A 57,671-nucleotide genomic window follows, 5' to 3' on the forward strand; every position below is an offset into this window, starting at 1 on the left:
TCGGCCCACCCGGACGGTGGGGCTCCTCCACGACGTGCCGGCCGGCCGGCAGGTTCAGCACCGTTCCGCCCTCCCGGTGGCGCAGTTGGCCGCGCACATTGCTGCGCCGCACGGCCTTGGCGAAGTCGGCCCGCTCGGCAGCGGCGGGCAGCGCCGCCACCCGCTCCGGCAGTCGCAGCAGCCGCCCCTCGCCCTCCGGGGCGCGGGCGAAGGCGAGCGGCGCGGTGCCCCGGGTCCGGCCGCGGCGCCGAACCAGACCGGTCGAGCACCGGACGGTGAGCTGCCCGTCCGTCCACCGCGCTGAGGTCACCCGCGGCCGGTGCACGACACCGGCCTCGAACCCCGCCTGTTCCTCCAGCAGCGCGCGGTCCCCGTGCCGGGCGAGGGCGGCGACGATCCGCAGCCGGGTGGGCAGGGCCGCGTCCGTCTCCGGGGGCAGTTCGGCGGCCAGCGCGCCGACGGCCTCGCACCACGCCGCCCTGCGGTCCGCCGGCTGGTCCAGCAGGCGCTTGCCCGCTATCCGGTCGAGTGCCTTCTTCCCGTACCACCTGGCCACCAGCCGGTTCCGCAGCGGGCCCGGCGGCACCCGGGTGTCCGAGGCGTCCAGGACCGCGAGTACCCGCCGGATGCTGTCGATGTAGGAGTACGGCTCGATCTGCGCGTAGCTGACGTTCTGCTTCCCGTCGGCATGGCGCACCCAGTGGTAGCAGGTGTAGTCGTGCACGGTGGCCACCCGGCCGGTGAGGAGATACGCGCGCAGGGTGAACAGGTGGTCCTCCAACCGCACCCTGCCCTCCGCGAACCGCAGTCCGTGTGCGCGCAGGAAGTCCCGGCGGAAGAGCTTGTGCACCGTCATCGAGCTCAGCAGCGCGGGGTCGGTCCGCAGGTCGGCCCCGGTCCGCGGCTGTTCGAACAGGGCGCGCGGTGCCGGCCGGCCGTGTCCGGCCATCCGCCCCACGACGATGTCCGCGCCGGTCTCCCGGGCCCGCGCGTACAGCCGCTCCAGCGCCTCCGGCGCGAGCCGGTCGTCGTCGTCCACGTAGTGCACGAACTCGCCGCGGGCCAGGTCCGTGCCGATGTTGCGGGGGCGACCGGGCCAGCCGGAGTGCGCGGCCCGCACCACGCGGACGGTCGCCTCCGCGCCACGCTTTGCCGTCTCCTCCTCCAGCAGCGCCACGGTGTCGTCGTCGGACGCGTCGTCGACGTAGATGACCTCGAACTCGGAGCGGGGCATCGTCTGCGCCAGGAGCGAGCGCAGCCCGGTCAGTACCGCGTCCCCCGTGTTGTACGTGGGGACGACGACGCTGACCTTGAGGGGCTGTGCGGGGGTATGGGATATCGCGGTGTCCAACTGCGGCCTTCCGTCCGGTCCTGGGCGCCCGCGCTGGTCGGGGCGGTGGTCCGGGCCCGGGTGCCCGCCGGCCGCCGGACCATGCGCCCCGGAGCGCCGCGGCGGGTGCCGGCCCGCGCCCGGCACCGGACGGCACCCGCCTTGCGCCCCCGCCCCCGGACCGGCCGGGGACGACGGGTCACCCCAGGTAGAGCGGCACGCGTTCGGCCGCAGCACCGAGTTCGGCACGCTCGGCCGCGGTCGGGGCCCGGCGGCCGGTACCGATCAGGAGCGCGTCCCGGTCGCCGAGCGAGGCCGGGAACGGGGCACCGGCGATCTCTTCCAGCGCGGCGCGGGATCGGGCCAGGCACTCGGCGGGCGGCCCCGCCACGTGCGGCAGATGGGCGACCAGGTCGAGATGGTGCAGCGTCCACTCCAGGACGTAGGCCGCCAGATAGTCGCCCGCGGTGAGGACCTGGCCACGAGTGCGCACCCGCAGCAGCGGGTCGGCCAGTGCGGCGGCGCGGCCCGCGGCGGAGCCGACGTCGTCGAGGTGGAACGTGAGCAGGTGCGGCTCACGGTACGCCGCGGCCAGCCGGACGACGAGCGCGTCCAGCGGGTCCTCGCCGGTCGGCGGCCCGTCGGCGACCTCCCAGTAGGTCACCGCGTCGGCGGTCGGCTCGCTCCCGGTCGGGGTGGCGAGGGTGATCAGGACGTCCTGCGCGTCGATGACCAGATGGCACACCAGGTCCCGCACGAGCCAGCCGGCGCACCCGGAGGGCTGCGCGAAGTCGGCGTCCGGGAGTGCGGCGACCGCCGTCCGCAGCGCCGTCCACGAGCAGGCGAAGAGGTCCACGTCGGCACGCTAGTGCGGCACACACCCGGCGGACAACCGGATTCGGGGCACCGCCCAGTGCTGTGACCGCGAACGTTCACCGGGTCGGGGCGATGCCCTCGACCGCCGGGCCAGGGGAAATTCCGGCCTGCGAGGTGAGTAATCCTCAGGTCCTCCCTCAACGGGCGCGCCCTCATCCGCAGGGCGGAGACGGTCCGCCGTAGCGGACGAAGCGCGGCTGACGAGTCCAGGGCCGGCATGTCCATCATGACGACAGCGACCGTTCCACTCCCCGGCTCCGCATCTGCGCCTGCCTGGGCTCGCCGCGCCGCCCACGCCATCGCTCTGTGCGCGGTCCCGTCCGGCCTGTGGCGCATCGCCATGGCATCCGGTGTCCATGTGGGCTACAGCGACCAAGTGCTGCGCGACGTCTTCGACATCCCAGGCCGGGGCATCGCTTACGTCGTCGGTCTCTCCGTCCTCGCCGAGCTGGCCGCTCTGCTTCCGCTGCTGCTCGTCAGCAACCGGTGGCGGCCGCTGCACCCCAGGATCCTCGCCCCGCCGGCCTGGACCGCCTCGGGCATCCTGGTCCTGGTGGCACTGTGGCAACTCGCGGTCGCTTTCACCGTCGAGAGCCGGACGTACCTGTCGAGTGATGCAGCACAGACCGTCTGGGGCCTCACTTTCGCCCCGCTGTTCGCCATCCCGGCGCTGATGACTGCGGTGACTTGGTCGTACGCGAGACGGCACCGGGCACTCGGGACAGGCAAAGCGCCTGCCACGACCTTGACATCGGCTACTCCCGTCCCACCGTTTCCCGGCGCCACAAGCGTGGCCGATGACTGAGCTGCCCAGTGATCGTTTCCGGTCACCGCAGCACTAGTTGTATTGCTCTGTGAGGTTGGGGACGCGGCTGGCGGGTGGTTTGCCTGCGAGTGCGGTGTGTCCGCGGTGGTGATTGTAGGTGTGCAGCCACTGCGGGAACGCGTCGCGTCGTTCCTGTTCTGACCGGTAGGGGCGGGCGTAGGCCCATTCGTCGAGCAGGGTGCGGTTGAGGCGTTCGACCTTGCCGTTGGTCTGGGGCCGGTAGGGCCGGGTTCGCTTGTGGGTGATCCCGGCCGCTGCCAGTGTGTCGCGCCAGGTGTGGGACTTGTAGCAGGCGCCGTTGTCGGTCAGGACGCGTTCGACGGTGATGCCGACGCTGGTGAAGTAGGCGTGTGCCCGGGCCCAGAAGCCGGTGGCCGTGTCCTTCTTCTCGTCGGTGTGGATCTCGCTGTAGGCGAGGCGGGAGTGGTCGTCGACGGCGGTGTGGATGTAGCTGTAGCCGGCGTTCTTGCGGGTCTTGCGGCCGGCCTGGCGGCCGAGGACCTTGTGGCCGCCGCCGTCGGGGATGTTGCCCAGTTTCTTGATGTCGACGTGGACGAGCTCGCCGGGATGTTCGCGTTCGTAGCGGCGTATGACGCGGCCGGTCGCACGGTCCAGATGGGTCAGCCGGGCCAGCCCGAACCGCGTCAGCACGCGGTGCACGGTCGAGGGCACGAGGTCCAGCAGGTGCGCGATGCGGGCCGGGCCCCACCGGCGCAGGAGGCGGACCTTGATGATCCTTCGCTCGGTCCGTGTCGGCGTCCGCCGCGGGCTGTGACGGGGACGCGAGGAGCGGTCGGTCATCCCGGCCTCGCCCAGCAGCCGGTAGCGCTCAGCCCACCGCTGAGCCGTGGTCGGCGAGACCTGGAAGCGTTCGGCAGCCCGCCGGAGCGGCCAGCCGTCCTCGACCACGCAACGGGCCAGACGCAGACGTCCGGTCTCGGTCAGGGGTGCATTACGGTGGGGCACGAGGGCCTTTCTGGTCGGTGTAGACGTCGCAATCCACACCGAACCCGGAAGGCCCTCACCCGTTCAAGATCCCTCAGCCGAGACCTGCATCACCCGTCCACAACCTCCCGAGACAGAACAACTAGTGCGCGCTCAGCGGGATCTCGCACCAGACGCGCTTGCCGTTGCCGCGCGGTTCGACGCCCCAGTCGGTGGCCAGCTCCTCGATGAGCATCAGGCCGCGCCCCGAGGTGGACTGCTCGGTGGCGGCCCGGCGGTAGGGGTTGTCCGGCGAGGTGTCGGTGACCGCGATGCGCAGGGCGCGGCTGCCGTTGCGCACCGGCCGGGCCGTGAGGGTGGCGTCGCCCTCGGTGTGCAGCAGCGCGTTGGTGGCCATTTCGCTGGCGAGCAGCTCGGCGGTGTCGGCGAGGGAGTCCAGGGACCAGCGGTGCAGGGCGGTGCGCAGCGCCTGCCGGGCCGCGTGCAGGGACTGCGGGTCGCTGGAGGAGATGGTGACGGCCATCTGCGGCGCGGCCGGGCGCCGGCCCGAGGCACGGCGCAGCAGCAGCAGCGCGACGTCGTCCTCCTCGCCGGTGAAGTCACCCATGGTGCGCAGCAGGTGGTCGGCGAGGTCGTCGGGGCGCACGGGGCCGTGCCGCACCGCCTCCAGGAGTCTCGCGCGCCCCTCGTCCAGGTCGTGGGTGCGGGACTCGATGAGGCCGTCGGTGCACATCACCAGCGAGGAACCGGGCTCGATCAGCGTCTCCGAGAGCGCGTACGGGGGCTGGGCCGAGGGCGCGGCGAGGCCGAGCGGGAGCCCGACGGGGGTGTCGACCCATACGCAGCTCCCGTCGGGGCGGCGCAGGACCGGTTCCGGGTGACCGGCCCGGACGGTCACGGCGACCCCGGTGCCGGGATCGAACAGCACCAGGAGGCAGGTGGCGAACCGGTCGGTGTCCAGTTCGGCGAGGAAGGCCGAGGCGCGGGCCATGACGGTCAGCGGCGGGTGCCCCTCGGCCGCGTAGGCACGCAGCGCGATCCGCAACTGCCCCATGACGGCAGCGGCGGTCACGTCGTGTCCCTGGACGTCGCCCACGACGGCGGCGATCCGGCCGTCCGGCAGCGTGACGGCGTCGTACCAGTCGCCCCCGATTCCACCGCGGGCGCGCGCCGGACGGTAGCGGGTCGCGATGGCCAGGCCGGGGACGTGCGGGATGTGCCCGGGCAGCATCGCCGTCTGGAGCCCGGCGGCCAGCTCGTGCTCCTGGTCGAAGAGCAGGGCCCGTTGGAGGGACTGGGCGATGGTGTTGCTGAGCGCGGTCAGCACCGTGCGCTCGTCGTGGGTGAAGCGGTCCTTGCCCTCGTAGGTGAGGCCCACGGCACCGATGGGGGTGTCGTGCGCGATCAGTGGGAAGTAGACCGCCGCGGTGGCGCGGGGCACCAGGCCCAGGTACTGGCCCAGCCCGGGGTAGCGCCGGGCGAAGTCCGCGCGGCTGGTGACGAAGACCGGCTCCCGGGTGCGGACCGCCTCGGTGAGCGGCAGCGGGGCGCCGATCCGGGCCAGATGGAAGTCGCGGATGATCTCGTCCGGGACGCCGTTGGAGCCCACCAGCCCCATTCGCCCGCCGTCCACCAGACCGAGGGTGATGCTGGCCGCCCCCAGCCGCTGCACCAGCCGGGTGGTGGTGAGGGCCTCGGCGACGTCATCGACGGTGACGGTGGGGGCCAGGGCGTCGTTGACGTGGCCCACGAGGTCGGCCTGCCGCCGCCGGTCGCTCTTGGCCTGCCGCAGTTCCCTCGTCTGATCGACCGCCTGGAGCTCCTGGCTGGCGTCCCGGATGATCCCCACGACCTGCACCGGGCTGCCGGTGTCGTCGCACACGACGGTCGCCTGGGAGTGCGTCCAGCGCAGCGAGCCGTCGGGGTGGCGTACCCGGAAGTAGACGCTGTAGCCCGTCCGGGCCTTCAGCGCGCGGCCGACCTGCGCCTGGACCGCGGGCAGTTCCTGGGGCACCATCCGGTCCGCGATGGTGGCCGGGCGGTCGTCGTACTCCCCCGGCTTGAACCCCAGTACGGCGAGTCCCGCGTCGTCGAACTTCATCTCGCCCGACTGCAGGTCCCAGCAGAAGCTGCCCATGCCGTTGACGGCCAGCGCGACATGGGCGGCGACCGGCGGGTCGTCGCCGTGACCGGCGGGCCCCGTGTTCGGTTCGCGGAAGCGGTGCATCGCTGTCTCCCGATCGCGTGGCCCCAATGCCTGCGCCCCCGCTCAGCGACAGCCGCGGCAGCGCCTGGCGAGGCCACCTCCCCATCATGCGGGGAGCCGACCGGTACCGCGCGTCGAGGGGCGCGGCACTGGCCCGGACGCGTGAGGGCGGGGGCCGGGCGGTGGTCTGCGGGGCGGTCGGGGGCGGTACGGGGCCGGTAGCGGGGGCAGCGGGACAGCCAGGGACCCCGGCGCCGGAGCGCCGGGGTCCCTGGGAGGGTGCCGGATCCGGGTCAGGGCTTTCCGCGGGCCTGCCCGGCGGCCTTCTCGGCGGCGGCCGACTCGGAGTCGTGCGGGCCCGTCGCGAGCCTGCCGCCGGAGCTCTCGATGTGGGCGCGCACGAACCACTGGAACAGCTCCAGCTTGCGCAGATGCTCGATGAGCAGGTCCTGGGTGACCAGGTCGGAGCTGTCGGTCGCCTTGACGGCCTTGCGGTGGTCCTCGATCACGCCGGTGTAGACGACGTCGAGGGCGCCCAGGTGTTCGATGGCCTCGGCGCGTCCGAGCGTGTAGTCCTGCCAGGTCCGCTCGGCGACCAGCACGCCCGGGGTGCCCCAGGGCGAACCGCCCAGGGTCGAGATGCGCTCGGCCGTGTTGTCGATCATCTCGCGGACGGCGTCGACCTGCGGGTCGAGCATTTCGTGGACGGCGATGAAGTGCGGTCCGATCACGTTCCAGTGCACGTGCTTCAGCGTCAGCGCCAGGTCGTTGAGCGCGTGCAGCCGCATGCGCAGCAGTTGGATGACGCTGCCGCCCTCTTCCGTGGACATGCCGGGAACGGTGTAGGACGGGGTCGAGCCCTCGTTGGACGCGTGAGCTGCCACGGTGCGCTCCAATCCTCGGAAGTGGTCGGGAGGGACGGGGCCGGCGAGAGGGGCCGTCCTACTCCCAGCGGGTACGGCTCCACGGAGTGGGCGTACGTGAGCTGTTCCCGTCCCGGGGTTTCCGCCGGAAGCAAGGTCAAACCTTGCCGAACTCTTGTTCGGCCACCTGGCCGCCGGGGTCCGCCGGGGCCCAGCCGGCTTTGGCGGGCGAGACCATCCGTCGAACCCTTCCTGCCTGGGCCGAGCGCTAGCGCGGACGCCGGCACGAGCACCCCGAGGAGGGGCCCGGCGGGTGCCACACCTGCACCGGCGGCGAGGCCGTGCGCAGGTCAGCTCGTGGCCCGCAGCTCGAACCATGTCGTCTTGCCCCGCGGCAGCAGATCCACGCCCCAGCGCTCGGCCAGCGTGTCCACGAGGAAGAGTCCCCGGCCGCTGGTGTCCAGCTCGCCGACCGGCAGCAGGCACGGCAGCCCGCGGGAGGGGTCCCGGACCTCGACGCGGATCCATCCCGACCGCCGCAGCATCCGGATACCGATGGTGTGCGCGCCGGTGTGCCGCACGGCGTTGCCGACCAGCTCGGAGACGAGCAGCACGGTGTACTCCGTGCGCTCCGCCGGGAGGGCCCAGCGCTCCTCCAGCACGGCCTGGGTGAGGCGACGGGCCAGACGAGCCGATTCCGGAAGGTTGGGGAGCGGCACCTCCCGCACGGTCGGGTCGCCCGCTCGCTCGAGAACGGTGCGCACCGGCTCGGCGTCCCACTTCCCCGCTGGGTCTTCCGGAACCCGTTCGGTCACGCTCGCCACATCTCCCTGACCCGCCATGCCTCCATCATGGCGGCAGGGGGATGCCACTGGGGGCGGTTCGCGGGTATCCACCGAGGCGGTACGAGCGCCTCCAGCGCGCCGCGACCGCCGCCACCCGACGCCCCGAAAGCCGACGCATACGCACTGACCTGGGACGACTCAGGATGACAAGCCGTGCGCAACTGATCACAACGCGCCACAGCCCACCCACGAACGAGGGAGGACCGGGCACGCCTGGTTCCCCCACACGGTGGAGTGTTCGGCCTGCGCGACGCTTTACGCCACCCCCAACCACCCCACCCTGTCGTCCTCTTGCCGCGCACCGGAGCGGTCGAGCGCAGCAGCGGCCGGGAGGACGGGCCGCCGGGCCGCCGTCCGGGTGGGCAGCCGGCGGCCGGCCCCACGTGCCGGGACCCGGCCCGGCCGCGGCCCGCTCAGCGGAACCGGGCCTTGCCGGGGCCGTCCTCCACGAAGCTGCGCATGCCGATCTGCCGGTCCTCGGTCGCGAACAGTCCGGCGAACCAGTTCCGTTCGAGCGCCAGGCCGGTCTCGATATCGGCCTCCAGACCGAAGTCGACCGACTCCTTCGCCGCGCGCAGCGCGAGCGCCGGTCCCCGCGCCAGCCGTGCGGCCCAGGCGTGCGCCTGCTCGTACACCTCGGCGTCCGGCACCACGTGGTCGACCAGGCCGATCCGGGCGGCCTCGGCGGCCTTCACCGTCCGCCCGGTGAAGATCAGGTCCTTGGCCTTGGCCGGACCGACCAGCCGGGACAGCCGCTGGGTGCCGCCCGCACCGGGAATCAGCCCCAGCAGGATCTCCGGCTGCCCCAACGCGGCCCCCTCGCCCGCGAACCGGACGTCCGCGCACAGCGCCAGCTCGCAGCCGCCGCCGAGGGCATAGCCGGTGACGGCCGCGGCGACCGGCTTGGGGATGCGTGCCACCGCGGTGAACGCCTCCTGGAGACCGCGGGAGCGCAGGACCATCGCGGAGTGGTCCATCTCGCGCATCTCCTTGATGTCCGCACCGGCCGCGAACACCTTCTCGCCGCCGTAGAGCACCACGGCACGCACGTCCTCGCGACGGGCGGCCTCTTCGGCGAGTTCGCGCAGCAGGTCCTGGGTGGCGATGTCGAGGGCGTTCATCTTCGGCCGGTCGAGCCGGATGGTGCCGACGCCGTCGGCGACCTCGAGGCGCGCGGTGGCGCCGCTGGATTCGTCAGTGGTCATGCCGGGAAGGTTAACGGCCGTTCCGCGCCGCGGACCCGGTGCCGTTCCTCACAGACCGGCCCGCTCCCCGTCGCCCCGGGGGGCCGGGCCGCTGCCGCCGGCACACGCGCGCGGCGAACCGTCCGGGCCACGGCCTGCTACTGCTTCGCCGTCCACTTCTCCCAGGACATGTTCCAGCCGTTGAGACCGTTGTCCGGCTTGATGGTGTCGTCCTGCGAGTTCTCGACCTCGACCACGTCGCCGACCATGGAGTGGCTGAAGAACCAGGCGCCCGGCGTCCCGTTGGCGCCGCCTCCGCGCAGGTCGAACAGGCCCACACAGCCGTGGCTGCTGTTGACCTTGCCGAACTGGGACTTGGCCATCCAGTAGTTGCCGTGGATGAAGGTGCCCGAGGTGCTCAGCCGCATCGCGTGCGGGACGTCCTTGATGTCGTACTCGCCGCCGAACCCCACGGTGTCCCCGTTCATCCGGGTGACCTCGTGCTTCTCGCTGATGACCATCACACCGTTGTAGGTGGGGTTGGCCGGGCGGCCGGAGGAGATGGGGAAGGTCTTGATCTTCTCACCGTCGCGGGTCACGGTCATCGTCTTCTTCTTCGCGTCCACCACGCTGACCTGCTGCCTGCCGACGGTGAACCGCACGGTCTTGCGCTGCGTCCCGTAGACGCCCTCGGCGCCCTCGACGCCGCTGAGATTGAGGTCGACGGCGACCTTCGTCCCGGCCTTCCAGTACTTCTCGGGCCGGAAGTCGAGGCGCTGGTTGCCGAACCAGTGACCCGCCACCTCGACCTCCGGGTCCGCGGTCACGGATATCGCCTTCTCCACGGCCTCCCGGTGGGCCACCGGACGGTTGAAGTTGATCGAGAACGGCATCCCGGCGCCGACCTTGTCGCCGTTCTCCGGCGTGAAATACCCCACGAACGTGTTCTGCGGGACGAACGTGGTGAACGCGGCGTGCTTGGCCGCGGCCCGCCCCTCGGAGTCCTCTGCCACGGCGTCCACCGTGTACTTGGTACCCGCTGCCAGGTGGGTGGCGGGGCGCCACACCGTGCCGCCCTCGGCGAGCTTCCCCTCGACCTTCGTGCCCTTGGTGTCCTGGACGGTCACCTTCGTCAGCTTGCCCTTGGCCGCCTGGACCTCCAGGACACCCGAGGTCTTCACGTCGTCGGCGCCGTCCTCGGGCGCGACGGTCAGCACGGCTTCGGAGGGCCCCTTGGCGGGCTTGTCCCGGTCGCCGTCCCCGCTGTTCGCGCGGGCGTCGGTGCCGCCACCGCCGCCGCAGGTGGTCAACGTGAGCAGCAGCACCACCAGCAGCACGACGAAGCCGACGGCTGAGCCTCCGATGATCCGGGCGCGGCTGTCCCCCCGGATCGCCTTCCACGTGAGCTTCTCCCCGGCCACGGTCTTCAGATCCAAGACGGCCCCATCCCTTGTCCTCACACGGCTTCGCGCACCCGTGTGCGCCCCCGAAAACGCGACATCGCGCCGCCGGCCGTGAACGGCACATGAACGGCGGCGCGCATCCGCATTGTTAGATAACCACACCGCAATGACGGCGAACCGCACTCCGGGGTCACCATTCGGTCGCGTTTTTGGGAAGGCCGGAAGGAGGGGAGCGCCCGGTTCACAGGCTGCGGACGAGAGGAAGGGGACGGCCGGGAGGCGGGACGCCTTCCCGGCCGCGGTCAGTTCAGGGCCGAACCCCGCACCCAGGTCTCCCACGGCATGTTCCAGCCGCCCAGTCCGTTGTCCGCCGCCACGGTCCGGTCGTGCGAACCGCGCACGGTGACCAGGTCGCCGATCAGCGAGCGGTGGAAGAACCGGCCGGCGGGCGACTTGTCGTCCCCACCGCGCTCGTCCTCCAGTCCGACACACCCGTGACTGGTGTTCTTCTTGCCGAACGTGCGCTCGGGTGCCCAGTAGTTGCCGTGCAGGAAGGTGCCGCTACGGGTGAGGCGCATCGCGTGCGGGACGTCCTTGATGTCGTACTCGCCGCCGAAGCCCACGGTGTCGCCGTTCATCCGGGTCTCCTGGAACTTCTCGCTGATGACCATGCGGCCGTTGTACGTCGGGTTCTTCTTCGTGCCCGCCGTGATGTCCAACCGGTCGACCTTCCGGCCGCCCTGCCGCACGGTCAGGGTGCCGCGGTCCACGTCCACGACACTGCGCTGGTCGCGGCCGACGGTGAACGTCACCTGCTTGCGCTGTGTCCCGTAGACGCCGGGCGCTCCGCGGACATCGCGCAGCCGCAGGTCGAGGGTCACCTCGGTGCCGGGCTGCCAATAGGTGCGCGGCCGGAAGTCGAGTCTGTTGCGGCCGAACCAGTGAGGTGCGATCTCCACACGGGGGGTGGAGGTGACGTCGATGGCGCGCTCCACGGCCGCCCGGTCGGCGATGGGCCGGCTGAACTCCAGCGAGACGATCATCGCGGTGCCGACGGTCTGGCCGTCCTCCGGACGGAAGTAGCCCACGAAGCGGTGCGGCGGCACCCGGGTGGAGAAGGTGGCGTGCCGGATCACCCGGTCGCCCTCGCCGTCGACGGCCACCACGTCCAGCTCGTAGGTGCCGGCCAACTCCAGCACCGTGCCCTTGCCGTGCCCGGCTCCGCGTCCGGAGGCGTTCTCCGCGGAGGCGGGCAGCGGACGCCAGCTCCGCCGGTCGGCGGAGAACCGGCCGGCGATGGCGCGCCCGGCGTCCTTGCCCTTGTGCTGCATACGGACGCTGCGCAGCTTCCCTTCCGGGACCGAGACCTCCACCCGGGCGTCGGTGGGCACGTCGCGGGCACCGTCCTCGGGCGTCACCCGGATGGCTCCCCCCGGCGGCTTGGAGTCGTCCACGACGGCGCATCCGGCGGGTGCGGTGCACAGCAGCGCGAACGCCACAGCGGCCGGCACAGCGCGTACCGCCCGCCGTACGCACCCGGCGTGGTGCAACAGCGCCCCGACTCGCCGTGCCGTCCTGCCCCGCTTCATGCCGTCCCCGCTCCTGTGCGTCGCCTGCTGTCGAGGGCTTTCAGCCGCCCGCTCTCACCCGGACGAACGGACCAACGAAGCGCGTGCGGGAGGGACACCGGGCTCACGCGAGTGAACGAGGAATCCCCGGGGCCGCCGAGCCGCCCGGAGCGCGGCGCGCGGGTACCGGCGCCGCGCGAAATCCGTTCGCTCCGGACCGCGCCCTTGGCCACACTGACTGGACGTGACCTCTTCCGGTGCCGCGTCAGCCTCTCTGCGTTCCCGCAACTTCGCCCTGTTCTTCACCGGCCGGGCCGTCGCCAAGCTCGGTGACGCGATGCTGCCCATCGCGCTGTCCGCCGGACTGCTCCAGCACGGCCACGGACCCGGCGCGATCGGGGCGGCGCTGGCCTCGCTGACGGTGTTCCTGGCGGGCTTCGTCATCTTCGGGGGTGTCTTCTGCGACCGGTTCGACACCCGGACGCTGATGATCGGTTCGGATCTGGTGCGGGTGGTCACCCAGGCCGGCATGTCGGCGCTCTTCCTCAGCGGGCACGTCGTGCTGTGGCAGGTGTGCGCGATCGGCGCCGTCAACGGTATCTGCGCGGGCCTGTTCCAGCCGGGTGTCGCCGGCACCATCCCCCGGGTGGCCGATGACGTGCAGGGCGCCAACGGGCTGATCCGCACGGCGGAGTCCCTGGCCATGCTGGTGGGCCCGGCCCTCGCCGGTGCGCTGGTGGGCGGCTTCTCCCCGGGCGGGGTGTTCGCGGCGCACGCCGGGACCTATCTGCTCAGCGCGGTGTGCCTGGCGCTGCTGCGGCTGCCGGCCGCCCGGGGCCGCCCGGCGGAGCGCACCCGCTACCGCGCCGATCTCGCCGAGGGGTGGCGCGAGTTCCGGGCCCGCACCTGGATGTGGAGCGTCATCCTCATCTGGATGGTCTACATGGTCACCGTCTCCGGACCGCTGGTGCCGCTGACCGCCGCCGAGATCATCCCGTCGGAGGGGCCGGGGGTCTACGGGCTCGTCAACTCGGCGCTGGGCGGCGGCACCGCGCTGGGCGGGCTGCTGGCACTGCGCTTCCGGCCCGAACGGCAACTGCGCGCCGGGTCGGTCGCACTGCTCGGGTGCTGCTGCTATCCCGCCGCGGTCGGCCTGGACCTGCCGCCCGCGGCCATGATGGCGGCCGCGGCCGTCTGGGGCGTGGGCGGCGGCGTGTGGAGCGTGATGTGGGCGACCAGCGTGCAGACCCAGGTGCCCGGGCAGATCCTCAACCGCATTCACGCCTACGAGGTGGCCGGCTCACTCGCCATGATGCCCGCGGGCCAGGCGCTGGCCGGCCCGGCGGCGCAGCTGCTCGGAGCCCGGACGGTGCTGCTCGCCGGCGGCGTGATCATGATCGGGATCAGTGCGGCGCTGCTGTCGGTCCCGGCCGTCCGCACGCTGCGCGCGGTCCCCCGCCGGGCCCCGGCCGGCGGGGAGCCGTCCGCGGGGCGCGGCGCGGCGGCCCGCGACGTCAACGTCTGAGCCCGCTCCCGCGCGGAGCAGGGCGCTGGACAGCGGAAGCACTCCTGCCAGTTGTCCGCTATGCGGGCGCGGGTTTCGTATCAACGAACAGAATCTGGCCAACCTCTGATCAGAGATCGATGCGCCGGTGACATGTCCATGTCGAAAGTGGCAGGCTCACTGCACGTCACCCGGGATGCGTACAGCAGCACGATTCCCGTCCGTACTTTCGCGTGGCGCACCGCAGTTCAGTTCTGCCCGGGCGGTTGATCAGTCATGCCGTCCGGTCCCCACGGCAGAAGGAGTCACCGACGTGAGATTCACCTCCAAGCAGCGGATATCCGCCCTCGCCGCCACGGCGGCCCTGGTCGCGGCAGGAGTCACCGCCGGAACCGCGGGCGCCGCCCCGGCCGGCGAGACCACCGCGAACGGCGCGCTGCCCGCACAGCTGACCGCCGGCCAGCACACCAAGCTGGTCAAGGCGGCGAACACCGAGGCGGCGAAGTCCGCCGACGCCCGCGCCCTGGGCCTCGGCGCCAAGGAGAAGCTCCACGTCAAGGATGTCGTCAAGAACAAGGACGGCTCCACACACGTCCGTTACGAGCGCACCTACGACGGGCTGCCCGTACTCGGCGGCGATCTCGTGGTGCACAAGTCCGCCTCCGGCAAGCGCACCGGCACCTCCAAGGCCACCCGCGCGAAGATCGCGGTGAAGACGTCGGCCCCCGCCGCGCACAAGCCCGTCACGGCCGAGGCCAAGGGCAGCAAGGCGCCCCGGAAGATCGTCTGGGCGGGCGAGGGCAAGCCCGTGCTCGCCTGGGAGACCGTCGTCGGCGGCGTGCAGAAGTCCGGTGCGCCCAACCAGCTCCACGTGATCACGGACGCGAAGACCGGCAAGAAGCTCTTCGAGTTCCAGGGCATCAAGGAGGGCACCGGCAACAGCCAGTACAGCGGCAAGGTCGAGATCGGCACCTCGGGCTCGTCCGGCTCGTTCACGATGAAGGACGACGCGCGCGGCGGCAACCGCACCTCCGACCTCAACGGCGGCCAGAGCGGTGAGGGCACGGTCTTCACCGACGACGACGACGTCTGGGGCGACGGCACCGCCGACGACCGGGCCACCGCGGGCGTGGACGCGCACTACGGCGCCGGGCAGACCTGGGACTACTACAAGCAGGTGCACGGCCGCGAGGGCATCGCGGGCGACGGCAAGGGCGCCCTCAGCCGGGTCCACTACGGCGACAACTATGTCAACGCCTTCTGGGACGACTCCTGCTTCTGCATGACCTACGGCGACGGCCAGGGCAACAAGAACCCGCTCACCTCGCTGGACGTCGCGGCGCACGAGATGTCGCACGGGGTCACCTCGACCACGGCCGACCTGGTCTACGCGGGCGAGTCGGGCGGCCTGAACGAGGCCACCTCCGACATCTTCGCCGCCGCGGTCGAGTTCCACGCCGACAGCCCGGACGACGTGCCGGATTACCTCGTCGGCGAGAAGATCGACATCAACGGCGACGGCACCCCGCTGCGCTACATGGACGAGCCCAGCAAGGACGGCAGCTCGCTGGACTACTGGAGCCCCGAGGCCGGGGACGTGGACGTCCACTACTCCTCCGGCATCGCCAACCACTTCTTCTTCCTGCTGTCCGTGGGCAGCGGGGAGCGGGAGGTGAACGGCGTGAAGTACAACTCTCCCACCAAGAACGGCGAGAAGCTGGACGGGATCGGCATCGAGAAGGCCGAGCAGATCTGGTTCAAGGCGCTCGCCGAGCAGATGACGTCGACGACGGACTACGCGGACGCGCGCAAGGCGACCGTCCAGTCCGCCACCGACCTCTACGGCGCGGACAGCGCCGAGGTCAAGGCGGTCGAGGCCGCCTGGACCGGGGTGAACGTGACCGGTAGCTGACCTGCGGCGCCGCCCGCCGGCTTCGTCCCGTCCCCCGACAGGGATACGGCGGACCGGTGCACGCGCCGGCATCACATCGGCTCCCAGGACCTGTCGAGGTCCTGGGAGCCGTTGCCGTTCCGGACAGCGCGCCGGTGCGGGTCCTCACCGGCGCACCGCTCGGGCCCGCCGTGGCTGCCGGCGGTGTCCGGGTGGCGAGGGCGGTCGCCGGCGCACCACACCCACGCTGCGGCGGAGTCGTTGAACAGCTCGCGCTTCGCATCCGGACCGTATGCCGCTCAGTTGAGCGGTTCCGGGCCCTGCCGGTACGCGCCGCGTGCGCCGAACAGCCCGATCACCGGGGCAGGGAGGACGGCGTGCGGCTCCCGCGGAGGAGGTGAGCCCTCCGCCCCGGCCCGCCCCGCACCCTGCGACCGTCCTCACCGACCGGAGCGTCACCCACGTATGAGCGTCAATGAGCCCGTCCCCGACACTTTCGAGGACACCCCCGCCCGGGACCGCGATCCCGACTGGTTCAAGCGCGCCGTCTTCTACGAAGTCCTCGTCCGCTCCTTCCACGACAGCGACGGCGACGGCGTCGGGGACCTGAGAGGGCTCACCGCGAAGCTGGACTACCTCCAGTGGCTCGGCGTGGACTGTCTGTGGCTGCCGCCGTTCTTCGAGTCCCCGCTCAAGGACGGCGGCTACGACGTCTCCGACTACACCTGCGTGCTCCCCGAGTTCGGCGACCTCGCGGACTTCGTGGAGTTCGTGGACGCCGCGCACCAGCGCGGCATGCGCGTGATCATCGACTTCGTCATGAACCACACCAGCGACCAGCACCCGTGGTTCCAGGAGTCCCGGCGCGATCCGGAGGGGCCGTGGGGCGACTACTACATCTGGGCCGACGACGACAAGCAGTTCCAGGACGCACGCGTCATCTTCGTCGACACCGAGGTGTCCAACTGGACCTTCGACCCGGTGCGCAAGCAGTACTTCTGGCACCGCTTCTTCTCCCACCAGCCCGACCTCAACTACGACAACCCGCGGGTCCAGGACGAGATGATCTCCGCCCTGCGGTTCTGGCTGGACCTGGGCATCGACGGCTTCCGGCTGGACGCGGTCCCCTACCTGTACGCGGAGGAGGGCACCACCTGCGAGAACCTCCCGCAGTCGCACGCCTTCCTCAAACGGGTCCGCCGGATCGTCGACGCCCGCTACCCCGACACCGTGCTGCTGGCCGAGGCCAACCAGTGGCCGGAGGACGTCGTCGACTACTTCGGCGACTACGCGACGGGCGGCGACGAGTGCCACATGGCCTTTCACTTCCCGGTCATGCCGCGCATCTTCATGGCCGTGCGCCGCGAGTCGCGCTACCCCGTCTCCGAGATCCTCGCCAAGACGCCCGCGATCCCCTCCCGCTGCCAGTGGGGGGTCTTCCTGCGCAACCACGACGAGCTGACCCTGGAGATGGTCACCGACGAGGAGCGCGACTACATGTACGCGGAGTACGCCAAGGACCCACGGATGCGGGCCAACATCGGTATCCGTCGCCGACTGGCACCGCTGCTGGACAACGACCGCAAGCAGATCGAACTGTTCACCGCGCTGCTGCTGTCGCTGCCCGGCTCCCCCATCCTCTACTACGGCGACGAGATCGGCATGGGCGACAACATCTGGCTCGGCGACCGGGACGCCGTCCGCACCCCCATGCAGTGGACGCCCGACCGCAACGCCGGGTTCTCCTCCTGCGATCCGGGGCGGCTGTTCCTGCCGACCGTCATGGACCCGGTGCACGGCTACCAGGCCACCAACGTCGAGGCCGCCATGAGCTCGCCGAGTTCGCTGCTGCACTGGACCCGGCGGGTGATCGAGGTGCGCAAGCAGAACCCCGCCTTCGGGCTGGGCTCCTACGAGGAGCTCTCCTCCTCCAACCCGTGCGTCCTGGCCTTCCTGCGGGAGCTCGGGCTCCCCGACGGCGGTGACGACCTGGTGATGTGCGTGCACAACTTCTCGCGGTTCCCACAGCCGACCGAGTTGGACCTGCGGGAGTGGAAGGGGCGGGTCCCCGTGGAACTGATCGGCGGCGTCCGCTTCCCCGCCATCGCGGGCCTGCCCTATCTGCTGACACTCGCGGGGCACGGCTTCTACTGGTTCCGGCTGCGCAGGACCTGATCCGGTGCCCCGGGCCGCGACCGCCCGCCCGGCCCGGGGCACGTCCGGATCAGCTCTTGGTGGCCGCCGCGGCGGCGCGCTCCTGCGGCGGGACCTGCCCGGCCGCGGGCTCCTGCCGGCCCGGGACGGGCTCGTGGGCGGCCTCCAGGGTCCGCTCGTCGAAGGGCAGCGCACCGCGCAGCACCTCGCCGACGCGCTCCCGGTCGATCTCCTTGGTCCAGGTGCCGACCAGCACCGTGGCCACGGCGTTCCCGGCGAAGTTGGTCAATGCGCGGGCCTCGCTCATGAACCGGTCGATGCCGACGATCAGCCCGACACCGTCCACCAGTTCGGGGCGGTGCGACTGGAGGCCGCCGGCCAGGGTGGCCAGCCCGGCGCCGGTCACTCCGGCGGCGCCCTTGGACGCGACGAACATGAAGATCAGCAGCGAGATCTGCTCGCCGATGCCGAGTGGGTTGCCCATGGCCTCGGCGACGAAGATCGAGGCCATGGTCAGGTAGATCATGGTGCCGTCGAGGTTGAAGGAGTAGCCGGTGGGCACGGTGATGCCCACGACGGGCCGGCTGACGCCCAGGTGCTCCATCTTCGCGATCAGCCGGGGCAGCGCCGACTCGGACGAGGAGGTGGACAGGATCAGCAGGAACTCCCGGCCCAGGTACTTCAGCAGCTTGAAGATGTTCACGCCGGTGAACAGCCGCAGCATCGTCCCGAGCACGACGAAGACGAACACGAAGCAGGTCAGATAGAAGCCGATCATGATGACGGCGAGGGACTTCAGCGCGTCCACGCCCGTCTCACCGACCACCGCCGCCATCGCGCCGAAGGCGCCGACCGGGGCCACCCACATGATCATCGCCAGCACCCGGAAGACGACCTTCTGCAGGTGCCCGATGCCGCGCAGCACCGGCTCCCCCGCCGAGCCCATGGCCTGCAGCGCGAAGCCGACCAGCAGCGCGATGAGCAGGGTCTGCAGCACCTCGCCCCCGGTGAAGGCGGAGACCATGGTGGTGGGGATCATGCCGAGCAGGAAGTCGGTCAGGCCCTCGCCGCCCTCGGCCTGCGAGGCGCCCGCGTCCCGCGCGGCGTCGGTGAGCTGCAGCCCGTGGCCCGGCTCCAGGACGTTGCCGACGACCAGCCCGATCGCCAGCGCCACCAGCGACATCACCAGGAAGTAGCCGAGCGCCAGGCCGCCGACCGCACCGACCTTGGCCGCCTTGCGGACCGAGCCGATGCCCAGCACGATCGTGCAGAAGATGATCGGAGAGATCATCATCTTGATGAGACTGACGAACCCCGTGCCGAGCGGTTTCAGCTCGGTGGCCACACCCGGCGCCGTCAGTCCCAGCACCACGCCCAGCAGCACGGCGCCGATCACCGCGATGTAGAGGTAATGGGTGCGGTCCCGCTTGGGCCCCGGCTGCTGCGGGGTGTCCGGCGCAGCACCCGCTGCGGCCTGCTGCGGTGTCTTCTTCGACACGTCGGCGGCTCCTCGTCCATGGGTCACGTCACGATGTCTCCGCCGGAACGCCCTGGTGGACGCTCGATTGCGAATTCCGATCGTGTTGAGTCCCGGCGACTATGCAACACGGTGCGATGTGCGTCACCCTTACGTGCATTACGTGCACGAAACAAGCCACGGCAGACTGAGAAGATGCGCGTCCCCCGACCCCGCTTCCCCCTGCGGTCCCGCCCGCGCAGCCTGGCAGGACAGCTCTTCGCCATGCAGGTGGTCCTGGTCGCCGTGGTGGTCGCCGGCTGCGCGGTGTTCGCGTACGTCTCCGGAAAGTCACAGGCCAGGGAAGCGGCGACGCACCGCGCCCGGGCCACGACGCAGGCCGTGGCCGATTCCCCCTCCGTACGGGCGGCCATCGGCTCCGCCGATCCCAGCGCGCGGTTGCAGCCCTACGCCGAGCAGGTGCGCCGGGACACCGGCGTCAGCTTTGTGACGATCATGAATCCGCGGGGCAAGCGGTGGACACACCCCGACCCCAACCGGATCGGCGAGCAGTTCGTCGGCCACATCGGGCCGGCCCTACGGGGCCACACCTTCGACGAGACCTACACCGGCACGCTGGGCCCGTCGGTGCGCGTGGTCACGCCCGTCCGGGAAGCCGGGCACGGCGGGCGGGAGGGCCGGATCATCGGCCTGGTCAGCGCCGGGATCACCATCGACACCATCAGCGAGCAGGTCGGCGAGCAGCTCACCGCGGTGCTCGCGGTGGCCGGCGGCGCCCTCGCGCTGGGCGCCCTCGGTACGTATCTGACCAACGCCCGGCTGCGCCGCCACACCCACGGGATGAACGCGGTCGAACTCAGCCGGCTGCACGACTACCACCAGGCGACGCTGCACGCGGTGCGCGAGGGGCTGCTGCTGCTCGACGGGGAGGGGCGGGTCGCGCTCGTCAACGACGGCGCCCGCCTGCTGCTGGGCCGGGACGGACCGCGGGACCTGGTCGGCCGGACCGTCGGCGACCTCGGGCTGCCCCCCGAGCTGACCGAAGCGCTGCTGGCCGAGGAGCCGCGCCGGGACGAGGTCCATCTGACCGGCGAGCGGATCGTGGTCGTCAACACCGCGCCGGTGGACGGCGGGGAACGCCGCGGCACGGTGGTGACCCTGCGCGACCACACCGAACTGCGGGCGCTGGCCGGTGAGCTGGACTCGGTGCGCGGCTTCGCCGAGGCGCTGCGCTCCCAGGCCCACGAGGCCGCGAACCGACTGCACACCGTCGTCTCCCTGATCGAACTGGGCCGGGTGACGGAGGCCGTGCGCTTCGCGACCGAGGAACTGGAGCTGGCGCAGGCGCTGACCGACCGGGTGGTGAGCGCGGTGCGGGAACCGGTGCTGGCCGCGCTGCTGCTGGGCAAGGCCGCGCAGGCCAAGGAGCGCGGCGTCGAGTTGCTCCTCGCGGCGGACTCCGGTGTCGAGGACGTGCCCGGGATCCCGGGCCGGGACCTGGTGACGGTGCTGGGCAATCTGATCGACAACGCGGTCGAGGCCGTCACGGCCGCGCCCACCGGCCGGCTGCCGGGCCCGGGTCCGGCCGGCGACGAACCCGCCCCGGACAGTCCCCGGGTGACGGTCACGGTCCGGTGCACCCGCTCCGGCGTCCTGCTGCTGCGCGTGGCCGACACCGGTCCCGGCCTGCCGCCCGGGGCCGGGGACCGGCTCTTCGAGCGGAACTGGTCCACCAAACCCGGCCGCGGCGGCGGCATCGGCCTGGCCCTGGTGCGGCAGACGGCGCACCGGCACGGGGGCGAGGTGCACGCCCGCGATCTGCCCGGCGCGGGTGCCGAGTTCGAGGTGCGGCTGCCGCTGCCCCGGAAGGCAGGGACCCAGGAGGTACCGCGATGACACTCCGTGTCCTGGTCGTCGAGGACGATCCCGTGGCGGCCGACGCGCACGCCCTCTACGTCAGCCGGGTGCCGGGCTTCGAGGTGGCCGGGAAGGCGCACTCCCGGGCCGAGGCGCTCCGTGCCCTGGAGGACGCGGCGGGCCGGGGCGGGGGCGTCGATCTGATCCTGCTCGATCTGTATCTGCCCGACGGCAGCGGCCTGGACCTGCTGCGCGCCCTGCGTGCGGCGGGCCATTCGGAGGACGTGTTCGCGGTGACGTCGGCCCGCGATCTGACGATGATCCGCGAGGGGGTCGCGCTCGGGGTCGTCCAGCATGTGCTGAAGCCGTTCACGTTCCGCACGCTCAGCGACCGGCTGCTGCGCTACGCGGACTTCCGCGCCACGGCCGAGGCCGGTGGCGAGGCGGTCAGTCAGGACGAGGTGGACCGGACGCTGTCGGTGCTGCGGGCGGCTCCCACCGCCTCGGCGCTGCCGAAGGGGCTGAGTTCCCCGACGCTGGCGCGGGTGACGGACCGGCTGCGGGAGGCGGCTCGGGAGGGGCTGACGGCGAGTGAGGCGGCGGCGGCGCTCGGCGTGAACCGGATCACCGCACGCCGCTATCTCGAACACCTCGTCACCACCGGCTCCGCGGAGCGGCGGCAGCGCTACGGGCAGGTGGGGCGCCCCGAGCACCACTACCTGTGGCGCGGGGGCCCGGCCTCGGGCGGGCCGTAGGGACCCGTCCGCCACCGGATCCCGGCCGACGGGGCTGCCGCTCCGCCGGACGGGGGGCCGATGGGCCCGGGCCGCCCGGCGGCCGGCCGAGGCGGGCCGCCGGGCGGTGGTGCGGGCTGTCCGTCAACCGTCCGAACGAACGGTCCGGGGCTGCACGGGGGACAGCCCCGGGTGGATCAGCTCTGCGAGGAGCGGCGCTTGCGCGCGAAGGCGACGAGGCCCCCGCCTGCGACGACCACGGCGGCCGCGATGCCGGCGATCATCGGGGTGTTGCTGGAGGAACCCGTCTCGGCCAGGTCGTCACCGCCGCCCTGCGGCTTCTCCGCCGGGGCGCTGGAGCTGGACTCGGGCGCGCTCGGCTCCGGCTTCTCGCTGGGGCTCTGCGAGGGGCTGGGCGAGGAGGGCGGGGTGGACTCCGACTCGCTGGGCGTCGGGCTGGGCGTCGGCTTCTCGCAGACCGGGGACTTCTTGGTCTCCGGGCCCCACGAGTACTTGTCGCCGTCCGAGGCCACGACCTGGGCGGTGACCTTCAGGGGCTTGCTGTGCTCGGGCAGGTCGACCTTCTTGTGGAAGCTGCGCCCGAAGGTCTCGCTGATCAGCGTCTCGCCACCGGCCTTGACGGTGACCTTGTTGTCCTTCGGCGCGTACATCTTCAGGTCGATCGAGACCGAGTCGCAGGTCACCGACCATGAAGGGGTGTGTGCCTGGGCGGGGGCAGCCGCTATCGCGGTGCCGACGAACGCCGCGGCACCGGTCGCCGCGATGGCGACCGACCGCTGCCATCTGAGGCGCAGTGCTGTCATCGTTTTCCTTCCGGTAGGACCATCATGCGAGATGCACGCACGACGGGTGACAGCACGGTACTCGCATCCTCAACTCCGGGCACACGGACCCCGCGATATCCAACTCTTCCCGGGCACGCGCCGGTTCGCCGCACCTCCACCACATCTCCATCATTGCAGGTCGTGGCGGTGACCAACGGATATGCGCCGACTACGTTGCGATTAGGTCAAGTTGAGTGAGGAGCCGCGGCCGGCCGGGGCGAACACAGGCATGAAAATCCCCAGCGGTGCGGTGACGCAAGGCCGCAGGTACCCCACCGGGGGCGTCAATGAGCCGAGCGGTGCCATCGCGCGGGCGTCGCTCCGGCGTCCGAGAGCCGAGGTCGACTGCGGGCATCACAGCCTTTTCCCGCTCGTCGGATATTTTCCTCCCCTGGTGTCTACACTCCTGTCCGTGACGATGCCCTCTCTCGACAGCGTGCCCGTCGGAGCGCTGTCCCCGCTTCCCGCGCGCTCCGATGCCCTGCCCCTGCTGCCCGGCGGCAACGATCGGCAACTGGCCGCCCTGCGGCGGCTCATCGACCAGCTCGGTACCGGACGTGAGGGGACGGATCACCTCGCCTGGCCGGAGGAGGGCGACAGCATCACCGTCCGCGACGCCGTGCGGCGGCTGGGAAGTGTGGGGGTCGTCGCGCGCGAGGGGTCACGGGTGAAGCCGACGCCGGCCGCCCTGGACTGGCGGCGGACGGGACGGCACGACGTCCTGGTGGGCACCTTTCACCGCCATGTGGCGTTCGTCGGCGAACTGCTGGCGGCCCTCGAGGACCAGCCACTCGGCCTGGAGGAGCTGCTGAGGCTGGGCAGGGAGAGATACGGCTTCGACTGGCAGACCGTCACGCCTGTGCGGCAGCGGACGATCTGGCTCCGGGTGACCGGCATGATCACCTACTTCGGCGGCAGGGCCCGGCTCACCGACAGCGGCCGCACCCTGCTCGGCAGCCTGGAACTCGGCGAACCGGCCTGCGGTGCGAGGAGTCCGCAGGAGACCGCGCTGCCGAGCGTGCCCCCCGCCGGTGCTGCGGTACGCCGCCTGTGGGCGGAACGGAGCACCGCGGGCTGGGAGACGAGGGGGACCGGCCGCAACCTCTACATCCCCGGCCCCAAAGACGACAACGGACGCCTCCGCGCGCTGCGGATCCTGGTCTCCGGCTCCCGGCCCGAAGTGGCGCGCGAGGAATTCGGAGAACTCTGCGATCAGGTGGCGGGCAGGCCCGTCGCCGCCTCCTCCGCCGGCGCCGCGCTGGACGCGGTCGCCGCCCTCGGGCTGCTCGAGCGCGTCGGCGAGAACGCCTGGGCCCCCGGTGCCGCCGCGGAAGCCTGGCTGGCCGACGACGATCCGCTCGACCTGGCCCGGATCATCCACGCCGCGATCCGGTACTTCGGCGAAATACTGTCCGTGCTCGGTACCGAGACGGTCGCCACAGCCCGCCTCGTGCGGCACAGCGCGGAATACGTGACAGACGGCCTCACGCCGACGGCCGTCCACGCCCGCCTGCACCTGCTCGACTCCTGCGGACTCGCGAAGAAGATCACCAGCAAGACCTACCGGGCCACGCCCCTGGGCCGGGCCTTCCTCCGCACCCTGCCGCCGGACTCGGTCGCCGTCACACCGCCCCGGCCGGCCACCGGCCCCGGGCCCGTCCGCAGCAGGGCGACAGCCGAGGACGTGGCGGCCGAACTGGAGACCGCGGCCCGGCAGAGCGAGGACCCCGTCCGGCTCGAGAAGGCCGCCGTCGCCGCGCTCGAGGAGCTGGGCCTGGACGGGTCGCACCTCGGCGGTAGGGGCCGGACCGACGGCGCCGTACGGCTCGGAGCCGGTCTCCGGAGGCGGACGTTCGCGGTGGAGGCCAAAGCCACCGCCACGGGGGTGGTGGAGCGCAGAGCCGTCGACCTGGAAGGGCTCGCCGAGCACCGCGACCAGCTCGGAGCCGAGGCGACGCTGCTCATCGGTCCCGCCTTCCACGAGCGGGTGGTGACGGCCGCGCGCAAGGACGGCAAGGTCGCCGTCCTGCACACCGGTCTGCTGGCCGACGTGCTCCGCAGCCGCCGCACGATGCCCCCCACGCCCGGGCTCCTGGAGATCCTGCTCGACCCCGCCCGCGATCCGGCACTCCGGGAGACGGAGATCGAGGCCGCACGGCAGGAGGAGGAGCGGCGCTTCGCCGTCGAGCGAGCCGTCGTCGAGGCCCTGCTGGAGGAGGCGGAGTACTCGGAGGGCTGGCTGACCCTGCGCGATCTGGTGCGGGACCTGCGGAAGGGTGGACCGGACACCGACGAGCGGGAGATCCGGGAGGCGCTGGGCTTCCTCGCCTTCCCCCGGGTCGGTGCCGTCGAGGAGCGGGACGGGCAGTTCCGGGTGACCGTCAGCCGACGCACCCTCGTGCATCTCGTCCAGACGATGGGACGCTCCTGGCTCACGGTCTCCCCGGACGAGGCCGGGTGACGCGAGGTCGGGGACGTCCCTCGCGGCACCGCGACCGGGCGGCGCGGGCTCCGCTGCCGCGGAACCGGGGCTCAGAAGACCGCTTCGGTCTCGTCCATCCGGTCCTGCGGGACCCGCTTGAGCTCGGAGACCGCGTCGGCGAGCGGGGCCATCACGATCCGGGTGCCGCGCAGGGCTGTCATCCGGCCGAACTCGCCACGGTGCGCGGCCTCGACGGCGTGCCAGCCGAAGCGGGTGGCGAGCACCCGGTCGTAGGCCGTGGGGGTGCCGCCGCGCTGGATGTGGCCGAGGATGACGGGCCGCGCCTCCTTGCCGAGCCGGTGCTCCAACTCGACCGCGAGCCGGTTGCCGATACCGGTGAAGCGCTCGTGACCGTACTGGTCGATCACGCCCTTCTCGTACGGCATGGAGCCCTCGGCCGGGTGCGCGCCCTCGGCGACGCAGACGATGGCGAACTTCTTGTCCCGTGCGAACCGCTCCTCGACCATCTTGGCCAGGTCGTCGACCTCGAAGTTGCGCTCAGGGATGCAGATGGCGTGCGCGCCCGCCGCCATGCCCGCCTCCAGCGCGATCCAGCCCGCGTGCCGGCCCATGACCTCCACGACCATCACCCGCTGGTGGGACTCGGCGGTGGTCTTGAGGCGGTCCATGGCCTCGGTGGCGACACCGACGGCGGTGTCGAAGCCGAAGGTGCGGTCCGTGGCGGAGATGTCGTTGTCGATGGTCTTGGGGACGCCGACGACCGGCAGCCCGATCTCGGCGAGCATCCGCGCGGCGGTCAGGGTGCCCTCGCCGCCGATCGGGATCAGCGCGTCCAGGCCGAGGCGGTCGATCAGCTCCTCGGAGTTGTTGCACGCCTCCCGCAGCCGGTCCCGCTCCAGCCGGGCCGAGCCGAGGATGGTGCCGCCGCGGGCGAGGATGCCGCTGACGGAGTTTATGTCCAGGGGCCGGTAGCGGCCCTCCAGCAGGCCCTTGAATCCGTCCTCGAATCCGATGACCTCGTCGCCGCGGTCGTGTACGGCGCGATGCACGACGGATCGGATCACGGCGTTGAGACCGGGGCAGTCTCCGCCCGCGGTGAGCACTCCGATACGCATGGGGTTCGCTTCTCCTGCTCCGTAGATGCCCGCCCGGGAGGCGGGCCGCTTGGGGCACGGTCGGACCTCACTGTCCGGGGGTGCCGCTGGTCCCTGAGCCGGTGCGATTGTTTCACGTCTTGAAGGCGGGGGAAGGGGCCCCGTTCAGCATCCGGACCGCTGCGGACGCCCTCCGGCGGAAGCGCACCGGCCGGCCACCTGGCGCGCGTGCGGACCAGAGACGCAGGTACTGTCAAGGGTATAGCCCTACCCTTACGGGTGCTTTCCAGGCGGAACTGCTCAAGAGGTCCCCGAGGCGCTCCCGACCGCGACCGGAGGAGACAGCGCGTGGCGCGCAGCGTGTACGTGACCGGCATCGGCCGCAGCGACGGACGCCAGGTGGTCGAGCTGGGAGTCATGGAGCTCCTGACCCGCCAGGTGGACCGCGTCGGGGTGTTCCGGCCCCTGGTGCACGACGAGCCCGACGAGCTTTACGACCTGCTGCGCAGCCGCTATCGGCTCACCCAGCCCGCCTCCTCGGTCTTCGGCATGCGGTACGAGGAGGCGGCGGCGCTCCAGGCCGAGCAGGGCACGGACGAGCTGATCTCCCACCTGGTGGACCGCTATCACCAGGTCGCCGACGTCTATGAGGCCGTCCTCGTGCTCGGCACCGACTTCGCCGACACCGGGCTGCCCGCCGAGCTCGCGCTCAACGCGCGGCTCGCGAACGAGTTCGGGGCGGCCGTGCTGCCGGTCGTCGCCGCCCGCGACCAGTCGCCCGAGGCGGTGGTCGCCGAGGTCCGCAACGCGCACGACGCCTATGCCTCGCTGGGCGCCGACCTGATCGCCATGGTCGCCAACCGGGTGGCCGACCCCGAGGGCACGGCAGCCGTGCGTGGACTGGCCGAGCGGCTGCCCGAACCGGTGTTCGTGCTGCCGGAGGAGCCCGCGCTGGCCGCGCCCACAGTGGCCCAGGTCAAGGAGGCGACGGCGGCGCAGGTTTTGCTCGGGGACCACGCCGGGCTCTCCCGCGACGTCCGCAATCTGGTCTTCGGCGGCGCCCACCTGCCCGTCTTCCTGCCCGCACTCACCGAAGGCTGTCTGGTGGTCACTCCCGGCGACCGCTCGGACCTGCTCATCGGGGCGCTGGCCGCGCACTCCGCCGGCTCCCCCGCCATCGCCGGTGTCCTGCTCACCCTGGACGAACGGCCCGACGACCAGACCCTGGCGCTGGCCGCGCGGCTGGCGCCCGGCACGCCGGTGCTGGTGGTCCCGGAGGGGTCGATGCCGACGGCCGACGCGCTGCTGTCCCTGGAGGGCAAGCTGACCGCCGCCACCCCGCGGAAGGCCGAGATCGCACTGGGGCTGTTCGAGACCCACGTGGACGCCGCCCAGCTCTCGGCACAGCTCTCGGTGGAGCGCAGCGAGCGGGTCACGCCGATGATGTTCGAACACGAGCTGGTGGAGCGCTCGCGCGCGGCACGGCGGCACATCGTGCTGCCGGAGGGCGCCGAGGAGCGGGTGCTGCGCGCGGCCGAGGTGCTGCTGCGGCGCAACATCTGCGATCTGACGCTGCTGGGCGACCCGGCGGTGATCCGCAAGCGCGCCGCCGAGCTGAGCATCGGCCTCGATCTGCCGGCCGGCGACGAGATCCCCGCGGACGCCGCCGCGGGCCCGGGCGGCGCCACCGCGCGCATCGTCGATCCGCAGACCTCTCCGCTGCGGGAGCGCTTCGCCGAGGTGTACGCGGCTCTCCGTGCGCACAAGGGTGTCACCTACGAGCTGGCCCACGACGTGGTCTCCGACGTGTCGTACTTCGGCACGCTCATGGTCGACGAGGGGCTGGCCGACGGCATGGTCTCCGGTGCCGTGCACTCGACGGCGGCGACGGTCCGCCCGGCCTTCGAGATCATCCGCACCCGGCCGGACGCCTCGATCGTCTCCTCGGTGTTCTTCATGTGCCTGGCCGACCGGGTGCTGGTCTACGGGGACTGTGCCGTGGTGCCGGACCCGGACGCCGAGCAGCTCGCCGACATCGCGATCCAGTCGGCGGCCACCGCGGCCCGGTTCGGGGTGGAGCCGCGGATCGCGATGCTCTCGTACTCGACGGGCACCTCGGGCTCGGGCGCCGACGTGGACAAGGTACGGCGGGCCACCGAGCTGGTCCGCGAGCGCCGTCCGGACCTCCTCACGGAGGGACCGATCCAGTACGACGCGGCCGTGGAGCCCTCCGTCGCCGCCACCAAGCTGCCCGGCTCCGCGGTGGCGGGGCAGGCCACCGTGCTGGTCTTCCCCGATCTGAACACCGGCAACAACACCTACAAGGCCGTGCAGCGCTCGGCCGGGGCCATCGCCGTGGGTCCCGTCCTCCAGGGGCTGCGCAAGCCGGTCAACGACCTGAGCCGCGGCGCGCTGGTGCAGGACATCGTCAACACGGTCGCGATCACCGCGGTCCAGGCACAGGCCGCGTTCCCGCACGGCTCCGGCGGCTGAGCGCCGCCCCCGCCCCCCGTACCCGCACAGAGAGCGCCCTGCCGTGAGCCCCACCCGGATCCTCGTCCTCAACTCCGGCTCGTCGTCGGTGAAGTACCAGCTGATCGACATGGTGGACCGCAGCCGACTGGCCGCGGGCCTCGCCGAGCGGATCGGCGAGGAGACCTCGGCCGTCACCCACCAGCCGCTCGCCGCCGGGGGCGAGCGGCGCACCCGCACGGGCAGGCTGGCCGACCACGGCGCGGCGCTGGGGGCCGTCGCCGAGGAGCTGGCCGCCGACGGGCTCGGCCTGGACTCCCCCGAACTCGCCGCGATCGGCCACCGGGTGGTGCACGGCGGGCTGCGGCTGACCGAGCCGACGGTGGTGGACGACGCCGTACTCGAGGAGATCGAGCGGCTGGTCCCGGTGGCGCCGCTGCACAATCCGGCGAATGTCACCGGCATCCGCACGGCGCAGCGGCTGCGCCCCGACCTGCCGCAGGTCGCCGTCTTCGACACCGCGTTCCACTCCACCATGCCGGAGCACGCGGCCCGCTACGCCATCGACACGGAGACCGCCGACGCGCACCGGGTGCGCCGCTACGGCTTCCACGGCACCTCGCACGCCTATGTGTCGCGCAAGGCCGCCGAGCTGCTGGGCAAGGACCCCGGCGAGGTGAATCTGATCGTGCTGCACCTGGGCAACGGCGCGTCGGCCTCCGCCGTGCGCGGCGGGCGGTGCGAGGACACATCCATGGGGCTGACCCCCTTGGAGGGGCTGGTGATGGGAACCCGGTCGGGTGACATCGACCCGGCGGTGGTCTTCCACCTCAAGCGGGTGGCCGGAATGGACACGGACGCCGTGGACGAGCTGCTGAACAAGCGCAGCGGCCTGCTGGGGCTGTGCGGCGACAACGACATGCGCGAGATCCGCCGCCGGATCGAGGCGGGGGACCGGGCCGCGGCGCTGGCCTTCGACATCTACGTCCACCGGCTGAAGAAGTACATCGGTGCCTACTACGCCGTACTGGGCAGGGTCGACGCCGTGGTCTTCACCGCGGGCGTCGGCGAGAACGCCGCACCGGTGCGCGAGGCCGCCGTGGCGGGCCTGGCGGAGCTGGGGCCGGCCGTGGACAGCGAGCTGAACGCGGCGGAGGGAAAGGAGGCGCGGCTGATCTCGCCCGCGGACGCGAGAGTGGCCGTTGCCGTGGTACCGACCGACGAGGAACTGGAGATCGCAGAGCAGACCTATGCGCTGGTCGTGCCGAGCCGGACGGCTCCGGCGCCCGGGGGTGCCGCCCCCGAATCGTTCAGTACCTAAACAAAACGATAGGATCGCCACCATGCGCCGTTCCAAAATCGTCTGCACCCTGGGCCCTGCCGTCGACTCCTACGAACAGCTGAAGACGCTGATCGAGGCGGGTATGAACGTGGCCCGGTTCAACATGAGCCACGGCTCGCACGCCGAGCACGAGGAGCGGTACCACCGCACCCGCAAGGCCGCCGAGGAGACCGGTCGCGCGGTGGGTGTCCTCGCCGACCTGCAGGGCCCCAAGATCCGCCTGGAGACTTTCGCCGAGGGACCCGTCGAGCTGGTCCGCGGCGAGGAGTTCACCATCACGACCGAGGACGTGGCGGGCGACAGGAGTATCTGCGGCACCACCTACAAGGGGCTGCCCGGTGACGTCTCCAAGGGCGACCCGGTGCTGATCAACGACGGGAACGTCGCGCTGCAGGTCGTCGAGGTCGAGGGCCCCCGGGTCCGTACGATCGTCATCGAGGGCGGTGTCATCTCCGACCACAAGGGGATCAACCTGCCCGGCGCCGCGGTGAACGTGCCCGCGCTCAGCGAGAAGGACATCGAGGACCTGAAGTTCGCTCTCCGGATGGGCGCCGACATGATCGCCCTCTCGTTCGTGCGCAACGCCTCCGATGTGCGCGACGTGCACCGCGTGATGGACGAGGTCGGACGCCGGGTCCCGGTGATCGCCAAGGTCGAGAAGCCGCAGGCGGTCGCCAACATGGAGGAGGTCGTCATGGCCTTCGACGGCGTGATGGTGGCGCGCGGCGACCTGGCCGTGGAGTACCCGCTGGAGCAGGTCCCGATGGTGCAGAAGCGGCTGGTGGAGCTGTGCCGCCGCAACGCCAAGCCGGTGATCGTGGCGACCCAGATGATGGAGTCCATGATCACCAACTCTCGGCCCACCCGCGCGGAGGCCAGTGACGTCGCCAACGCGGTGCTGGACGGTGCCGACGCGGTGATGCTCTCCGCCGAGTCCTCGGTGGGCCAGTATCCGATCGAGACCGTCAAGACGATGTCGAAGATCGTGCAGGCCGCCGAGGAGGAACTGCTCGGCCGCGGCCTGCAGCCGTTGGTGCCCGGCAAGAAGCCGCGCACCCAGGGCGGTTCGGTCGCCCGCGCGGCGTGCGAGATGGCCGACTTCCTGGACGGCAAGGCCCTGGTGGCCTTCACCAAGTCCGGCGACACCGCCCGGCGGCTGTCCCGCTACCGGGTCGGCCAGCCCATCCTCGCCTTCACCACGGAGGCGGCCACCGCCAACCAGCTGACGCTGAGCTGGGGTGTGGAGACGTTCGTGGTCAAGCACGTCGACCACACCGACGAGATGGTCGAGCTCGTCGACGCCGAACTGTTGCGGCTGCAGCGGTTCGAGACCGGCGACACCATGCTGATCACCGCGGGCTCCCCGCCCGGCGTCCCCGGCACCACCAACATGGTCCGCGTCCACCACCTGGGCACCGCCTGACCCGCTGACAGCTCCCCGCCCCCGTGCGCCGGGGGCCGGGCGCCGCACCGACGCACGAAAGGTCCCGCACCCCGGGCAGGGGGCGGGACCTTTGGTGCGGAGGTGGCCTGCCTGCGGCCTACTTGCGGACGTACTGGTGCAGCCCGGGAATCGTCAGGGTGCCGCCGAACTGGCCCGCCTGCCGCACCGACACGTCGGTGAAGTAGGCGAAGGGCACATTGATCGGCGGGGGCGTCTCGGGACTGAAGGTGATCGGGATCAGCCCGAACAGGTTGCCCTTCAGCTCCTCGGTGTACATGGTCACCTTGCCGCCGCGGATGGTCGACCTGGAGCCCTCGGCCGCCTGCACGTGGTAGGTCACCCCGTCGGCCTGCACCGTCTGGTGCAGATCGCCGATGTCGAGCGCGTCGGCGGTGAACTTCAGGGCCTGCTTGGTCTTCCCGTTGGGCATGGTGATGTTGACGACCCCCTCGTAGTCCAGGCCCATCAGCGTCAGCGAGGACGCCTCCAGGTGCCAGGGGTCGTTGGGGACCTGGGCCGGGGTCTGCTCGCCGGTGCCCTGAACGTCCATCTTCTCGGGGCACGGGAAGGGCTTGCCGGCGTCCTTCTCGGGGTCGTAGTCGCGGGCGGTGCCGTCCTTCTCGTCGGCACCGACTCCGGAGTCCCCGCCCGGCTCGTCCTTGCCGTCCTTCTCGTCCCCGGCGTCCTTGTCGCCCTCTTCGGCCTTGCCCGCCTTGTCGGAACCGCTCGCCGCGTCGTTCCCGTCACCCTTGCCGGTCCGCTCGGCGCTGCCGCCGCTGTCCGATCCGGGCTCGGGCTTCGCGTCGCCGCCGGACGAGGGGTTCGCGTCCCCGGCGTCCCCCGAGGAGTCCCCGGAGCCCTTCGAGGGGCTGGGCGTGGGGCTCTCGGAAGGCTCGTCGGCGGGCTCGTCGGTGTCCTCGCCCTTGTCCGGGTGAAGGAGGTCGTCGAGCGTCTTGCCCACCCCCAGCGGGTCGTACCAGGGGTTCTCCTCCTCGTCCTGCGCACTGTCCTCGGACTTCGCGGAGGGCGAGGGTGAGGGCGCGCCGGCAGGCTCCTCGGAAGCGGTCTTCCCGGAGGAGCCGGACGGCTTGTCGCCGGCGGATCCGGTACCGGAGGCGCCGTCCTCGGACGTCCCGTCGGCCTTCTCGCCGGCCTTCTCGCCGTCGGCCTCGCCGGCAGCCTCCTTGGCCGCCTTCTCCCGCTCGGCCTGCTCGCGGGCCAGCTCCTTCTTGAGCTTCTCGGCCCGCTCCTTGCGCTCGGCCTTCTCCTCCTCGGTCTCCTGCTGCTCGGATATGGAGACGCAGGAGTCGCCCTTGAAGGGATTCTTGGGGAGCGGCTTGGCGTTGGCGAGCTGCGGGGTGATCCCGACTCCCAGGAGGACGGCCGAAGGCATCGCGGCCAGAGCCACCGCCTTGCCGGCCGGCAAGTGGAACCGGGTCAGCAGCGGCTTCCTGGGGGCGGCGTGCCGGGGCCCGGCTCTTCCCCGGGCACCCGACGCGGCGCCCGGGCGCGCGCCCTCCCCTTCGTGGACCTCGTCACCCGGCACGGTGCCTCCCGTTCCCGTCATGCGCGTCGACCCCGTCCGCGGGGGACGCTCCAGAGACTGCTGTGTTGTCGCTCGCCGGCCCCGTTCCGGCGTTCGTACCGGCATCCTCCGCGGGGTGCCCGGCCTCCTCGGCCTGCTCGGTGCGGTCGGCCCGTTCGGCCACGGGCTCGGCCGCGACCGTCTTGCCCGGAACCCAGGAGACGCCCAGCGCTCCACCGATCAGTCCGAGCAGGAAGCCGATCAGGAAGGCGCCGAAGTTGGAGACGACGAGGGAGACCAGCGCGAGGAGGATCGCGGCCACGCCTGCGAACACCCGCGACTGGGGCTGGAACCACATGGTGAGTCCGAGGACGACCAGCAGTACGCCGATGATCAGCGAGCCCGCGCCCGCGGTCGTCGACATCCGGATGGTCAGGGACCCCAGGGTGAGGTTCTGGTAGGGGACGTACATGATCGGGATGCCCGCCAGCAGCGTCAGCACCCCGCCCCAGAACGGGCGCTGGCCGCGCCAGTGCCGGAAGGACTGCCTCTTGTGGCCGAATCCGGTCGTCAGACTCTGTCGCGTGTCGGCGCTCATGGTACGGGGCTCCTCGGAACTGGCACAGAACTTGCTGGTGTGGAGCGGACCCTACGGGTGCGGAGGTGCGGTCGGAGCGGGTGCCCTCGCCCTCCGCACCCGCGGGAGGCTCACATCAGTAGCACTCGGACTTGCCCTTCTTGACGCTCATGTGCAGACCACTGAGCTTGAAGGTGCCGGCGGTGGTCGCCCACGCGCGCTGCTTGACGTCGGTGAACCGGACGCTCTCCGCCTGCTGGGCGAAGGAGCCCTTGGCGTAGGCGTCGCCCTTGTGCGGACCGGGACCCTTGGTGGTCTTGTCCGTGCTGACGCCGATGTCGATGTTCTTGAACGTGGCGTTCGCGTACAGGTCGTCGGCGTCGATGTAGAGCTTCTTCGCCTCGACCTTGGGGCCGCCCGCGCCGCCGGCGCTCAGCTTCATCGAGACGTCGCCGAAGACCGGGACCGGGACGACGACCGACTGGCAGAGATTGCGTATCTTCGCCGAGTTCATGCCGACGACGGCGACGGGCTTCTTGCCCTTCTCCGTGCTGTCGAGCGCGCCGTACTGGACGAACCCGCTGCCGTCCAGCTGATCCGCCGTGACCTTGAACTGCTGGCCGGAGACGCTGAACGACGCCGCCAGCGCACCCTGCGAGAGGGCGACGCCGATCGCTGCCGTAGCGGCCACGCTCGGCACCATGACTACGGCGAACCGCTTCCATCTGGTCCCGCCACGAGCCAGGGACTCCATGACTTTCCTCCTTCTCGGACGTACATCTCCGGCTCGGAGAGCCGTGCCGCCTGTGCTCAGCGGGCCGCTCCTGCCGTGGGGGTACCTCCCGGCCACGTGGCTGGGGAGGGAGACGAGCTACGTCCTCGGAACGGAGAGCGCCAACGTCGTCCATGCCGTCCTCACGCACGTCACGTCCGAGTTGTTGACGATCACCCCCGAGCGACAACCACGGGCCACGCTCTCGCGCAACCTTGCTTTGCAAGGACAGGCCCTGCCGTGGAGCAGGGACCCCCCTGTCCTGAGGACCGGCGGGTGGAACGGGTGTTGGGTGATGCAAGTGGTGCGGATGGTGCGATGCCGGTCCACTCGGTGGGGAACCATCGACCGCGGCGCCGGATGGATGCCGGGCTGCGGGGCGATGGACCGAGCGTGGCCGATCGTGGTGCATCTGAGCCCGCCGCACAAGGGGGTTCGTTACTTACGAGTAACGGCTGGATAACCCGGAAGTCGTCGCGGGGTACCGATCGGCGACGGAGAGTTGCGATCACGGGTGGGCGCGTAACCGTCTCAACCGGGCAAGCCAGGAGGTTTCCGCGAGATTTCGCTACAACGCGTAAGGGCGGCCGCGATTACCAAGTTTTGGCAAAGCGCGGCCGCCGATGTCGCTAAATCAATGAGTGGCGACGCCTGTGTGACCGTCGGTACGGGCAGGTCAGAACAGCGCGCGAGCGAGGGCCGCACGCGCGGTCACAACGCGCGGATCCTCCGGGCCGATGACCTCGAACAGCTCCAGCAGCCGCACCCGCGCCGCGTCCCGGTCCTCACCGGCCGTGCGCCGGACCGTGTCCACCAACCGGCTGAAGGAATCCTCGACATGACCGCCGGCCATGTCCAGGTCGGCGACCCGCAACTGCGCGGCCACGTCGTCCGGACGGTCGGCGGCGTCCTTGCGCACCTTCCGGGCGTCCATGTCCTGCACCCGGGAGAGCAGTTCGGCCATCGCCAGGCCGACCTTGGCCTCCATGTTCGCCGGCTCGTCCGCCAGCTTGTTGCGGTACGCCTGGATGGCGCCGGGCAGATCGCCCGAGTCCAGCGCCTGCTGGGCGGCGGCCAGCACCGGGTCCTCCGGGGCCTGCGGCTCGGCCGGCTCGGCTGCGGCCTCCTCCTGCGGGACACCCTGCAGGCCGGTGATACCGAAGCGCTGCTCGGCGACCTGGACGAGCTGGTCCAGCGTGGCGCGGATCTGCTGCTCGGGGGCCGCCCCCTGGAACAGCGGCAGCGCCTGCCCGGCCACCACGGCGAAGACCGCCGGGATGCCCTGGACGCCGAACTGCTGCATCAGCATCTGGTTCCGGTCGACGTCGATCTTGGCCAGCAGCAGCCGGCCCGCGTACTCCTGGGTGAGCCGCTCCAGGAGCGGTGAGAGCTGCTTGCACGGCTCGCACCACTCCGCCCAGAAGTCGATGACGACCGGTACCTCGGCGGAGCGCTCCAGCACCTCCGCCTCGAAGTCGGCCTCCCCGACATCGAGCACCAGGCCGGCCGGCCCCGGCGCCCCGTTCCCCTCGGCGGCGCGGGCTCGCCCCTGCTCCGCCTTCTGCTTGGCCTCACCGGCCGCCTTCACCGCGGCGAGGTCGACGACTCCGCTCATGGACATGTTGCGTGGCTGCATGAGTCCAGTCTCCCCCCTTGCCGCGGCCTCGTGTGCAATGGTCGCCAGGTCCCCACCCGGCGGGTGATCGTCGCGGGGGTCATTCCGCTACGAGTCGTAGCGTAACTTGTGCGCCCCGCGCCCCCGCAAGACGCCCGCACCTCGGCGCGGAGTGATCCACCTCACTCTGCACCTCCCGTACCGATCGGTAGGGTCTGCGCATGGCCGTCCCCGACCCCCTGCCCTCAGCCCAGCGCCGCGGCCGCCCGCGCAGCGCCGCGGCCGACCGGGCGATCCTCGCCGCCACGCGCGCCGCGCTGGTCGAGGTCGGCTGGAGCAGGCTGACGATGGGCGAGATCGCCCAGCGCGCCGGAGTCGCCAAGACCACCCTCTACCGGCGCTGGGCCGCCAAGAGCGAGCTGGTGATCGACGCGGTCGCCGTCCTCTTCGACGAGTTGGAGCTGCCCGACCGGGGCTGCCTGCGCGCCGATGTGGAAGGGGTCGTGCTCTCCTTCGCGGCCCTGCTGCGCCGCCCCGAGGCCAAGACCGCGCTGATGGCCGTACTCGCCGAGTCCACCACCGACGAGGCACTCCGGCCCCGCATCCGCGAGGCGATCGTGGACCGCCAGAAGCGGCTGGTCCTGGACGGCCGCTCACGGGCGCAGCGACGCGGAGAGCTGCCTCCCGACCCGGCCGACCCCGGCGAGACCGCGCGCGTGGTCGACCTGATCTTCGATGTGATCGCGGGCGCGGTGGTGCACCGCTCGCTGGTGAGCGACTGCCCGGTGGACGAGGCGTGGGCCCGCCTGTTCACCACCCTGCTGCTGGAGGGGCTGAGCGCGGTCTCACCGCCGCCGGACGACAGGACGGAGCCGCCCGGCGGCGGAGGCCGGTAGCCGCCGGACGCGCAGGAGCCGGGACGCGGGAATCTGCGCCCCGCGCCCCGGCTCCCCGTGAGCCCGGCTCAGAAGACCGGCGGCTCGGTGTAGGTGCCCCACTCGTCCCGCAGGGCCCCGCAGATCTCCCCCAGCGTGGCCTCGGCCCGGACGGCCTCCAGCATGGGCGCGATCATGTTGCCCTCGCCTCGCGCGGCCTGCACGAGGGTGCTGAGCGCGGTGCGCACGGCCGCGTCGTCGCGGGCTGCGCGCCGGTCGGTCAGCGTCGCCACCTGCTCGCGCTCCACCTCGTGGCTGACCCGCAGGATCTCCAGGTCGCCGGTGACCGAGCCGGTGTGGCAGTTGACGCCGACCACCTTCTTGTCGTTCTTCTCCAGCGCCTGCTGGTAGCGGAAGGCGGACTCGGCGATCTCGCCGGTGAACCAGCCGTCCTCGATGCCCCGCAGGATGCCGGAGGTGATCGGGCCGATCGGGTGCTGCCCGTCGGGCACGGCGCGCCGTCCCCGCTCGCGGATCCGCTCGAAGATCTTCTCGGCGTCGGCCTCGATGCGGTCCGTGAGGTCCTCGATGTACCAGGAACCGCCCAGCGGGTCGGCGACGTTGGTGACGCCGGTCTCCTCCATCAGCACCTGCTGGGTGCGCAGTGCGATCTCGGCGGCCTGTTCGCTGGGCAGCGCGAGGGTCTCGTCCAGCGCGTTGGTGTGCAGCGAGTTGGTGCCGCCCAGGATCGCGGAGAGGGCCTCCACGGCGGTGCGGACCACGTTGTTGTAGGGCTGCTGGGCGGTCAGCGAGACGCCCGCGGTCTGCGTGTGGAAGCGCAGCCACTGCGCCTTCTCGCTCGTGGCGCCGTACACGTCGCGCATCCAGCGGGCCCAGATGCGGCGCGCCGCGCGGAACTTGGCGATCTCCTCGAAGAAGTCGAGGTGGGCGTCGAAGAAGAAGGAGAGTCCGGGCGCGAAGGTGTTGACGTCCAGGCCGCGGCTGAGCCCCAGTTCGACGTAGCCGAAGCCGTCGGCCAGCGTGTAGGCGAGCTCCTGCGCCGCGGTCGCCCCGGCCTCGCGGATGTGGTAGCCGGAGACGGACAGCGGCTTGTAGGCGGGGATGCCTGCCGCGCAGTGCTCCATCAGATCGCCGATGAGCCGCAGGTGGGGCTCCGGCTGGAAGAGCCACTCCTTCTGCGCGATGTACTCCTTGAAGATGTCCGTCTGGAGGGTGCCGTTGAGGACGGCCGGGTCGACGCCCTGCCGTTCGGCGGCGACCAGGTACATGCAGAAGACCGGGACGGCGGGACCGGAGATCGTCATGGAGGTGGTGACGTCCCCCAGTGGGATGTCCCGGAAGAGGACCTCCATGTCGGCGGCGGAGTCGATGGCGACGCCGCAGTGGCCGACCTCGCCCAGCGAGCGCGGGTCGTCCGAGTCCCGACCCATCAGTGTGGGCATGTCGAAGGCGACGGAGAGCCCGCCGCCGCCGGCCTCGAGGATCATTTTGTAGCGCTCGTTGGTCTGCTCGGCGTTGCCGAACCCGGCGAACTGGCGAATGGTCCAGGTCCGGCCCCGGTAGCCGGTCGGGTAGAGCCCGCGGGTGAAGGGGAACTCGCCCGGCCACCCGATCCGCTCGAAACCCGCGACGGTGTCGCCGTCCCGGGGCCCGTAGGCCGGCTCCACGGGATCGCCGCTGAGCGTGGTGAAGTCGGCGTCCCGCTTGCGCGCGGAATCGTAGCGCTCCTGCCAGCGGCGGCGGCCTTGTGCGATGGCGTCAGCATCCATACCACCGAATTTACTAGGACGTCCAAGTAAATGTCGATGACAAAGTGCCCGGTGTGGCCCACCCGACCCCGGCCGGAGAGCCGGAGCCGGCGGGCCCGGGAGCGGGCCGGGCCGCGCTCAGGCGCCGACCGGGGCCGCCGTCCCGCTCTTGACCAGCGGCGCGACCTCGCGGGTGACCTTGCGCTCGACGAAGAAGGCCGCAGTGGGGACAGTGCCTGCCAGCAGCACCCACAGCTGCTTGCCCAGCGGCCACTTCGCCTTCTGGCCCAGATCGAAGGCGAAGATCAGGTACAGGATGTAGAGCCAGCCGTGCGCGATCCCGACCACGCTGGTGAAGCCGTCGGCGCCGTCCATACCCAGCAGGTACTTGCCGATCACGCCGAGCGTCAGCAGAACGAGGAGCACAGCGGTGACGTACGCCATGACGCGGTAGCGGGTCAGCACGCTTTGTTTCATGGAAACGAGCCTAACCGCCGCTCCGGCGCGCCCCGCCACCGCCCTGGGCACCGCACGGGCCCCCGGCGGACGCGTCCCGCCGCTTCCCTACCTCCGCGGGCGGGGCCGGCTCAGCGCCCGGGCTCCTCGGGGAAGTCTCCGGCGGCCACCCGCAGCGGACGCAGCAGGGCGAAGATGTCACCGAGCTGCCCGACGTCGTAGGCGCCGAGGCCGAAGTCCATGGCCATCAGGTCCTCGGTGGCCGCGTCGCACACCTCGCGGCCCTTGTCGGTGATCGCCGCCAGGGTGCCGCGGCCGTCGTTCGGGTTGGGCCGCTTCTCCACGAAGCCCGCCGCCTGCAGCCGGTCCACGGTGTTGGTCACCGACGTCGGATGCACCATCAGCCGCTCGCCGATCTTCGACATCGGCAGCTCGCCCTTCTGCGAGAAGGTGAGCAGCACCAGGGCCTCGTACCGCGCGAACGTCAGCCCGTAGGGCTTGACCACCGCGTCGACCTCGGACAGCAGGATCTGGTGGGCGCGCATGATCGAGGTGATCGCGGCCATGGACGGGACCGAGCCCCATCGCTGCTTCCAGTGCTCATCGGCACGGGCGATCGGGTCGAACGTCAGACTGAGCGGCTTGGGCACCCTACGACCCTACCGGCCGGTCATGTACCGGCTGAAGCTGTCTCACCCTCCGGGCGATCCACACCACGCATCCGGTGCCCACGACGCCGGTCAGCGCGATGACGGTGTGCGCAGGCACCGCTTCGGCCAGCGCTCCTCCCAGCGCCATCCCCAGCCCCTGGGAACTCATCAGGCCCGCCGTCATCAGCGTCAGGGCCCGGCCACGCAGCTCCTCGGGGGCCGCGTCGAAGAACCACCGGTCCAGGCCCAGGGTGTAGCCGATGCCCGCGCCCGAGAGGCACAGCGCGGCCAGCGCCGGCAGCAGCCCGGGGCGCAGGACGAAGACGAGCAGCGGGAGCAGGAGCGTGCAGGCGAGCGGCAGGACCAGGCGCTCGCGGGCCGCCGGGGGCAGCAGCGAACCGACGGCCAACTCGCCCGCCACGCTGCCCACCGGCGCCGCGGCCAGCAGCAGACCCACCCCGACGGGCCCGGCCCCCAGCGCATCCGCGTACGGCGCCGCCAACCCCTCGGGGACGACCGCGAACAGCGGCGGAAGCCAGCACAGCAGCAGCAGCGCCCGCACCCGCGGATCGGCCAGCAGCCGGCGGGTGCCGCCGCGGGTGTGTGCGGCCGCGCGCACCGGCGCCGGCCGCAGCCGGGTGCCCGTCTGCAGGATCAGCGCGGAGCCCAGGAACCCGGCGACGGTGAGCACCAGCGCGGTGCGCGGCGCGATGACGACCAGCAGCAGCCCGGTGGCCGCGTTGCCGACGATCAGGGCGCTCTGCGCCACGACCCGCAACAGCGACCGGCCGAGCACGAACGCGTCCCGGTCCGGCAGGATCGCGCCCAGACCGGCCGCCCGCACCCCGGTGAACAGGGGCTGCACGAAGGCGGCCGCGGCCCGCAGCGCGAGCAGCAGCGCCACGTGCGCCCCCGGCAGCAGCATCGCGGCGACGCAGGCCGCGCTGAACACGTCGCAGGCGACCAGCACCCGGCGGGCGCTGAACCGGTCCGCCACCGAGGCCAGGGCGGCGCCGCCCACCGCGTTCGGCAGGAAGCCGAGCGCGAAAGTCAGGGCGCTCAGCAGCGGCGAGGAGGTCTCCGCGTAGATCATCACGGGCAGCGCGAGCCCTGCCACGACCGTCCCCAGCAGGGACAGCACATGCGCCGCGAACACGGCGCGGAACTCCGGCACGCGGAAGAGCCGGGCGTACCGCGCCCGCTGCGGGACCGCCTCCGGCCGTCCGCGGTCCGACGGGGTGCTCAGTTCGTTGTCCGGTGGCATGAACCGAGGCTGGACCACCCGGCCAGCGCCGGACAGGGTTTCGGCTACAGCCGAATCCGTCCGCGCCCGGTCAGCCCCCGTCGAGGTACCGGTCGACCGTCGCGACCTTCGAGGTGAGTCCGTCGGTGACGCCGGGCCGGATGTCGGCCTTGAGGACGAGCGAGACCCGGGGCGCCCGCGCCTCGACCGCCGCGACCGCCTGCCGTACGACGTCCATGCACGTCTCCCAGTCGCCCTCGAGCGAGGTGAACATGGCGTCGGTCCGGTGCGGCAGCCCTGACTCACGGACCACACGCACGGCGTCCGCGACGTACTCCCCCACGTCCTCGCCGACGCCGAGCGGGGTGACGGAGAAGGCGACGATCATGAGGTGGCGACGGTCCCCTTCTGCTCCTTGCGGGCGCGCATCGCGATCACCCCGGCCTCCTCCTCCTTGCGCAGCGACTTCTCGGCGAAGAAGCCGCCGGTCGGCAGGATCGACAGCACGAAGTAGAGGGCGGCCCGGCCCTTCTCCCACTTGGTGCGATTCCAGGCGTCGAGCCAGAAGATCACGTAGAGGACGAAGAGGAGACCGTGCACAGGTCCCATCACCTTCACCGAGCCCGGCCCCCAGCTGACGTCGGTGAGGTTCTTCGCCAGCGAGCAGACGATCAGGATCAGCCAGGAGATCGCCTCGGGCACGGAGGTGAGTCGCAGACGGCGCAGCGCTGAGACCGACTTGGGCGGCAGGCCGCTCGGGGTTTCCAGTATGGCCACGGCAGGATCCTCGGATTGATTGTGAAGGGAAGCACAAGCTCGTCCATTGTGGCAGCCCTGCAATGGATCACGGGTCGCAGGGTAGGTTCGTCGCGTGGCTCAGTTCCGACTCGACGGCACCAAGGTGCTGGCCGTCACGCTCGAGGGCGGCGGCGACGCGGTCAAGGCGAAGAACGGCTCGATGGTCGCCTACGACGGCGAGATGGCGTTCAAGAAGTTGAGCGGCGGCGGTGAGGGCGTGCGCGGCATGGTCACGCGGCGGCTCACCGGCGAGCAGATGACGGTGATGGAGGTGAAGGGCCGGGGCACCTGCTATTTCGCCGACCGGGCCTGCGACATCAACCTCGTCCGGCTGAACGGCGAGAAGCTGCACGTCGAGGCGAGCAACCTGCTGTGCACGGACAGCGGCCTGCGCACCGGCACCAGCTTCACCGGGCTGCGCGGGGCCTCCCAGGGCAACGGGCTGTTCACCACCTCCGTCGAGGGCACCGGCCAGGCGGCGCTGATGTCGGCGGGTCCCGCGGTGCTGCTGCGGGTCGGTCCGCAGACGCCGCTCCAGGTCGACCCGGGCGCCTACGTCGCGCACCAGGGGGACCTGCGGCAGAGCTTCCAGTCCGGGGTGAACTTCCGCACGCTGATGGGCGAGGGCTCCGGAGAGGCGTTCCAGATCCGGTTCGAGGGCTCGGGCCTGGTGTATGTGCAGCCGAGCGAGCGCAACACGCTGGGAGGGGACGTCTGATGCCGTTCCGCGAGCTGTCCGGCAAGCTGGTGGAGGCCCGCGTCGCCCCCGGGCAGCGGATGTTCAGCCAGCGCGGCGCGATGGTCGGCTACCGGGGCGAGGTCTCCTTCACGCCCGACCTCCACGGCGGCCAGGGCGGTGTGATGTCGATGATCGGCCGCCGGGTGGCGGGCGAGGCCGCACCGCTGATGACCGTGGAGGGCGACGGCACCGTGATGTTCGGCCACGGCGGCCACCACATCCAGGTGATCGACCTCGACGGCGACACGCTGTGCGTCGAGTCGGACCGCCTCCTCGCCTTCGACGGCACACTGCGGCAGGGCACCCTCTTCCTCGGCAGGGACGGCGGGGTGATGGGCATGGTGCGCGGCCAGGTCTCCGGCCAGGGCCTGTTCACCACCACGCTCTCCGGGCAGGGTTCGGCAGCCGTGATGGCGCACGGCGGCATCGTGCAGCTGCCCATCGCACCCGGCCGCCCCGTCCACGTGGACCCCCAGGCGTATGTGGCGCACTTCGGCGACGTACGCAACAAGCTGTCCTCGGCGCTGGGCTGGCGGGACATGGTGGGGCGCGGCTCGGGCGAGGCGTTCCAGCTCGAACTGTCCGGCAGCGGGGCCGTTTTCGTGCAGGCCAGTGAGGAGAAGCTGTGATGTCCCAGCCGCCGCAGGGAGGCGCCCCGCAGGATTACCAGGTGTACGACGCGGCGTCGCTGCCCGCGAACGACAACGTCAACCCCTACGCCTTCTGCGTCGAGCTGGACGGCCGGTGGTTCCTGCAGAAGGGGAAGATGATCGCCTACTACGGGCAGATCGACTTCCACGGCATCGGGCACGGGCCGCTGGACGGACTCGTCGCAAGCAGCTTCCACTCGCCGCTGCACGCCGCGGACTGGGTCGTCGCCCAGGGGCGCGGCAAACTGCTGCTGGCCGACCGCGCCTTCGACATCAACTCCTACGACCTGGAGGACGGCAATATGACCGTCCGGTCCGGCAACCTGCTCGCCTTCGACCCCTCCCTCTCGCTGAAGCAGTCGATCATCCCGGGATTCCTCACCCTGATCGGCACCGGCTCCTTCGTGGCCGCCTCGAACGGGGAGGTGCACTTCGTGGAGCCACCGGTGCGGGTCGATCCGCAGGCGCTGGTCGGCTGGGCGGACTGCCCCTCGCCGTGCCACCACTACGACCACCGTTACCTCAAGGGCGTCATGGGCGGGCTGCGCGCCATGACGGGGGTCGGCGGCGCCTCCGGCGAGGAGCACCAGTTCGAGTTCGTCGGAGCGGGCACGGTGCTGATCCAGTCGTCCGAGGTACTCATGGACGAGCGCGACACCGGTGCCGTCCCACAGCAGGCCGGGGTGCCCGGTGCCGGCCAGGGGGGCGACAGCGGCCACGGCGGGCAGCAGGGGCCGCAACTGCCGGGCCAGTTCGGCAGTCTCCAGCGCCGGCTGGGGCTCTGAACAGCTGTCCGGCAACGCTGCGGAGCCCGAATACCACGCGGTGTAAGCACGCCTGTACGAGCCTGGGTAAAGTCTCACGGTATGGACACCGATGACGGCACCCGTTGGCTCACCGAGGACGAGCAGCGCGCCTGGCGCACCCACCTCGACGTCGGCAGGCTGCTCAGCTACCAGCTCGAGCGCGATCTGCAACCGTTCGGGTTGACCCTCAACGACTACGAGATACTCGTGAATCTCTCGGAGTCGCCCGAGCACCGCATGCGGATGACCGACCTGGCCACAGCGACGCTCCAGTCCAAGAGCCGGCTGTCGCACCAGATCACCAGGATGGAGAAGGCCGGGCTGGTGCGGCGGGAGTCCTGCGAGTCGGACAAGAGAGGGCTGTTCGCCGTGCTCACCGAGCACGGCTGGGAGACCATGCGCATGGTGGCACCGCACCACGTCGCGTCGGTGCGGCGCCACTTCATCGACGGAGTCTCCCCCTCGGATCTCGCCCACCTGGAGCGCATCCTGCGTCCCATGGCGGAGAAGCTCCGCACCGAGCGGGGCCGCGTGTAGCGCTCCCGCACGGCCGGGCTCCACCCGTCGGCCTCAACTGTCGGCGAGCGGCAGCCGCAGGACGAAGCGGCCCCCTCCCCCGGAGGGGGCCGGTGCGCGCAGGGTGCCACCGTGGCGCTCCGCGACGTCCCGGGCGATGGCCAGCCCCAGTCCGGCGCCGCCCTCGTCGCGGGAGCGCGCGGCATCCAGCCGCACAAAGCGTTCGAAGATCCGCTCGCGGTCCGCAGCGGGCACGCCCGGTCCGTCGTCGAGGACCTCGACGACGAGGTCGCCGCCGTCCCGCCGCACCGAGACCCGCACCTCCGAGGCGGCGTGCCGCTGGGCGTTGTCCAGCAGGTTGGCCAGCACCCGCGACAACTGCCCGGCCGAGCCGCGCACTTCCCCGTCGGCCGGCGTCTCCGCCACCCGCACCGGATGCCGGTCCGCGCCCCGCTGGGCCACCTGCTCGCGCACCAGCGCATCCAGGGCGACCCGCCCTTCGGCGGGCCGCTCACCCGCGTCGAGCCGGGCCAGCAGCAGCAGATCGGCGGCCAGCGTCTGGAGCCGTACGGTGTCCGCCACGGCCTCGTCCAGATCGAGCAGTTCGGGGTGCGCGGCGGCGACCTCCAGCTGGGTGCGGAGCGAGGCGATGGGGCTGCGCAACTCGTGCGAGGCGTCGGCGACGAACCGCCGTCGGCGCTCCACGGACGTCTCCAGTGCCGCCAGCGTCTCGTTCGTCGTCCGGGCCAGCCGCGCCACCTCGTCCCGCGCGTCCGGTTCGGGGACCCGGCGGGCGAGGTCGGTACTGGCCGTGATCGCGCTCATCTCCCGCCGGATGCCCTCGACCGGCCGCAGCGCGCGCCGGGTCACCAGCCAGGTCACCCCCGCGACGACCAGCAGCAGCACGGGCAGCCCGGACAGCATGGCGCGGGTCACCGTGGAGACCGCCTCCTGCTGGGCACCGAGCGAGGCTCCGGAGTAGACGACGACGGGTGTGCCGTCCCCGGTGCGGCCCTGGACGGCGGCGACGTCGAACTCCTGGGTGCCGGTGATGTCCTCCTTGTCGTAGGTGACCTCGCCGTCGTCGTCCACCGGGAAGCTGAGCGTCCTGCTCTCGCTGTCCGCGTCCAGCTCCTCGGCCGCGCCGCCACGGGCGCTCTCGGGCTCCGGTCCCGCGTCGGAGTCGGATTCGGAGTCGGATTCGCTGTCCTGGTGCTCCGCTTCCTCGCCGGGCGGGTCGGGGCGCGCGAAACCGGCGATCGGACCGTGCCCGCGCAGCGGGTCACTGGCGCCGAGCACCCTGCCGTCCGCAGCCACGACCTGCACGGGCTCGTCCGCGTCGAGTCCGTCCGCCCGGCCCGCCCGCGTATCGGACAGGCCGGCAAGCTGGGCCGCGGTGCCACGTGCCGCGTTCTCGGCGGCGAGCCGGGCGGTGTCGGCGAGCCCGCCGCGGAGCGTGGCCACGACGAGGAAGCCCGCGGCGACCAGCGCGAGCGCCACCACCAGCGTGGCGCCGAGCGCGGCCCGCAGGCGCACGGACGCCCTACGCACCGCGGGCTCCCGCGGCGGCGTCGCCGAGCCGGTAGCCGGCCCCCCGCACCGTGCCGATCCGCTCCGCGCCCAGCTTCCGCCGCAGGGCGCTGACATACACCTCGACGATGTTCACATCGCCCTCGTAGGCGAAGTCCCAGACGTGATCGAGGATCTCCGACTTGGCGACGACCTCTCCGGCGCGGGTGGCCAGATACTCCAGGACGGCGAACTCCTTCGCCGTCAGCTCCACCTCCCGCTCGCCGTCCTGCTCGGCCACCGTGACGCGCTGCGCGCCGGGGTCGACGGTCAGCTCCCCGACCCGCAGGACGGCCTTGGCCCCGCGGGTGCGGCGGCGCAGCAGAGCACGTACCCGGGCGAGGAGCACGACGTAGGAGAAGGGTTTGGTGAGGTAGTCGTCGGCGCCGGTGTCCAGCCCCTCCGCCTCGTCGTACTCGCCGTCCTTGGCGGTCAGCATCAGTACGGGTGTCTCGTCACCTGCCGCCCGCAGCGCACCGCAGACGCGGTAGCCGTTCATCCCGGGCAGCATGATGTCGAGCACGATCAGGTCGTAGTCGTTCCCGGCCGCCATGTGCAGCCCTTCCGCGCCGTCGTGCACCACGTCCACGGCGAAGCCCTCGGCCATCAGCCCCCCGGCGAGCGACCGGGCCAGTCGCCGCTCGTCCTCCACGATCAGCAGACGCACACGGACAACCTTGCCAAATCGCGGCTGAAGAGGGCTTCAGGTAGCTTCAGCTTACGTTCAGCAACGGTCGGCCACCGTGGAGTCATCGAAAGCGAGAGCAGCGAACGACCCGAGGAGTCGAACGTCATGAAGCGCAAGGTCATCATCGCAACCGTCGCCGCGGCAGCCCTGGTCGGAGGGGGTACGGCCACGGCGTTCGGGGTCGCCGGCCACGACAGCGACCCGGCCGGTGCCTCGACGGCCGCCGGCTCGCCGCAATCGAACGGACGCGCGATCGATCAGGACGACGACCGCGGCGACCACGAGGACGGCAAGGGCGGCAGGAGCGGCGGCCGGGCCGGGGACGCCCGTACCGCGGAGGTCTCCTTCGGCCGTGCGGCCGAGGCCGTGCTGAAGGAGGTGCCCGGCGCCATCAGCGAGCTGGAGCTGGACACCGACGGCGACCGGCAGGTGTGGGAGGCCGACGTCCTCGCCGAGGACGGCACGTGGCACGACGTGAAGATCGACGCCAGCACGGGCGACGTCGTCAAGAACGCCGAGAACGCCGAGAGCCGGGTGGACACCCGGAAGGACGACGAGCGCTCCGTCGTCCGCTCCGCCGAACTGGACGCGGCCACGGCCGGCAAGAAGGCGGCCGCCGCGGCCGAGGGCGCCGTCACCTCCGTCGACCTGGACGACGACGGCCGGGACAAGGGCCGCTGGGAGGCCGAAGCGGTGGACGAGCAGGGCACGGAGCACGAACTCGTCCTCGACGGCACCTCGGGCAAGGTGCTGCACCACGAGACGGAGCGGGACGACGACTGACGGCGCCGTCCCGTTCCCCCGTCCGGGGTCAGGGCGTCACCCCTCGGTGACGCCCTCGACCAGTTCGTCGGCCGCGGTGTAGGGGTCCAGCGTCCCCTCGAGCACGCGCGCGGCCAGCGCGTCGAGCCGCTTGCCGCCCCGCAGCTCGCCGATCCGGCGGCGCAGCGCGGTGACCGCGATCGTCTCGATCTCCTTCGCGGCGCGCGCCGCGCGGCGCTCGGCCAGCACACCGCGCTCCTCCATCCAGCCGCGGTGCTTGTCCAGGGCCGCGACCATCTCCTCCAGCCCCTCCCCGCGCGCGGCCACGGTCCTGACCACCGGCGGCCGCCAGTCGCCGGGGCCGCGGGCCTCGCCCAGGCCGAGCATGTGGTTGAGCTCGCGGACGGTGGCGTCGGCGCCGTCCCGATCGGCCTTGTTGACGACATAGACGTCGCCGATCTCCAGGATCCCGGCCTTCGCCGCCTGAATGCCGTCGCCCATGCCGGGCGCGAGCAGCACCACACTGGTGTCCGCCTGCGCCGCGATCTCGACCTCGGACTGCCCGACACCGACGGTCTCGACCAGGATCACGTCGCAGCCCGCCGCGTCCAGCATCCGGATCGCCTGCGGAGCGGCCCAGGCCAGGCCGCCCAGGTGGCCGCGGGTGGCCATCGACCGGATGTAGACGCCCGGGTCGGAGGCATGCTCCCCCATCCGCACCCGGTCGCCCAGCAGCGCGCCGCCGGAGAACGGCGAGGACGGGTCCACGGCCAGCACACCCACCCGCCTGCCCTGCGCACGGTACGCGGTGACCAGCGCGGAGGTGGTGGTGGACTTGCCGACACCGGGCGACCCGGTCAGGCCGACCACGTAGGCGTTGCCGCAGTGGGGCGCGACGGCCGCCATGGCCTCGCGAAGCTGCGGGGAGGCTCCCTCGACGAGGGAGATCAGCCGCGCCACGGCCCGCGGCGCGCCCTCCCGGGCCGCCGCCACCAGCGCTGCGACATCCGCCATGTCAAACCGCTCCGTTCTGGGCTGTCACCGTCTGTTCGTTCCTCCTACCCGGTTGCGGCGGGATCTCCGCTCCGGGCCCGGCAGCGTCCCGCCGCGACCCGCCGCCGGCGGGCGGAGGACACCCGCCGGGGCGGCCGGCCCGGGAGAACCGGCTTCCCGGGCCACGGCGGGGAGCCGCCGTCAGGGGACGCGGATGAGCAGGGCGTCGCCCTGTCCGCCGCCGCCGCACAGGGCGGCGGCCCCCAGCCCGCCCCCGCGCCGCTTCAACTCCAGCGCGAGATGGAGGACCAGGCGCGCCCCGGACATCCCGATGGGGTGCCCCAGGGCGATGGCGCCGCCGTTCACGTTCACCTTTTCGGGGCTGATTTCCAGGTCCTTCATGGACTGGTACGCCACGGCCGCGAACGCCTCGTTGATCTCGACCAGATCGAGGTCGGCGACCGCGCGCCCCGCCTTCTTCAGCGCGTGCTGAATGGCGTTCGAGGGCTGCGACTGGAGCGAGTTGTCCGGCCCGGCGACGTTGCCGTGCGCGCCGATCTCGGCGATCCACTCCACCCCGAGCTCCTCGGCCTTCGCCTTGCTCATCACGACGACCGCCGCCGCGCCGTCGGAGATCTGGGAGGCGGAACCGGCGGTGATCGTGCCGTCCTTGGCGAACGCGGGCCGCAGCTTGCCCAGCGACTCGGCGGTGGAGTCGCCCCGGATGCCCTCGTCCTCGGAGAAGAGCACCGGGTCGCCCTTGCGCTGCGGGATCTCCACGGGGGTGATCTCCGCCTGGAAGAGCCCGTCGCGCTGCGCGGCGGCGGCCCGCTGGTGGGAGCGGGCGGCGATCTCGTCCTGCACCTGGCGCGGGATGCCCAGCCGCGTGTTGTGCTTCTCGGTGGAGGCGCCCATGGCCACGCCGTCGAAGGAGTCGGTCAGTCCGTCGTGCGCCATGGAGTCGAGCACCTCGAGGGAGCCGTACTTGTAGCCCTCCCGGGACTTGGGCATCAGGTGCGGGGCGTTGGTCATGGACTCCTGGCCGCCGGCGACGACGACGTCGAACTCGCCCGCGCGCACCAGTTGGTCGGCGAGCGCGATGGCGTCGAGCCCGGAGAGGCACACCTTGTTCACGGTCAGTGCCGGGACGTTCATCGGGATGCCCGCCTTGACCGCGGCCTGCCGCGCCGGGATCTGCCCGGCTCCGGCCTGCAGGACCTGGCCCATGATCACGTACTCGACCTGGTCGCCGCCGATCCCCGCCCGCTCCAGGGCCGCCTTGATGGCGAAGCCGCCCAAGTCCGCCCCCGAGAAGGACTTCAGCGAACCGAGCAGCCGCCCCATGGGCGTACGGGCTCCGGAGACGATCACGGATGTGGTGCTGCTGGGGGTGGGAGTCATGAGGAGGTTCCCTTCCGGGGGGAAGTTAACGAGGGTTACCACTCAAGATACTGAGCGGTACCACCCCCGGTCACCGGTCGGTGAGTGTGACCGTGCGCACGTTGCGTAACCGCGCGGAGAGCGCTGCACTGTTCCCCATGCTGACGCGTATCGACCACATCGGAATCGCCTGCCGGGACCTGGAGGCAACCGTCGACTTCTACTCTCGCACCTACGGCTTCCAGGTGTTCCACACCGAGGTCAACCAGGAGCAGGGCGTCCGCGAGGCCATGCTGCGGATCAACGGCACGGACGACGGGGGCGCCTCCTACCTCCAGCTCCTGGAGCCCATCCGGGAGGACTCGGCGGTCGGCAAGTGGCTGGCCAAGAACGGCGAGGGCGTCCACCACATCGCGTTCGGCACCGCGGACGTGGACGGCGAGGCGGAGGCCATCCGCGACAAGGGCGTCCGGGTGCTGTACGACGAGCCCCGCAGGGGCAGCATGGACTCGCGGATCACGTTCCTGCACCCCAAGGACTGCCACGGGGTGCTCACCGAACTGGTCACCGCGGCGACGCCGGGCGACGGGGGGCACTGAGTCCCGGCCCGCCACGCGCACCGGACCCCGGTCCGGCGGGGCACCGCGCGCCGTCCGGGCGACGGCGCGGCCCGCCCCGGGGGGACCGGCAGCCGGGGATCCGCCGTCCTCGTCCGCCGATCCGGTCACACTCCGCCACGCCCGGCACACTGCCCCGTACCCCCTGGACCCCAGCAGCACCAACGGACCACTGACGTCGGCTTCGAGGCCCGGTAGAGTGGCCCTTCGGCCGGGGCGGGCCCTCCCCACCCGCACGGAGATCTCCGGGCTGGGGGCTCGGTCCACGTTCCGCCGATGATCTGACACCATTTCCGGGAGACGTGTCCACTCAAGTCCGGGAGAGGGCTCGGATCATCTCCACGACTACCAGGGGACGGATGGGACCGCGCAGTGCGGGGCTACGACCGCTACGAGGCTGACGATCACCTCTCGCAGTTCGAGGCCGAGATGGAGCGGCTGAAGAAGGAGCGGGAGAAGGCCGTCGAGCATGCCGACGACCTCGGCTACCAGGTCGAAGTGCTGCGCGCCAAGCTGCACGAGGCGCGCCGCGCCCTGGCCACGCGCCCGGCGGGATACGACAATCTCTCCCACCAGGCCGAGCAGTTGCTGCGCAACGCCCAGCTCCAGGCCGACCAGATGCGCGCCGACGCCGAGCGGGAGCTGCGCGAGGCACGCGCCCAGACCCAGCGGGTGCTCCAGGAGCAGGCCGAGCAGCAGGCGCGGCTGGAGGCCGAACTGCACGCCGAGGCGGTACGCCGCCGCCAGCAGCTCGACCAGGAGCTGTCCGACCGCCGCGCGACGGTGGAGAACCACGTCAACGAGAACGTGGCCTGGGCCGAGCAACTGCGCTCCCGCACCGAGCAGCAGGCCCGCCGGCTGATGGAGGAGACCCGCGCCGAGTCGGAACAGGCGCTCTCCCAGGCGCGCGCCGAGGCGCAGCGGCTCACGGAGGAGTCGCGGCAGCGGCTGACCACCGAGGCCGAGCAGGCCCGCAGCGAGGCCGAGTCGATCCTGCGGCGGGCCCGCGCCGACGCCGAGCGGCTGCTGACCGCCGCCTCCACCCAGGCACAGGAGGCCACCGACCACGCCGAGCAGCTCCGCAGCTCCACCGCCGGGGAGGTGGAGAGCAGCCGCCGCGAGTCCGCCGAGCTGATGCGCGGCGCCGAGGAGCGGATGCGGGAGGCCGAGGAGGCCCTGCGCGAGGCCCGGGAGCAGGCCGCCGAGAAGCTCCAGGAGGCCGAGGAGGAGGCGGGCAAGCGGCTCAGCGACACCGAGTCGGTGAACGAGCAGCGCACCCGCACCGCCAAGGCCGAGGTGGCCCGGCTGGTGGGACAGGCCACCAAGGACGCCGAGGCCATCACCGCCGAGGCGGAGCAGGTCCGCGAGGACGCCAGGGCCGAGGGTGAGCGGCTGATCGCCGAGGCCCGCGAGAAGGCCCGCACCACCACCGCCGAGGAGTCCGCGAACCAGCTCGCCGAGGCGGCCCGCACGGCCGAGGACGTCCTCAACCGCGCCTCGGAGGAGGCTCAGGCCACCACGAAGTCGGCCGCCGAGGAGGCGGAGCGGCTGCGCCGGGAGGCCGAGGAGGAGGCCGACCGATTGCGCGCCGAGGCGCACGATGTGGCCGCGGAGCTCAAGGGTGCCGCCAAGGACGACACCAAGGAGTACCGGGCCAAGACGGTCGAGCTCCAGGAGGAGGCCCGCAGGCTGCGTGGCGAGGCCGAGCAGTTGCGCGCCGAGGCGGTCGAGGAGGGCGAGAAGATCCGCGGCGAGGCCCGCCGCGACGCCGTCCAGCAGATCGAGGAGGCCGCCAACCGGGCCGAGGAGCTGCTGGGCAAGGCCAAGGCCGACGCCGAGGAGACCCGCAGCGACGCCGCCACGGAGAGCGAGCGGGTACGCACGGAGGCGATCGAGCGGGCCACGGCGCTGCGCACCCAGGCCGAGGAGGCGCTGGAGCGGGCCCGTACGGAGGCCGAGGAGACGCGCACGGAGGCCGAGGAGCACGCCGAGCAGGCGCGCACCGAGGCGGACGAGGCCGCCCGGCGCACCCGCGAGGAGGCCGAGGAGGCGGTCCGCGAGCGGAAGGCCGAGACCGAGGCGGAGCTGACCCGGCTGCGCGAGGAGGCCGAGACCAGGCTGGCGGAGGCCGAGTCCGGGCTCGCCGAGGCGCGCGCCGAGGCCGAGCGGCTGCGCGAGGAGGCCAGGAGCGAGACCGAGCGGCTGCGCGGCGAGGCCGCCGAGCGGGCGCGCACGCTGCGCGAGCAGGCCGAGGAGGAGGCGGAGCGGCTGCGCACCGAGGCCGCCTCGGACGCCTCGCAGGCCCGCGCGGAGGGCGAGTCGGTCGCCGTCCAGCTGCGCAGCGAGGCGACGGCGGAGGCGGAGCGGCTGCGCGAGGAGGCCAGGACGACGGCCGACCGGGTGCGCGCCGAGGCGGACGCGGCGGCCGAGCGGACGAACGCGGAGGCCGCCGAGGCGCTGGGTGCCGCTCAGGAGGAGGCCGCCCGGCGCCGGCGCGAGGCCGAGGAGCTGCTGACCTCCGCCCGCGAGGAGGCGCACCAGGAGCGCACGGCGGCCCGCGAGCAGAGCGAGGAGCTGCTGGCGGCGGCCCGGAAGCGGGTGGCCGAGGCCCAGGAGGAGGCCGAGCGGCTGACGGAGGAGGCCGAGCGGCGCGCGGCCGAACTCGTCGCGTCGGCCGAGGAGACGGCCCAGCAGGTGCGTGACTCGGTCGCGGGCCTGCGCGAGGAGGCCGAGGAGGAGATCGCCGGGCTGCGGTCGGCGGCCGAACTCGCGGCGCAGACGCTGCGCCGCGAGGCGCAGGAGGAGGCCGACGCGGCCAAGTCGCTGGCCGAGCGCACGGTCTCGGAGGCGGCCGAGGAGGCCGAGCGCACCCGTGCCGATGCCCAGCGTGGCAGCGAGGAGTCCCGCGCGGAGGCCGACCGGCTGCTGGACGAGGCGCGCGAGGCGGCCGCCAAGAAGCGCGCCGAGGCCGCCGAGCAGGCCGACCAGCTCCTCGCCGAGGCCCGGCAGGAGGCGGACCGCACGCGCGGGGAGGCGGAGCAGTACAGCACGGAGACCCGTACCGGGGCCGACCGCTACAGCGCCGAGACCCACGCCGGAGCGGATCAGTACAGCCAGGAGACCCGCGCCGAGGCCGAGCGGGTCGGCGCCGAACTGCGGGCGAAGGCGGAGCAGTTCAGCGAGGAGACGCACGCCGCGGCCGAGCGGATCGCCGAGGAGTCCCGCGCGGAGGCCGACCGGCTGCTGGACGAGACGCGAGAGACGGCCGCCAAGAAGCGCGCCGAGGCCGCCGAGCAGGCCGACCAGCTCCTCGCCAAGGCCCAGGAGGAGGCGCTGCGCACGCAGGCCACCGCCGAGGAGCAGGCGGACTCCATGGTCGGCGCCGCACGTGGGGAGTCCGACCGGCTGGTGACCGAGGCGCAGGCCGAGGGCCGGGAGCTGGTCGAGAGGGCCCGCTCGGACGCGGACACCATGCTGGAGGAGGCGCGCAGCGACTCCGGGGCGATCCGCGAGCGCGCCGAGGAGTTGCGCACCCGTGTCGAGGCGGAGGTCGAGGAGCTGCACGAGCGGGCGCGCCGGGAGGCCGCCGAGGCGATGCAGTCGGCGGGTGAGCGGTGCGACAAGCTGGTGGCGGCGGCCGAGGAGCAGCTCGCCGAGGCGCGGAAGAAGGCCGAGGAGGTGCGTGCGGACGCCGATGCCGAGGCGGGCAAGGTGCGTATCGCCGCCGTCCGGAAGGCCGAGGGGCTGCTGAAGGAGGCCGAGCAGAAGAAGGCCGCCATGCTCCAGGAGGCCGAGCGGATGCGGGAGGAAGCCTCGGAGGAGGCCCGGCACACGGTCGAGACGGGGCAGCAGGAGCTGGATGTGCTGATGCGCCGTCAGGAGGACATCAACGCGGAGATCTCCCGGGTCCAGGACGTGCTGGAGGCGCTGGAGTCGTTCGAGACGCCGGGGGCGGCGTCAGCGGCCGGGGCGGACTCCGGAGCGGACTCCGGGGAGGATTCCGCTTCCGGCTCCGGCGGCGGCTCGGGGTCCGGCTCGGGGCGCGGCGCGGGGTCCGGCCGGAAGGGCGGACGTGACACCGGCGCAAAGGGTGGTGTGACAGCGGGCGTTGGCGCTGGTACAACTCGTTCGAGTGGCAAGAGTTCGGAGAGTTAGCCACTCGAACGAGGGCACATTCTCCAGATCAAACCCGCATAAGCTCGATGACACGCCGCTTCGGCCCCTAGGATTCCCTCTATCACTCCCCCGTCTGATAACCCGTCTGACTCGACAGGAACCCCATGAGCGACACTTCCTCCCCCTTCGGCTTCGAGCTCGTGCGGCGTGGCTACGACCGCGGGCAGGTGGACGACCGCATCACGAAGCTCGTCGCCGACCGTGACAGCGCCCTGGCCCGTATCACCTCTCTGGAAAAGCGCATCGAGGAGCTGCACCTCGAAACGCAGAACGCCCAGGCTCAGGTCAACGACTCGGAGCCGTCGTACGCCGGGCTGGGCGCCCGTGTCGAGAAGATCCTCCGACTCGCGGAGGAAGAGGCCAAGGACCTGCGTGAGGAGGCCCGTCGCGCCGCCGAGCAGCACCGCGAGCTCGCCGAGGGCGCCGCCCAGCAGGTGCGCAACGACGCCGAGGCGTTCGCCGCCGAGCGCAAGGCGAAGGCCGAGGAAGAGGGCTCGGGCATCGTCGACAAGGCGAAGACCGAGGCCGCCTCGCTGCGCAGCGAGGCCGAGAAGGACGCGCAGTCCAAGCGCGAGGAAGCCGACTCGCTCTTCGAGGACACCCGTGCCAAGGCGGCCCAGGCCGCTGCGGACTTCGAGACGAACCTCGCCAAGCGGCGCGAGCAGTCCGAGCGCGACCTCGCCTCCCGGCAGGCCAAGGCCGAGAAGCGGCTGGCCGAGATCGAGCACCGTGCCGAGCAGCTCCGGCTGGAGGCCGAGAAGCTGCGCACGGACGCGGAGCGGCGCGCCCGGCAGACCGTCGAGACCGCGCAGCGCCAGGCCGAGGACATCGTGGCGGACGCCAACGCGAAGGCCGACCGGGTGCGCAGCGAGTCCGAGCGCGAGCTGGCGGCCCTCACCAACCGCCGCGACAGCATCAACGCGCAGCTCACCAACGTGCGCGAGATGCTGGCCACGCTCACCGGCGCGGCCGTGGCGGCCGCGGGGCAGCCCGGCGCAGAGGAAGCCACCGACGAGGAGGCCGCGGGCCGCTCGGTGCCGGCTCAGCAGTCCCGCTGAGCGTCCGCGCCGGAGGCGCCGTCGTCCTCCGTCGCGTCCGCTGTACGACGCGCCCGTATGACGCGCCCGTACGCCGTTCCCGCCGCGCGGGGCCGGTGGGGTTCCAGCAGCCCCACCGGCCCCGCGCGGCGTATGTATATCCGCATGTATGACATACCGCGCTCCGCTGACCGGCCACACCAGGAGCGATGCGTTTCGCGTGTGTGGGTGATGTGCGGATAATGCGCACGAGTGGCGGGAGCGAGGACCGGCCTTTAGCGTCGAAGAATGATCGAGTTGCGGGATCTCACGAAGAGATACGGTGACAAGCTGGCCGTCGACGGACTCAGTTTCACCGTACGTCCCGGTACGGTCACCGGATTCCTGGGCCCGAACGGCGCGGGCAAGTCGACGACCATGCGCATGGTGCTGGGGCTCGACGAGCCGACGCGGGGCGACGTCCGGATCGAAGGGAAGCGCTACCCGGAGCTGCGCGAGCCGCTGCACAGCATCGGCGCGCTGCTGGAGGCCAAGGGGGTACACGGCGGGCGCCGGGCCCACGACCACCTGCTGTGCCTGGCCCAGTCCAACGGCATCCCCGAGCGCCGGGTCGGCGAGGTGCTGGAGATGGTGGGCCTGCAGGAAGTGGCACGCAAGCGGCCCAAGGGGTTCTCGCTGGGCATGGGGCAGCGGCTGGGCATCGCGGCGGCGCTGCTGGGCGACCCGCGCATCCTGATGTTCGACGAACCCGTCAACGGCCTGGATCCGGAAGGCATCCACTGGATCCGCACGCTGATGCAGCAACTGGCCCGGGAGGGCCGGACGGTGTTCGTCTCCAGCCATCTGATGAGCGAGATGGCCCAGACCGCCGAGCATCTGGTCGTCATCGGCCAGGGCAAGCTGCTGGCGGACACCTCGATGTCGCAGTTCATCGCCGAGAACTCGCGTACCCACGTACGGGTCCGCACTCCGGAGCCGGAGCGGATGCGGGACCTCCTCACCGAGGCCGGGCTGCGCCCGGTGCCGGGTGCGGAGGGCGCCCTGGAAGTGGACGACGGAGACGCGCCCCGGATCGGCGAACTGGCCGCCGAGCACGGCGTGGTGCTGCACGAGCTGAGCACCCAGCGGGCCTCCCTGGAGGAGGCGTTCATGCGGCTGACGGCCCAGAGTGTCGAATACCACGCCGCCGCACCCGGCGGCGCACCCGCCCCGCCGGTGCCGCAGGAGGGGACGGCGCCACATCCGGGCGGCGCGCAGAGCCCTCCGGGCGCGGCCCAGCCGCCCGGGGCGTGGGGCGAGGACTGGCAGCAGCGCCCGGACCGGGGCCGGGAGCGGAAGGGGCGCCGAGGATGAGCCACAGCACGCGGGTACTCAAGTCCGAGTGGACCAAGGTCCGCTCCGTCCGCTCCACCGTCTGGACACTGGCCACCGCGCTACTCGTCTCGGTCGGTCTCGGCGCCCTGATCTGCGGGGTGACCGCGTCCACCTTCGACGACATGTCCCGCTCGGAGCGGGTGACGTTCGACGCCACCTACACCAGCTTCGCCGGGATGGGCATCGGGCAGCTCGCGATGATCGCGTTCGGCGTGCTGATCGTCTCGGCCGAGTACAGCACCGGCATGATCCGCAACTCGCTGGCCGCGGTCCCGCAGCGGGGCACGTTCCTGTGGAGCAAGGTGCTGATCGCCGGGGCGCTGGTCCTCGTCGTCGGGATGGTCACCAGCTTCTGCGCGTTCTTCCTCGGCCAGGCGCTGCTCGGCTCGCACGGTGTGGGCATCGGCGACGAGGGCGTGCTGCGCGCCGTGGTCGGCGGCGGTCTCTACATGGCGCTGATCGCGATGTTCGCCGTGGGGATCACCTTCGTGCTGCGCAGCCCGCTGCTGGCGTTCGCGATCCTGATGCCGTTCTTCTTCCTGATCTCGAACATCCTGGGCAATGTCGAGGCGACCAAGAAGGTCGGGCAGTACCTCCCGGACCAGGCCGGGACGACGGTGATGGCCGTGGTGCCGGACACCCTGAACCGGCCGTACGGGCCGTGGGAAGGGCTGCTGATCATGGTGGCCTGGACGGCGGCCGCACTGCTGGCGGGCTTCTTCGTCCTCAAGAAGCGGGACGCCTGAACCCCGCCGGACACGGGCTCCGGACGCCGGCCCGG

47 protein-coding genes (1 of these 47 only partly in view) are annotated in these 57,671 nt (G+C 71.9%); 21 read left to right on the forward strand and 26 right to left on the reverse strand.

Going from position 1 to position 57,671, the window contains the following annotated elements; translation table 11 throughout:
* On the reverse strand, positions 1-1,351 hold the 5' portion of the coding sequence (locus P2424_RS23670) for a glycosyltransferase family 2 protein (protein ID WP_276477742.1). 374 nt of this gene lie to the left of the window's left edge; 1,351 of the gene's 1,725 nt are visible here — the first part of the coding sequence; the start codon lies at positions 1,349-1,351; its stop codon lies beyond the left edge, outside the window.
* A 178-nt stretch (positions 1,352-1,529) separates the two neighbouring features.
* Positions 1,530-2,186 (reverse strand): maleylpyruvate isomerase N-terminal domain-containing protein, encoded by a 657-nt coding sequence (locus tag P2424_RS23675; RefSeq protein WP_276477743.1) that lies wholly within the window; start codon positions 2,184-2,186, stop codon positions 1,530-1,532.
* Between the two features lie 237 nt (positions 2,187-2,423).
* On the opposite strand from P2424_RS23675, the gene P2424_RS23680 reads away from it, so the two are divergent.
* Complete coding sequence (locus P2424_RS23680; RefSeq protein WP_276477744.1) at positions 2,424-3,011, forward strand: hypothetical protein; 588 nt, start codon at positions 2,424-2,426, stop codon at positions 3,009-3,011.
* A gap of 33 nt (positions 3,012-3,044) precedes the next feature.
* Here the strand turns inward: P2424_RS23680 and P2424_RS23685 are convergent, their stop codons facing one another.
* The 7 genes from P2424_RS23685 to P2424_RS23715 form a co-directional block, all read right to left on the reverse strand.
* On the reverse strand, positions 3,045-3,998 hold the full coding sequence (locus P2424_RS23685; protein WP_276477745.1) for an IS481 family transposase: 954 nt from the start codon (positions 3,996-3,998) through the stop codon (positions 3,045-3,047).
* Between the two features lie 121 nt (positions 3,999-4,119).
* Positions 4,120-6,204 (reverse strand): SpoIIE family protein phosphatase, encoded by a 2,085-nt coding sequence (locus P2424_RS23690; protein ID WP_276477746.1) that lies wholly within the window; start codon positions 6,202-6,204, stop codon positions 4,120-4,122.
* A 272-nt stretch (positions 6,205-6,476) separates the two neighbouring features.
* Positions 6,477-7,013 carry a DNA starvation/stationary phase protection protein gene (locus P2424_RS23695; RefSeq protein ID WP_276479099.1) on the reverse strand — a complete coding sequence of 179 codons (537 nt, stop codon included), beginning with the start codon at positions 7,011-7,013 and terminating at the stop codon, positions 6,477-6,479.
* 383 nt (positions 7,014-7,396) lie between these two features.
* On the reverse strand, positions 7,397-7,888 hold the full coding sequence (locus tag P2424_RS23700; protein ID WP_276477747.1) for an ATP-binding protein: 492 nt from the start codon (positions 7,886-7,888) through the stop codon (positions 7,397-7,399).
* Positions 7,889-8,304: 416 nt separating this feature from the next.
* On the reverse strand, positions 8,305-9,096 hold the full coding sequence (locus P2424_RS23705; protein ID WP_276477748.1) for an enoyl-CoA hydratase-related protein: 792 nt from the start codon (positions 9,094-9,096) through the stop codon (positions 8,305-8,307).
* Positions 9,097-9,233: 137 nt separating this feature from the next.
* Positions 9,234-10,511, reverse strand: coding sequence for an Ig-like domain-containing protein (locus P2424_RS23710; protein WP_276477749.1), 1,278 nt, complete (start codon positions 10,509-10,511; stop codon positions 9,234-9,236).
* A gap of 269 nt (positions 10,512-10,780) precedes the next feature.
* A complete protein-coding gene (locus tag P2424_RS23715) occupies positions 10,781-12,067 on the reverse strand; it encodes an Ig-like domain-containing protein (RefSeq protein ID WP_276477750.1) in 1,287 nt (428 codons plus the stop codon).
* A gap of 223 nt (positions 12,068-12,290) precedes the next feature.
* On the opposite strand from P2424_RS23715, the gene P2424_RS23720 reads away from it, so the two are divergent.
* The 3 genes from P2424_RS23720 to treS all read left to right on the forward strand — a co-directional run bounded on the left by P2424_RS23720 (position 12,291) and on the right by treS (position 17,616).
* On the forward strand, positions 12,291-13,571 hold the full coding sequence (locus tag P2424_RS23720; RefSeq protein ID WP_276477751.1) for an MFS transporter: 1,281 nt from the start codon (positions 12,291-12,293) through the stop codon (positions 13,569-13,571).
* Between the two features lie 292 nt (positions 13,572-13,863).
* The gene (locus P2424_RS23725) at positions 13,864-15,462 is read left to right on the forward strand and encodes a M4 family metallopeptidase (RefSeq protein ID WP_276477752.1); all 1,599 of its coding nucleotides are present in this window, start codon (positions 13,864-13,866) and stop codon (positions 15,460-15,462) included.
* Positions 15,463-15,906: 444 nt separating this feature from the next.
* Complete coding sequence (gene treS / locus P2424_RS23730) at positions 15,907-17,616, forward strand: maltose alpha-D-glucosyltransferase (protein ID WP_276477753.1); 1,710 nt, start codon at positions 15,907-15,909, stop codon at positions 17,614-17,616.
* Positions 17,617-17,665: 49 nt separating this feature from the next.
* Here the strand turns inward: treS and P2424_RS23735 are convergent, their stop codons facing one another.
* Positions 17,666-18,997: a cation:dicarboxylase symporter family transporter gene (locus tag P2424_RS23735; RefSeq protein ID WP_276479100.1), complete on the reverse strand. Its 1,332-nt coding sequence runs from the start codon at positions 18,995-18,997 to the stop codon at positions 17,666-17,668.
* A gap of 270 nt (positions 18,998-19,267) precedes the next feature.
* Between P2424_RS23735 and P2424_RS23740 the strand changes: the two genes are divergently transcribed.
* Both P2424_RS23740 and P2424_RS23745 read left to right on the forward strand, forming a co-directional pair.
* Positions 19,268-20,968 carry a sensor histidine kinase gene (locus P2424_RS23740; RefSeq protein ID WP_276477754.1) on the forward strand — a complete coding sequence of 567 codons (1,701 nt, stop codon included), beginning with the start codon at positions 19,268-19,270 and terminating at the stop codon, positions 20,966-20,968.
* On the forward strand, positions 20,965-21,684 hold the full coding sequence (locus P2424_RS23745; RefSeq protein WP_019354675.1) for a response regulator: 720 nt from the start codon (positions 20,965-20,967) through the stop codon (positions 21,682-21,684). Before P2424_RS23740 ends, P2424_RS23745 begins: the two co-directional genes overlap by 4 nt.
* A gap of 176 nt (positions 21,685-21,860) precedes the next feature.
* Here the strand turns inward: P2424_RS23745 and P2424_RS23750 are convergent, their stop codons facing one another.
* A complete protein-coding gene (locus tag P2424_RS23750) occupies positions 21,861-22,487 on the reverse strand; it encodes an Hsp20/alpha crystallin family protein (protein WP_276477755.1) in 627 nt (208 codons plus the stop codon).
* Positions 22,488-22,920: 433 nt separating this feature from the next.
* Between P2424_RS23750 and P2424_RS23755 the strand changes: the two genes are divergently transcribed.
* Positions 22,921-24,969: a hypothetical protein gene (locus P2424_RS23755; protein ID WP_276477756.1), complete on the forward strand. Its 2,049-nt coding sequence runs from the start codon at positions 22,921-22,923 to the stop codon at positions 24,967-24,969.
* Between the two features lie 71 nt (positions 24,970-25,040).
* Here P2424_RS23755 and P2424_RS23760 read toward each other — a convergent pair whose 3' ends face one another.
* A complete protein-coding gene (locus tag P2424_RS23760; RefSeq protein ID WP_075001907.1) occupies positions 25,041-26,066 on the reverse strand; it encodes an ATP-dependent 6-phosphofructokinase in 1,026 nt (341 codons plus the stop codon).
* 327 nt (positions 26,067-26,393) lie between these two features.
* Here P2424_RS23760 and pta point away from each other — a divergent pair, with 327 nt between their 5' ends.
* Genes pta through pyk form a run of 3 tightly spaced genes read left to right on the forward strand, consistent with a single transcriptional unit; the run spans position 26,394 to position 31,282 of the window.
* On the forward strand, positions 26,394-28,538 hold the full coding sequence (gene pta, locus P2424_RS23765) for a phosphate acetyltransferase (RefSeq protein WP_276477757.1): 2,145 nt from the start codon (positions 26,394-26,396) through the stop codon (positions 28,536-28,538).
* Between the two features lie 43 nt (positions 28,539-28,581).
* Positions 28,582-29,838, forward strand: a complete 1,257-nt coding sequence (locus P2424_RS23770; RefSeq protein WP_276477758.1) for an acetate kinase — start codon at positions 28,582-28,584, stop codon at positions 29,836-29,838.
* A 22-nt stretch (positions 29,839-29,860) separates the two neighbouring features.
* Positions 29,861-31,282 (forward strand): pyruvate kinase, encoded by a 1,422-nt coding sequence (pyk, locus tag P2424_RS23775; RefSeq protein ID WP_276477759.1) that lies wholly within the window; start codon positions 29,861-29,863, stop codon positions 31,280-31,282.
* Between the two features lie 118 nt (positions 31,283-31,400).
* Here the strand turns inward: pyk and P2424_RS23780 are convergent, their stop codons facing one another.
* From P2424_RS23780 to P2424_RS23795, 4 genes are all read right to left on the reverse strand, one after another.
* Positions 31,401-32,870, reverse strand: a complete 1,470-nt coding sequence (locus P2424_RS23780; RefSeq protein WP_346660114.1) for a hypothetical protein — start codon at positions 32,868-32,870, stop codon at positions 31,401-31,403.
* Positions 32,839-33,426 (reverse strand): DUF6114 domain-containing protein, encoded by a 588-nt coding sequence (locus P2424_RS23785; RefSeq protein ID WP_276477760.1) that lies wholly within the window; start codon positions 33,424-33,426, stop codon positions 32,839-32,841. Before P2424_RS23785 ends, P2424_RS23780 begins: the two co-directional genes overlap by 32 nt.
* A gap of 115 nt (positions 33,427-33,541) precedes the next feature.
* Complete coding sequence (locus P2424_RS23790; protein WP_026004312.1) at positions 33,542-34,159, reverse strand: DUF6230 family protein; 618 nt, start codon at positions 34,157-34,159, stop codon at positions 33,542-33,544.
* A 694-nt stretch (positions 34,160-34,853) separates the two neighbouring features.
* On the reverse strand, positions 34,854-35,813 hold the full coding sequence (locus tag P2424_RS23795; RefSeq protein WP_276477761.1) for a tetratricopeptide repeat protein: 960 nt from the start codon (positions 35,811-35,813) through the stop codon (positions 34,854-34,856).
* Between the two features lie 200 nt (positions 35,814-36,013).
* Between P2424_RS23795 and P2424_RS23800 the strand changes: the two genes are divergently transcribed.
* Positions 36,014-36,688, forward strand: coding sequence for a TetR/AcrR family transcriptional regulator (locus P2424_RS23800; protein WP_276477762.1), 675 nt, complete (start codon positions 36,014-36,016; stop codon positions 36,686-36,688).
* A 68-nt stretch (positions 36,689-36,756) separates the two neighbouring features.
* On the opposite strand, the gene P2424_RS23805 is transcribed toward P2424_RS23800, so the two are convergent.
* The 6 genes from P2424_RS23805 to P2424_RS23830 all read right to left on the reverse strand — a co-directional run bounded on the left by P2424_RS23805 (position 36,757) and on the right by P2424_RS23830 (position 41,535).
* Positions 36,757-38,457: a methylmalonyl-CoA mutase family protein gene (locus P2424_RS23805; RefSeq protein WP_276477763.1), complete on the reverse strand. Its 1,701-nt coding sequence runs from the start codon at positions 38,455-38,457 to the stop codon at positions 36,757-36,759.
* A gap of 117 nt (positions 38,458-38,574) precedes the next feature.
* Complete coding sequence (locus tag P2424_RS23810; protein WP_276477764.1) at positions 38,575-38,913, reverse strand: DUF3817 domain-containing protein; 339 nt, start codon at positions 38,911-38,913, stop codon at positions 38,575-38,577.
* 110 nt (positions 38,914-39,023) lie between these two features.
* A complete protein-coding gene (locus P2424_RS23815) occupies positions 39,024-39,542 on the reverse strand; it encodes a MarR family transcriptional regulator (RefSeq protein ID WP_276477765.1) in 519 nt (172 codons plus the stop codon).
* 1 nt (position 39,543) lies between these two features.
* A complete protein-coding gene (locus P2424_RS23820; protein WP_276477766.1) occupies positions 39,544-40,806 on the reverse strand; it encodes an MFS transporter in 1,263 nt (420 codons plus the stop codon).
* Between the two features lie 70 nt (positions 40,807-40,876).
* On the reverse strand, positions 40,877-41,173 hold the full coding sequence (locus P2424_RS23825; RefSeq protein WP_276477767.1) for an MTH1187 family thiamine-binding protein: 297 nt from the start codon (positions 41,171-41,173) through the stop codon (positions 40,877-40,879).
* Positions 41,170-41,535, reverse strand: a complete 366-nt coding sequence (locus tag P2424_RS23830) for a DUF3817 domain-containing protein (protein WP_037785248.1) — start codon at positions 41,533-41,535, stop codon at positions 41,170-41,172. The genes P2424_RS23825 and P2424_RS23830 overlap by 4 nt, the downstream gene beginning before the upstream one ends.
* A 121-nt stretch (positions 41,536-41,656) precedes the next feature.
* Between P2424_RS23830 and P2424_RS23835 the strand changes: the two genes are divergently transcribed.
* The 4 genes from P2424_RS23835 to P2424_RS23850 all read left to right on the forward strand — a co-directional run bounded on the left by P2424_RS23835 (position 41,657) and on the right by P2424_RS23850 (position 44,315).
* Positions 41,657-42,301: an AIM24 family protein gene (locus P2424_RS23835; protein WP_276477768.1), complete on the forward strand. Its 645-nt coding sequence runs from the start codon at positions 41,657-41,659 to the stop codon at positions 42,299-42,301.
* Complete coding sequence (locus P2424_RS23840; RefSeq protein WP_276477769.1) at positions 42,301-42,951, forward strand: AIM24 family protein; 651 nt, start codon at positions 42,301-42,303, stop codon at positions 42,949-42,951. The genes P2424_RS23835 and P2424_RS23840 overlap by 1 nt, the downstream gene beginning before the upstream one ends.
* Positions 42,951-43,757 carry an AIM24 family protein gene (locus P2424_RS23845; RefSeq protein WP_276477770.1) on the forward strand — a complete coding sequence of 269 codons (807 nt, stop codon included), beginning with the start codon at positions 42,951-42,953 and terminating at the stop codon, positions 43,755-43,757. Before P2424_RS23840 ends, P2424_RS23845 begins: the two co-directional genes overlap by 1 nt.
* Positions 43,758-43,838: 81 nt before the next feature.
* The gene (locus P2424_RS23850; RefSeq protein WP_276477771.1) at positions 43,839-44,315 is read left to right on the forward strand and encodes a MarR family transcriptional regulator; all 477 of its coding nucleotides are present in this window, start codon (positions 43,839-43,841) and stop codon (positions 44,313-44,315) included.
* A gap of 33 nt (positions 44,316-44,348) precedes the next feature.
* Here P2424_RS23850 and P2424_RS23855 read toward each other — a convergent pair whose 3' ends face one another.
* Positions 44,349-45,845: an ATP-binding protein gene (locus P2424_RS23855; protein ID WP_276477772.1), complete on the reverse strand. Its 1,497-nt coding sequence runs from the start codon at positions 45,843-45,845 to the stop codon at positions 44,349-44,351.
* The gene (locus P2424_RS23860; RefSeq protein ID WP_276477773.1) at positions 45,838-46,530 is read right to left on the reverse strand and encodes a response regulator transcription factor; all 693 of its coding nucleotides are present in this window, start codon (positions 46,528-46,530) and stop codon (positions 45,838-45,840) included. The genes P2424_RS23855 and P2424_RS23860 overlap by 8 nt, the downstream gene beginning before the upstream one ends.
* A 126-nt stretch (positions 46,531-46,656) precedes the next feature.
* Here P2424_RS23860 and P2424_RS23865 point away from each other — a divergent pair, with 126 nt between their 5' ends.
* Positions 46,657-47,334: a PepSY domain-containing protein gene (locus P2424_RS23865; protein WP_276477774.1), complete on the forward strand. Its 678-nt coding sequence runs from the start codon at positions 46,657-46,659 to the stop codon at positions 47,332-47,334.
* 36 nt (positions 47,335-47,370) lie between these two features.
* Here the strand turns inward: P2424_RS23865 and meaB are convergent, their stop codons facing one another.
* On the reverse strand, positions 47,371-48,327 hold the full coding sequence (gene meaB / locus P2424_RS23870; protein WP_276477775.1) for a methylmalonyl Co-A mutase-associated GTPase MeaB: 957 nt from the start codon (positions 48,325-48,327) through the stop codon (positions 47,371-47,373).
* 180 nt (positions 48,328-48,507) lie between these two features.
* A complete protein-coding gene (locus tag P2424_RS23875) occupies positions 48,508-49,707 on the reverse strand; it encodes an acetyl-CoA C-acetyltransferase (protein ID WP_276477776.1) in 1,200 nt (399 codons plus the stop codon).
* 137 nt (positions 49,708-49,844) lie between these two features.
* Between P2424_RS23875 and mce the strand changes: the two genes are divergently transcribed.
* The 5 genes from mce to P2424_RS23900 all read left to right on the forward strand — a co-directional run bounded on the left by mce (position 49,845) and on the right by P2424_RS23900 (position 57,636).
* Positions 49,845-50,285 (forward strand): methylmalonyl-CoA epimerase, encoded by a 441-nt coding sequence (gene mce / locus P2424_RS23880; protein WP_276477777.1) that lies wholly within the window; start codon positions 49,845-49,847, stop codon positions 50,283-50,285.
* 390 nt (positions 50,286-50,675) lie between these two features.
* The gene (gene scy / locus P2424_RS23885) at positions 50,676-54,458 is read left to right on the forward strand and encodes a polarized growth protein Scy (protein ID WP_276477778.1); all 3,783 of its coding nucleotides are present in this window, start codon (positions 50,676-50,678) and stop codon (positions 54,456-54,458) included.
* Positions 54,459-54,583: 125 nt separating this feature from the next.
* Positions 54,584-55,537, forward strand: a complete 954-nt coding sequence (locus tag P2424_RS23890; RefSeq protein WP_019354647.1) for a cellulose-binding protein — start codon at positions 54,584-54,586, stop codon at positions 55,535-55,537.
* 267 nt (positions 55,538-55,804) lie between these two features.
* Positions 55,805-56,869, forward strand: a complete 1,065-nt coding sequence (locus tag P2424_RS23895; protein WP_276477779.1) for an ATP-binding cassette domain-containing protein — start codon at positions 55,805-55,807, stop codon at positions 56,867-56,869.
* Complete coding sequence (locus P2424_RS23900) at positions 56,866-57,636, forward strand: ABC transporter permease (RefSeq protein ID WP_276477780.1); 771 nt, start codon at positions 56,866-56,868, stop codon at positions 57,634-57,636. The genes P2424_RS23895 and P2424_RS23900 overlap by 4 nt, the downstream gene beginning before the upstream one ends.
* Positions 57,637-57,671: the final 35 nt, after the last annotated feature.

This window comes from Streptomyces sp. WMMB303, from assembly GCF_029351045.1.
Classification (GTDB): domain Bacteria; phylum Actinomycetota; class Actinomycetes; order Streptomycetales; family Streptomycetaceae; genus Streptomyces.

Excerpts from the sequence above, each read along its gene's own strand:
- P2424_RS23680 (WP_276477744.1), top strand. The coding sequence starts at position 2,424 with ATGTCCATCATGACGACAGCGACCGTTCCACTCCCCGGCTCCGCATCT.
- P2424_RS23690 (WP_276477746.1), bottom strand. The coding sequence starts at position 6,204 with ATGCACCGCTTCCGCGAACCGAACACGGGGCCCGCCGGTCACGGCGAC.
- P2424_RS23695 (WP_276479099.1), bottom strand. The coding sequence starts at position 7,013 with ATGTCCACGGAAGAGGGCGGCAGCGTCATCCAACTGCTGCGCATGCGG.
- P2424_RS23700 (WP_276477747.1), bottom strand. The coding sequence starts at position 7,888 with ATGGCGGGTCAGGGAGATGTGGCGAGCGTGACCGAACGGGTTCCGGAA.
- P2424_RS23705 (WP_276477748.1), bottom strand. The coding sequence starts at position 9,096 with ATGACCACTGACGAATCCAGCGGCGCCACCGCGCGCCTCGAGGTCGCC.
- P2424_RS23715 (WP_276477750.1), bottom strand. The coding sequence starts at position 12,067 with ATGAAGCGGGGCAGGACGGCACGGCGAGTCGGGGCGCTGTTGCACCAC.
- treS (WP_276477753.1), top strand. The coding sequence starts at position 15,907 with ATGAGCGTCAATGAGCCCGTCCCCGACACTTTCGAGGACACCCCCGCC.
- P2424_RS23740 (WP_276477754.1), top strand. The coding sequence starts at position 19,268 with ATGCGCGTCCCCCGACCCCGCTTCCCCCTGCGGTCCCGCCCGCGCAGC.
- P2424_RS23745 (WP_019354675.1), top strand. The coding sequence starts at position 20,965 with ATGACACTCCGTGTCCTGGTCGTCGAGGACGATCCCGTGGCGGCCGAC.
- P2424_RS23750 (WP_276477755.1), bottom strand. The coding sequence starts at position 22,487 with ATGACAGCACTGCGCCTCAGATGGCAGCGGTCGGTCGCCATCGCGGCG.
- P2424_RS23760 (WP_075001907.1), bottom strand. The coding sequence starts at position 26,066 with ATGCGTATCGGAGTGCTCACCGCGGGCGGAGACTGCCCCGGTCTCAAC.
- pyk (WP_276477759.1), top strand. The coding sequence starts at position 29,861 with ATGCGCCGTTCCAAAATCGTCTGCACCCTGGGCCCTGCCGTCGACTCC.
- P2424_RS23780 (WP_346660114.1), bottom strand. The coding sequence starts at position 32,870 with ATGACGGGAACGGGAGGCACCGTGCCGGGTGACGAGGTCCACGAAGGG.
- P2424_RS23785 (WP_276477760.1), bottom strand. The coding sequence starts at position 33,426 with ATGAGCGCCGACACGCGACAGAGTCTGACGACCGGATTCGGCCACAAG.
- P2424_RS23790 (WP_026004312.1), bottom strand. The coding sequence starts at position 34,159 with ATGGAGTCCCTGGCTCGTGGCGGGACCAGATGGAAGCGGTTCGCCGTA.
- P2424_RS23795 (WP_276477761.1), bottom strand. The coding sequence starts at position 35,813 with ATGCAGCCACGCAACATGTCCATGAGCGGAGTCGTCGACCTCGCCGCG.
- P2424_RS23800 (WP_276477762.1), top strand. The coding sequence starts at position 36,014 with ATGGCCGTCCCCGACCCCCTGCCCTCAGCCCAGCGCCGCGGCCGCCCG.
- P2424_RS23805 (WP_276477763.1), bottom strand. The coding sequence starts at position 38,457 with ATGGATGCTGACGCCATCGCACAAGGCCGCCGCCGCTGGCAGGAGCGC.
- P2424_RS23810 (WP_276477764.1), bottom strand. The coding sequence starts at position 38,913 with ATGAAACAAAGCGTGCTGACCCGCTACCGCGTCATGGCGTACGTCACC.
- P2424_RS23820 (WP_276477766.1), bottom strand. The coding sequence starts at position 40,806 with ATGCCACCGGACAACGAACTGAGCACCCCGTCGGACCGCGGACGGCCG.
- P2424_RS23825 (WP_276477767.1), bottom strand. The coding sequence starts at position 41,173 with ATGATCGTCGCCTTCTCCGTCACCCCGCTCGGCGTCGGCGAGGACGTG.
- P2424_RS23840 (WP_276477769.1), top strand. The coding sequence starts at position 42,301 with ATGCCGTTCCGCGAGCTGTCCGGCAAGCTGGTGGAGGCCCGCGTCGCC.
- P2424_RS23845 (WP_276477770.1), top strand. The coding sequence starts at position 42,951 with ATGTCCCAGCCGCCGCAGGGAGGCGCCCCGCAGGATTACCAGGTGTAC.
- P2424_RS23850 (WP_276477771.1), top strand. The coding sequence starts at position 43,839 with ATGGACACCGATGACGGCACCCGTTGGCTCACCGAGGACGAGCAGCGC.
- P2424_RS23865 (WP_276477774.1), top strand. The coding sequence starts at position 46,657 with ATGAAGCGCAAGGTCATCATCGCAACCGTCGCCGCGGCAGCCCTGGTC.
- meaB (WP_276477775.1), bottom strand. The coding sequence starts at position 48,327 with ATGGCGGATGTCGCAGCGCTGGTGGCGGCGGCCCGGGAGGGCGCGCCG.
- P2424_RS23875 (WP_276477776.1), bottom strand. The coding sequence starts at position 49,707 with ATGACTCCCACCCCCAGCAGCACCACATCCGTGATCGTCTCCGGAGCC.
- mce (WP_276477777.1), top strand. The coding sequence starts at position 49,845 with ATGCTGACGCGTATCGACCACATCGGAATCGCCTGCCGGGACCTGGAG.
- P2424_RS23890 (WP_019354647.1), top strand. The coding sequence starts at position 54,584 with ATGAGCGACACTTCCTCCCCCTTCGGCTTCGAGCTCGTGCGGCGTGGC.
- P2424_RS23895 (WP_276477779.1), top strand. The coding sequence starts at position 55,805 with ATGATCGAGTTGCGGGATCTCACGAAGAGATACGGTGACAAGCTGGCC.
- P2424_RS23900 (WP_276477780.1), top strand. The coding sequence starts at position 56,866 with ATGAGCCACAGCACGCGGGTACTCAAGTCCGAGTGGACCAAGGTCCGC.